Source organism: Azospirillum lipoferum 4B, from assembly GCF_000283655.1.
In the GTDB taxonomy this organism is placed as follows: Bacteria; Pseudomonadota; Alphaproteobacteria; order Azospirillales; family Azospirillaceae; genus Azospirillum; species Azospirillum lipoferum_C.
Genome location: NC_016622.1, coordinates 543178 through 600848 on the forward strand (window position 1 = coordinate 543178; position 57671 = coordinate 600848).

Below are 57671 nucleotides of genomic sequence, written 5' to 3' on the forward strand. Positions count from 1 at the left end.
ATCCGGCCCGGCCGGTCCCCGAAGCCGCGATCCGGCCCCAGGAATGCTGCACTGCAATATGAGGATTTTATGGGCTAAGCAGAGGGCGGTGTCAACAGTCCGTTCGGTAAGTGTCCGACTGACCTTTTGCGCCGCACCATACTCCGATTGCGTGAAACTCCGATGAACGCAGTGTCGCGGACGTTGCCGGCGGGGGCTGCGGTCGCGGAAGCGGCGGCAACTCCTTAACGAAGGATTTACCGGCGGTGGGACAAGTGTAGCGTGACCGTGGGCGGGATTCGCCTCGGCCAATGGTCAGGTGCGGCGCTTGGACGCGGCGCTCCGGACCGTCCGCTTTCCAGGCCGCATCTTCGGGATCCACATCGATCATGACCTATTGCCTTGGCATCAAGACCCGCGACGGCCTGATCGGTCTGTCGGACGGCCGCATCACCAGCGGGTCGCAGCTTTCGTCGGCCCGCAAGGTGACGATGATGGGCAGCGGCGGCGACCGCTTCTTCATCATGAACTCCGGCCTGCGCAGCGTGCGCGACAAGACGCTGGCCTATCTCCGCCGCGACATGCAGAAGCGCCGGGGCGAGGCCTATTCGACCATGCTGGATGCCGTGTCGGCCTTCACCGCCTGCCTGCGGCAAGTTGCCGCGGAGGATAAGGAATCGCTGGAGGCGTCGAAGCTGCACTTCAACCTGCACGCCATCATCGGCGGCCAGCTTGCCGAGGACCGGGAACCCTACATGTTCCTGGTCTATCCGGAAGGCAACTGGATCGAGGTGGACGAGCGTACGCCCTACCTGTCGATCGGTGCCACCGCATATGGCAAGCCGATCCTCGACCGGGCCCTGACCTACGGCACCGACATGCAGACGGCGCTGAAGCTGGCCTACCTGTCCTTCGACAGCACCCGCTTTTCCAGCAACGACGTCGGCTTTCCCATCGACATGGTGTCCTACCATGCGGAGTCGCGCAGTTGGCGCCAGTCGAACTACGACTATGACGACCTCAGCGAACAGCGCCAGTGGTGGAACCGCAACCTGACCGAACTGGCCCGCCGCATGCCCGACGGTCCCTGGGTCGAGACTCTGGTGCCCGACAGCCTGCGCCCGCGACTGATCACCGAAGAGCCGGCCTGAGGGGAGCCGGCCTGAGGGAAGGCGGCTTCAGCGGTTCAGTCCGCCGGAAGGGCGCTGAGCATCAGCGCCCCGAAGGGGGCGGTCGGGCCCACCAGTCCATAGTGACCCTGTCCGTCGCGGCCGAGCTGGATTTCGAAGAAGACGCCGCCGTCCGCCAATTGGCCGGCGGAGGGCAGGGTGCGCGGCGCGTCCTCCGGAGCCGGCAGGGCGGGGAAGGCGACGCCCGTCGGGTCGATGCCGCGCAGAAGGCCGGGGAACCGGGCATCGGTGAAGCGGCTGGACGGGTAGGGGTAGGCGGTGAAGAACCACTGTCCGGCGCGGCAGCCGTTGATCAGCCAATAGAAGCCGTTCGATGGAAGCCGCAGCCCGTGCGGCGGCGGGTCGAACGCCCCGTCTTCGCGCAGGCGGCCGATGAAGCTGGCGTACTGCGCGGCGCTCAGCTGCAGCGTCGCCTTGCGGCCGCGGGCGGCGGAGAAGGGATCGGCCGGCGTGATGCGGGCGAGGTCGGCCGCCTCGATCACATGGGCTTCCACCGCGGCGCCGCCGCGTTCGGGATCGCCGACGACATCGTATGTCCGAACATGACGGTTGTAGTCGGCGTTGAAGACCAGGCGGAAGCGGTCGGTCCCGTCCCTGCCGCAGTGCATCCTCAGATCGTCGCCGTTGAGATAGCTGAACCAGGTCAGCTTGCGCGCCACCGGATTGTCGGTCGGCCCGGCGGAGGTGCAGCCGGCGAGCGCCAGCAGGCATGCCGCCATGGATATCGCCGCGCGGGCCGCGGTTGCACGGCGGGGGAGACCGCGGCGGGGGCCGCCGGGGGAAAAGGCGTCGGCCGGAATGGTTGTTCCCGGTGCGCTTGTATCCGGGACGCTTCTTTGATGACCACGGCTCATTGTCGCTTGCCTCGCGTCAGCGGCCCCTGGTAGGTGGAGGGCGCAGGTCGCGGCGGCAAGCCCGATCTCCGGGCTGCGGCCGATCGGAAGGCGCCGGTAATCCGTCTGCCCCCTTGCCGCAACCCCTCCGCTTGCGTGCCGTCCTCCGCGGTCTTCCCCGTCATCCTCCGTCAGCCAGGACCCGCCATTTTGGACACAGACACTGCCAAAAGCCAAAGCAAGAAATTAACGAATTCCTGCTAGACACTGATTTCGCACGAATTTACCATTGAACCAAGCACCAAAATCTAGCGGTTGGCGGGGCCATCATGAGTGTAACGCGCAACACCGTTCGTAACGGATTGTTTCCGTTCGCCTTTCGCGGAACGGATACGGCCGGCGGGCGGAGTTTGGCGGGTGTGGGACGCCATTTCCTCGCGGCCGCCGCGCTGCTTGGCATGGTGGCCGTCGGGTCGGGCCTCTCCGCGGCCGAAGCGCTGGCGGCGAAGGCCGCGGCCATCGTGGTCGATGCCCGGACCGGGCAGGTGCTGATCGACCAGGACGCCGACGCCATCGTCCACCCGGCGTCGCTGACCAAGATGATGACGCTGTATCTCGCCTTCGACGCGCTGGAGGACGGTCGCCTGTCTCTCGACCAGCAGTTGCCGGTTTCCTCCTTCGCGGAGAGCATGACGCCGACCAAGCTCGGCCTGCGCGCCGGCCAGACACTGAAGGTCGAAACCGCGATCCTCGGCCTCGTCACCAAGTCGGCCAACGATGCCGCGGTCGTCCTGGCGGAGGCGCTGGGCGGCACCGAGTCCCGCTTCGCCGAGATGATGACGCGCAAGGCGCGCGAGCTGGGCATGCGCCGCACCGTCTACCGCAACGCGTCTGGCCTGCCGAACATGGAGCAGGTCACGACCGCCCGCGACTATGCGATGCTGTCGCGCGCCCTGATGCGCGACCATGCCAAATACTATCCCTATTTCAGCCGCCGCAACTTCGTCTATGGCGGCCGCACGCTGGCCAACCACAACCACCTGATGTCCCGTTACGAGGGGATGGACGGCATCAAGACCGGATACACCGTCGCGTCGGGCTTCAACCTTGCCGCCTCGGCGGTGCGCGACGGGCGCCGGCTGGTCGGCGTGGTGATGGGCGGCAAGTCGGCCGGGTCGCGCGACAACAAGATGGCGGCGCTGCTCGACCAGGCGTTCGGCCGGCCCAGCCGTGGCCGCGACGACGGGCCGGTGATGGCCAGCCTCGACACCACGCGGTCCGACGCTGTCGACGGCGAAGGGGATGACGACGACGAGCCGGTGGTGAAGGCCAGGCCGGTGCGCGCCGCCGTGCAGATGGCCGCGATTCCCGCCGCCCCGGCAAGGGAGAGCAAGGCCGCGCGCGATGCCGGGTCGCATTGGGGTGTGCAGGTCGGCGCTTTCTCCAGCCGTGCCGCCGGCAACAAGGCGGTCAGCCAGGCGGTCAAGCAGGCCCCCTTCATCCTGCGTGCGGCCAAGGCCAGCGTGGTGGAGGCCAAGACCGGCAAGGACACCGTCTATCGCGCCCGTCTGACCGGTCTCGACGAGAAGGATGCGCGCAAGGCCTGCGCGGTCCTGACGAAGCACGGCCACCATTGCGTCGCCGTGTCGCCCGGCGAGCGCGGCTGACCGGCACTCAGCCCGCGGGTCAGGCCGGGGGGATCACCCCCGCGCCGCCGCGGCGCAACGATCCAGAAACGCCAGGGCAGGCGCCAGCGCGTCGGTGAGTTCGGCAATCCGCCGCGGCAGGTCGGCAGCGCTGCCGTCCTCCAAGGCCGCCTCCACTGCGGACTCCAGGGCCGCCTCCAAGGCGCGGGCGGCGCGGCGCAGGGCGAGGCAGCCATACTGGCCCGACACGCCGGCGATCTTGTGCGCCATCGCCCCGGCAGTCGTCCGATCCCCATTCCGCAAGGCTTCGCCGAGCGTCCGATCGTGATGGCGCAGCACGGCCGCCGTCTTGGCGATCAACTCGGCGGCACGGGCGGCGGGCAGCATGTCCCGCATCGTCGCGATGGCGCTTTCGTCGAAGTCGGGCTCGTCCACCGGCGCTGCGGCTTGCGGCGAGCCTGCCAATGCGGCGGCCAGGCTGTCCAGCTGCAAGGGCTTCGCCAGGATGCCGTCGGCGCCGCAGCCGGCGCAGCGGTCGCGGCCATCGGCGGTGATGCTGGCCGTCAGCATCAGGATCCGCGGGGAGCTGCCGGCCGGCCGGCCGCGGATGGCGCGGACGGCCTCGTCGCCGGGCAGGCCGGGCAGTCCCAAATCCATCAGGATCACGTCGAAGGCGATCTGTGCGGCGGCCGCGACGGCGGCCGGGCCATCCTCCACCGCCACCACCCGATGGCCGGCACGCTCCAGCAGGGTGCGGGCGGCAAGGCGGGTGACCGTCTCGTCTTCCGCCAGCAGGATGTGCAAGGGGGGCATTCCGGTCCACTCTTCCCGGTTGATGAGAGTGCCGCAGTCTAGCCGCTTCTCCGGCGGCGCGCACCCACACCATGAGACAGTGTCGGATAGGGGGCGTCACACGGTGGGGGAAGCCTGGGTGAACATCGGATCCTCGATCCGGTGCAGGCGCCCGGCGCCGGTCATCGCCGCGCGCAGCAGCAGGGTCTTGCGGCGGGCGGCGGCCAGCTTGCTGACCGGTGCCTCGCGCAGGATCTCGGCGCCATAGGCGTCGGCGACCATCAGCCCGCAATCCTCCGGGATCAGCTCGGTCGGGAATCCGTCATCGACGGCGAAATAGAAGGCATCGCACCATTCGCGATACTCCTGCCATTTCTGGTCGGACCGGAAGTCGGGAACGCCGCTCTTCACCTCGACGATCAGGATGCAGCCGGACTCGTCGATGGCCAGTACGTCGGCCCGCCGTCCGCTCGCCAGCCGGAATTCGGTCAGGGTGGCATAGCCGCGTATCGCCAGCGCCCGTCGCACGCCGCGGAAGATCGGCACAGCTCCGCCGGCTGACAGGGCTGAGTCGTCATCGGAAACCGGAACGGCAAGGTCGTCGCTCATTGGCGCTGCGCCACCACTGGAAAACAGAACGGTTCGGGAACGATGGGGACACAATGCCGCGTCGGCCCGGCGGCGCCAAGGGGCAAAAAGAGTATGGCGGGCTGCGCCCGGTCCAAACCCGTCTCAGCCCGGAATGACGATCTGGGGCAGGGGAACCGGCCGGCAACGGTCGCGCGGCAGGCTGCGGTCAGCGGGAAACACCAGAACGACGGCGGTGCCGACTCCCGGCTCGCTGGTCAGCTCCAACCGGCCGCCATGCATTTCAGCCAGCCGCTTGACGATCGGCAGACCCAGCCCGGTCCCGCGGGAATTGCGGGCGATGGTGGAATCCTGCAGTTCGAAGGGGTGGAGGATCCGGGGAAGATCGGCGGTCGGGATGCCGACGCCGGTGTCGGCCACCATCAGGCCGATCCCGCCGTCCGGCATCAGCTGTGCCGTCAGCACCACCTCGCCGCCCGGCCGGGTGTGGGTAACGGCGTTGGACAGCAGATTGGTCAGCATCTGGGTCAGTGCCTGGGCGTCTCCCTGCAAAAGCGGAAGGTCGGCCGGCACCTCGCGGCGCAGGCGGATCTCGCCGTCGGCCGCGACCTCCTGCAGCGCGTTGGCGACCTTGAGCGACAGGGCGTCCAGATCCACCCCCTCCTCGGCCATCGGCATGACGCCGTCCAGGCGCGACAACTCCAGGATATCGTCGATCAGGGCCAGCAGATGGCTCCCGGCATCGCGGATGTCGCCGACATAGCTGCGGTAGCGCGGGTTGCCCAGCGGCCCGAACGGCTCCGACAGCAGCATCTCGGAAAAGCCCAGGACGGCGTTCAGGGGCGTTCGCAGCTCGTGGCTCATCTGCGCCAGGAAAGCGCTCTTGGCGCGGCTGGCACTTTCCGCCTCGCTGCGGGCGGCGCGCGCCTCCGCCTCGCGGACGCGCATCCGTTCCTCGTTCAGCTTCAGCGTGGTGACATCGGTGTAGTGGACCAGCACGCCGCCGGGCACCGCATGTTCGCGGCTGAGCAGCCAGCGGCCGTCTGCGAGAGGCACGGCAACCGGAGGATCCTGCCGGCGATGCCGTTCCAGCCGCTCCTTCAGCCAGGCCTCGCGGTCCTCCTCCGTGGTCAGGCGGGGGTCGGACAGGGCGAAGCAGCGGGCCAGTTCCTCGAAGGGCACGCCGGGCACCAGCCGGTCGGCAAGGGCGGGCATGATCTTCTTCAGCCGGCTGTTGGCGTGGACGAGGCGGTCGTCATGGTCGAACAGGGCAAAGCTCTCGCCGCTGTGCTCCAGTGCCGCGGTCAGGCTTTCGGCCAGCGCTTCGGCCACGGAGGGCGCTTCCGGGCCAAGGTCGGTCAGGATCGCGCTGAGTCCGCCGGGCGCCGGGGCCGCCACCACCCGCCAGCGCACGGGAATGCCGCCGCGCCGCGCCGCAACCGTCCGTTCCACCGGTTCATGCAGGGCATCGGCCAGCACCGCGAACAACCCGGGGCAGTCGGCATCGGTCGCATCGCCGCGCAGCCTGCGGCCGGCCAGCGGTGAGGCGCCCAGCAGCCGTTCCGCCGCCGCGTTGGCCGACCGCCATTCCAAATCCGTCAGCACGCCGGTGCAGTCGCGGTGGGCCTTGAGAAGGGCGATCGCGACCGGCAGCCGCATCATTGCCGACAGGCAAAGATCATCGGGCAGGACTTCCCCTGCAGCCGCCCGGCCGCTTTCCCCATCGTCGCAAGTCTCCGTGTCGCATTCCATCCAACCATCATTGCGTCCCATTCCTAAAAAACGCTGAAGGCCAAGCCTGAAGTGGCGACGATTATTTGTCGAATTGTGACAGAAAGCCTTCTTTGCAGATGGTTTCTATCCGATTTACCGAAAAAGCAACAAAAGTTCTGATTGTGTGGAGCGTCATGAACTTCGCGCCATCTCTGCCCAACGGCGGGCTTTGCAGCGGGCGATGGCTTCCATACTCTGGTAACTCCACAGCGTGATCGGTACTGGGGCGTTATGGTTTGGATGCAGGTGACGCCATGAACGTCAGCCAAGACGATGCCGACGGCTCGGCGCCGCCGATTCTGGTGTTCGGCGCCGACGGACGGCTGGCCGACTGGTCTCCGGCGGCCGCAGCCTTGCCGGGTCTGGCCGGCCGCCTTGCGGGAGGCATGCCGGCCGCCGATCTGGCGGAGCAGTCCGGGCCGGGGTGGACGGTTGTCCCGCTGGCCGGTGGCGGGGCGGTATGGCGGCTCGCCTCCCTCGCATCCTCCCTCCCGATTTCCACGTCCGCCTCCGCGGATGCACCCGCCCCTGCGCCGGCCGTACAGCCGATGCAGGACCCGGCGGGCCGTCTGTTCGCGGCGGCAAGCCATGACCTGCGCCAGCCCCTGGCGGCACTGTCCCTGCTGATCGGCACGCTGGACGGCCGGTTGACGGAGGGGCGCACGGCGGCAGCGGAGCGGTCGGGGCGCGACCTGCTGCACTCGATGGCCCAGGCGGTGGAGTCCATGCGCAGCATGGTCGATGGCCATTTCGATCTGGTCCGCCTGGAAAGCGGCCTGATCGAGCCGGATATCCGCACCCATGCCGTCAACGGGGTGCTGATGCGGCTGGCGCTGGACGTGGCGCCGCGCTTCGCCGACCGTGGCGTGCACTTCAGCGTGATGCCCTGTTCGTCGATGGTGCGGACCGACTCCGCCCTGCTGGAGCGCCTGCTGCACGGGCTGGTCGCCAACGCCTTGCGCGTCACGGTGCGTGGCCGGGTTCTGGTCGGCTGCCGCGCCCGCGGCGGTCGCCTGCGGATCGAGGTGTGGGACAGCGGCCGCGGCCTGTCCGCGCAACGGCTGGTGGCGTTGAGGGCGGAACTGGGGTACCCGGCCGGGGAGGGGGCCGGTGCGCTGGGGCTGGACCTGACGCTGGTCCGCGGTCTGGCACGCAAGCTCGGCCTGGGGCTGGAGGTGTGTGCGGCGGAGGGGCGGGGCACCGTCTTCGCTGTGATCGTTCCGCGCTCCGTCGAGGCGGCAGAGGGCACCGGCAGAGAGGAGCCGCCCGCCTCAGCCGTGCCGGAGAGCGGCGGGGCCGACATCAGCCGGACCCGCATCCTGGTGATCGAGGACGATCCGATGGTGCTGGCGGCACTGGAGGCGCTGCTGGGCCAATGGGGGTGCAGCGTGGTGGGTGCGGACTCCTATGACGCCGCCGTCGAACGGATCGGCCCGAGGCCCGACCGATTCGACCTCATCATCTCCGACCTGCGGCTTAAGGGCGCGGCGAATGGCATCGTCGCCATCCGGCAGATCGCCAAGCTGTTCGACCGTCCGGTGCCCGGAATGATCCTGACCGGCGATACCGATCCGAAGCGGCTGCGCGAGGCCCGTCTGTCCGGCTATCCGTTGCTCCACAAGCCGGTGGCGCCGCTGGCCTTGCGCGCGGCCGTCATCCGTCTGCTTGGGCACGACCCGCTTTGATAATATTGACGCTAAACCAACGGCTGAGCCGGTAAGGTCGGGAAGGGATGGCGGGGGAGGGCTTCAGTCATTGCTGCATCGCAATGAAATTCTTGAAACATAGACGGTATCAATGCAGCAAAATGCGACAGAGATATCTTAATAATCGCTTATCTTGACGAGTTTCGATCCTCCGATAGTTAGATCCTCCTCCCTCTTTCGTTTGATATGAATCTTTAACATACCCATTTATGACTTTCCCTCGCTATGATTGAGTTGTGCGGGACGGAGGGCTATCGGATGAATCGGCGATTTCGGGGGGAGGTGCGGGCAGGCAAGGTGATTCCGACCATTGTCTTCGCCGGCCTTTTCCTATCCCTCAGCGCTTTCCTTCTGATCCGTGCCGCGACCGGCGATGCCGAGCATGCCCTGGCCGACCGTCAGGCCATCCAGCTCCACGATGAACTCAAGGCCCGCTTCGATCACCAGAGCGTCCTTCTGCGCGCGCTGAGCGGCCCCTTGGCCGGGCCGGATCCGGTGACGGAGGCGAGCTTTTCTTCGGCGGTCAAACCCCTGCTTCCGCTTTATCCCAATCTCCGCGCTGTCGTCTGGTCACGGCGGATGGCTGAACGCGACCTTCCGCTGCTGGAGCGGGCGATGCGGTCGGCCGGCCATACCTCCTTCGCCGTCCGCAATGCCGCCGAGGATGCGGACGTGGAACCCGGCGCCGACCGCTTCGTGAATGTGCTTGCCGAACCCGAATCGGCGGCGGGCCTGGTCGGTCTGGATATGGCCAGCCTGCCCGGTCAGCGCGACGTGCTGGTCCGGGCCTGTGCTGCCAATCGCGTGGTCGCGGCCGAAAGCGAGCCGCTGCAGGCGGAGTTCGGACAGGATTCCGCACTGATCTACCTGCCGGTCTATGCGCGCGACATCGATGCCGGAGAGGGGCGGTCCGCCGTCCGCACGGTCTGCGAGGTGCTGACCGGTTTCCTGTGGACCAGCTTCGACGTCGGCCAACTGCTGCGCGATGCGGTTCTGCGGGTGGGGCTGACCGTTGGCGACGCCTATCTGCTGGATCCAAAGGCCGAGGCACCGCGCCTGCTTGCCGCTGAAGGGGCGCTGAGGCGTCCCGGCGAGCTTTCGCATTCTCCGATCCGGCCGCTGACGGTGGATCGGCTGACCGGGGAGGCGGCAAAGCGGGCCATCGTCCGCGACATCGCCTATGGCGGGCAGGTGTGGCGGCTGTACGTGGTGCCGGGGCCGGTGCGGCTGTTCAGCACCGATGACCGGCTGGCCTGGACCATGCTGATCGGCGGGCTCCTGCTGACTGCCGGTGCCGCCGCCTATGTGCTGCGCGAGGCGCGGACGAAGCGCCTGCTGCGCACCGAGGCGCGTGCCCGCGCCGCCATGGCCCGCGCGCTGCGCGAAAGCGAGGAGCGCTTCCGGCTGGCCCTGCGCCATTCCAAGGTGACGCTGTTCACCCAGGACCGGGACCTGCGGCATCTGTGGGTCTACTGCCCGCAGCCCGATTTCCGTCCGGAACGCATGATCGGCCGCACCGATGCCGAACTGTTCCCGCAGGATGCCGACCGGCTGATTCCGGTGAAGCGGTCGGTGATCGAACGCGGGATCGGTGCGCGTTGCGAGGTGGAGATGACCTATAACGGCCGCCGCCGCGCGCTGGACCTGTCGGTGGAACCCATGCGCGACGACACCGGGGCGGTCTGCGGCATCATCTGCGCCGCGGTCGACATGACGGAATCGGTGGAAATCCGCGAGGCTCTGGCACGCGCCCATGCCGCGGCCGAGCGTGCCAACCAGGCCAAGAGCCGCTTCCTGGCCGCCGCCAGCCACGACCTGCGCCAGCCCTTCCAGGCGATGAGCCTGTTCCACCATATCCTGTTGAGCAAGCTGTACGATCCCCAGCAGGTGGAGGTGGCGAACAAGCTGGGTGAGGCGCTGAGCGCCGGCAACGCGCTGCTGTCCACCCTGCTCGACACCTCCGCGCTGGAGGTCGGCAACGTGAAGCCGCGGGTGGTCGAATTCGACGTGCAGGACATCCTCGGCCGGCTTTCCATCGAGATCGGCGATCAGGCGGCCGACCGTGGGCTGGAACTGAGGATGGTGCCCTGTTCCGCCAGGGTCCGCAGCGACCCGATCCTTTTGGAGCGGATGGTGCGCAACCTTCTGGTCAATGCCCTGCGCTACACCACCGAAGGGCGGATCCTGCTGGGCTGCCGGCGCCGTTGCGACAGCGAGGGCGGCGACCGCCTGTCGATCGAGGTATGGGACACCGGCCCCGGCATCGCCGAAGCCGAGATGACGGCGATCTTCGAGGATTTCTACCGCTGCGGCACCGACCAGCGCGACAGCGGGCGCGGCCTGGGGCTCGGGCTGTCGATCGTCCGCCGCATGGCCCAGATGCTGGACCATCCCGTCACCGTCCGGTCGCGGGTGGGGTACGGCACCGTCTTCGCCGTCAGCGTCCCGCGTCTCGTCCAGCATTGCCCCTGCGTGGCCGCCGCGGACTGAGCGGGCGGCCGCGCGCCCGCATTGCGGCGGCCAGCGGCCATATCGGTCATGACGCAGCGCGCAATGGCGGCAGTCCTGCCCATCGATCCGCTTTTCCTGTCCGCAGACGCGCAAGTTTCGGTTATGCTGCGGTTGCTCACTGCGCCGAAACGAACCCAGTAACCCAACTGCAACAATAGCTTGGCAACTTTATTGATGTAGGTCATTGGGCCTGCTGCCCATGGGGGCTATTTCTTTCGCACAAGCACACTCCTTGGGAAATCACCTGGAGAGTGAAGGTTCCGCTTCGGCGGGACCCAACAAGACGGGTTCCGGCCCGACGCCGTCGGTTCGCCTCAGCGGGCGCCGCGGCGCGGGAACCGGGATCGGGAGGATACGGCCTGCCGCGGCGACGGGTGCCCCATTCCAGGGGCATCCGTCCCGGTCTCCGGCATACGGGTTTGCCTGCGGACGGGCTTTCGTCCGTCGGGCGGTCCGTTGGTCGGGCGCCGCGATCCTTTTGAGGAGCTTTGAGATGGACACCGTCACCGCCGCCCTCCCCGTCGTTCCGGCGGGCCGCAGCGGCATCGTTCCGACCGGCAAGAACGGCAGCACCATGATCGAAAACGTCACGTTCGAGGAAATCCGCATCGGCCAGCAGGCCAGCCTGTCCCGCCGGCTGACCATGTCCGACATCGAGCTGTTCGCCACGGTGTCCGGTGACCTGAACCCGTCCCATGTGGACGAGAACTATACCGCCGACCACAAGGTGGTCGGGCACGGCATGTGGTCCGGTTCGCTGATCTCCGCGGTTCTCGGCACGCTGCTGCCCGGCCCCGGCACCGTCTATGTCGGCCAGGATCTGCGCTTCGAGCGTCCGGTCCTGCTGGGCGACATCGTCACTGTGACGGTCACCGCCCGGTCCAAGGACGCGGAGCGCAAGACGGTCGTCTTCGACTGCCTCGCCGCCAACCAGGACGGCAAGACGGTCGCGACCGGCGTCGCCGAGGTGATCGCCCCGACGGAGAAGTTCCGCCGCGCCGCGGCGGAACTGCCGCAGGTGCAGGTGATCCGCCATGACGGCCACGAGCTGATGCTGAAGAAGTGCGAGTCGCTGCCGCCGGTGCCGACCGCCGTCGTCCATCCCTGCGACGAAAGCTCGCTGCGCGGCGCCGTCGAGGCGGCCGAGGCCAACCTGATCGACCCGGTTCTGGTCGGTCCGGAAGCCAAGATCCGCTCGGTCGCCGACACGTACGGCCTGGACATCTCCCGCTACCGCATCGTCGACGTCGCCCACAGCCATGCCTCCGCCGAGACCGGCGTCCGCCTTGCCCGCACCGGCGAGTGCGAGGCGGTGATGAAGGGCAGCCTGCACACCGACGAGTTGATGGGCGAGGTGGTTCGGAAGGAGACCGGCCTGCGCACCGGCCGGCGCCTGAGCCACGTCTTCGTGATGAATGTCCCCACATATCCGCGTCCGCTGCTGATCACCGATGCGGCGATCAACATCTACCCGACGCTGGAGGACAAGGTCAGCATCGTCCAGAACGCCATCGACCTCGCGAAGGTTCTGGGCACCGAGGTTCCGCGCGTCGCCATCCTGTCGGCAGTCGAGACCATCAACACCAAGATCGCCTCGACGCTGGAAGCCGCGGCGCTGTGCAAGATGGCCGACCGCGGCCAGATCACCGGCGGCATCCTGGACGGCCCGCTGGCCTTCGACAACGCGATCAGCCGCGAGGCCGCCATCACCAAGGGCATCAAGTCCGAGGTGGCCGGTCAGGCCGACATCCTGCTGGTTCCCGACCTGGAAGCCGGCAACATGCTGGCCAAGCAGCTGTCCTTCCTGGCCCATGCGGATGCCGCCGGCATCGTGCTGGGCGCCCGCGTGCCGATCATCCTGACCAGCCGCGCCGACAATGTCCGCACCCGTCTGGCGTCCTGTGCCGTGGCCGTCCTGTCGGCCGCCGCCCGCCGCCGCGGTGCCGCCGCCGCGGCCGAGTGAGGAGGGCAGGGGCCATGTCCAACGCGATCCTCGTCATCAATGCCGGCTCCTCCAGCCTGAAATTCTCGGTGTTCCGGGATCATGGCGGCGGGGATCCGGTGGTCACCATCAACGGCCAGATCTCGGGCATCGGCACCCAGCCGGTGTTCGATGCCAAGGACGCCCAGCGCCGCCCGCTTGCCGAGAAGAGCTGGGGGGCGGGGGAGGCCAGCGACCGCACGGCGCTGCTGTCCTACCTGCTGAGCTGGATCGAGGAACGGCTGGAGGGGGCGACGCTGATCGCCGCCGGCCACCGGGTGGTCCATGGCGGCGTCCGCCACGCCGCCCCGGTGCTGCTGACCTCCGCCCTGCTGGACGAGCTGGACGGTCTGGTCCCGCTCGCCCCGCTGCACCAGCCGCACAACCTCGCCGCCATCCGCGCGCTGGCCGAGGCGCATCCGGAGCTGCCGCAGGTCACCTGCTTCGACACCGCCTTCCACCGCAACCAGCCCTGGCAGGCGCAGACCTTCGCCATCCCGCGGGAACTGACGGAGGAGGGCGTGCGCCGCTACGGCTTCCACGGCCTGTCCTACGAGTACATCGCCCGCCGCCTGCCGGAAATCGCGCCGGAGCTGGGCGACTCGCGGGTGGTGGTCGCCCATCTCGGCAGCGGCGCCAGCATGTGCGCCATCCATGGCGGGCGCAGCGTCGACAGCACCATGGGCTTCACCGCCCTGGATGGTCTGCCGATGGGCACCCGCTGCGGCACCATCGATCCCGGCGTGCTGATCTACCTGATGCGCAAGGGCATGGACGCCAGCGCCATCGAGAAGATGCTGTACAACAAGTCCGGCCTGCTCGGCGTGTCGGGCATCTCCAACGACATGCGTGCCCTGCTGGAGAGCAGCGACCCGCATGCGCAGGAGGCGGTGGAGCTGTTCTGCTTCCGCATCGCCAAGGAAACCGGCGCGCTGGCCGCCTCGATGGGCGGGGTGGACGCCGTGGTGTTCACCGCCGGCATCGGCGAACGCTCCGCCCCGGTGCGGGCGCGGGTCGGCGACAAGCTGGCCTGGATGGGGGTGGAGATCGACGCGGCGGCCAACGAGGCCAACGCGGCGAAGATCTCCACGCCGGGAAGCCGCCTGCCGGTCTACGTCATCCCGACCGACGAGGAACGGATGATCGCGCTTCACACCCGCAAGGTGCTGACGGGGCGGTGAGTGTTTCGTGGGGGTGTCGGTAGACGATGCCCCCACATCCTCCTGGAGCCCACCCCCCATTCGGTGCTAGCTCACCCCCGGCATCAAGCATCGTCCGGGGAACCCGTGGTCCGCCCCTATCTGCCGCTGAACGCCCTGCGTGCCTTCGAGGCGTCGGCGCGGCATCTCAGCTTCACCCGCGCCGCCATCGAGCTGTGCGTGACCCAGGCCGCCGTCAGCCATCAGGTCAAGCTGCTGGAGGAGCGGCTGGGCGCCAGCCTGTTCCACCGGCTGCCGCGCGGCCTTGCCCTGACCGACGAGGGCCGGGCGCTGCGGCCGACTCTGGAGGAGGCGTTCGACCGCATCGGCTGGCTGCTCGACCAGTTCGAGGGTGGACGGTTCCGCGAGGTGTTGACGGTCGGCGCCGTCGGCACCTTCGCCGTCGGCTGGCTGCTGCCGCGGCTGACGCGCTTCCGCGAGGCGCATCCCTTCGTCGACCTGCGCCTGTCCACCAACAACAACCGCGTCGACATCGCGGCGGAGGGGCTGGACTACGCCATCCGCTTCGGCGACGGCGCGTGGCACGGCACCGATGCGGTCCGCCTGTTCGACGCGCCGCTGTCGGTGCTGTGCGCGCCGGAGATCGCCCGCCGCCTGCGCGACCCCGCCGATGTCGGCCGCGAGACCCTGCTGCGCTCCTACCGGTCGGACGAATGGCCGGGCTGGTTCGCCGCCGGGGGGGGAGCCGTCGGCCATGCCCCCGGTCAAGGGGCCGGTCTTCGATTCCTCCTCCCTGATGGTGGAGGCGGCGATCCAGGGGGCCGGGGTGGCGCTGGCCCCGGTGTCGATGTTCCGCCGGCCGTTGGCGCTCGGCCTGATCGAGCAGCCCTTCGCCGTCACCGTGTGCAAGGGCGCCTACTGGCTGACCTCGCTGAAGTCGCGACCGGAGACGCCGACCATGCGTGCCTTCCGCGACTGGCTGTTCGCCATGGTCGCGGAAGACAGCACCGTCGGAGCGGTCAGGACAGGGTGACGCGGCGCGGCGCCTGCTGCCGTTTCTCCCGATGCTGCCAGAAGCGCAGGCGCATCCGCGGCGCCATGAACCAGGCGATGGGGGCCGCCAGAACGATGCTGACGATCACCACGGTCGGCATCAGCGTCATCGCCTGCTCGGAAAAGCTGGGGACCGCCAGCACCAGGACGGTGCCGATGCCGAAGACCACACCCTGGATCATGCCGTAGATCAGGATGGCGAGGCGTAAACGGGTAGACATTGGGCTGCTCCGCTGAAGTGGATTGGTGCAAAGACCGCTTCCCACTTCAACCAAAACGCAGGTGCAATGTTCCGAACGCCATCGGAGGGAGTCTTCCCGCCCGACAGCGTTCGTATACATACAATTACTTGGCGTCAGCCCGGCCGCTCCTTACCGGTGCGCCCGCCACCACGCCATCAGCCCGGTGGTGGAGCTGTCATGCGCGCCCTCGGCCGGACCGGTCTCCATCTCCGGCAGGATGGTGTTGGCCAACTGCTTGCCCAGTTCCACGCCCCACTGGTCGAAGCTGTTGATGTCCCAGACGATGCCCTGGACGAAGACCTTGTGCTCGTACAGCGCGATCAGGGCGCCCAGCGTCGCCGGGGTCAGGCTTTCGATCAGGATGGTGTTGGACGGGCGGTTGCCGGGGAAGACGCGGTGGGGCACCAGCGCCTCGACCTCCTCGGGGGATTTGCCGGCCTTGGTCATTTCCGCCCTCACCTCGTCGGCGGTCTTGCCGCGCATCAGCGCCTCGGCCTGGGCGAAGACGTTGGACAGCAGGATGCGGTGATGGGCGCCGGCCTCCGCCCCGATCGGGTTGTGGGTGGTCGCCGCCGCGATGAAATCGCAGGGGATCAGCGAGGTGCCCTGGTGGATCAGCTGGTAGAAGGCGTGCTGGCCGTTGGTGCCGGGTTCGCCGAACAGCACCGGGCCGGTCTGGTAGTCCACCGGCTCGCCGCCGCGGGTCACCGACTTGCCGTTGCTCTCCATGTCCAGCTGCTGGAGATAGGCGGGGAAGCGGTGCAGATACTGATCGTAGGGCAGCACCGCGTAGGACGAGGCGTCCCAGAAATTGCGGTACCAGACGCCAAGCAGCCCCATCAGCACCGGCATGTTGCGCTCCAGCGGCGCGGTGCGGAAATGCTCGTCCATCGCATGGGCGCCGGCCAGCAGTTCGGCGAAGCGCTCCGGCCCGATGGCGATCATGATCGGCAAGCCGATGGCCGACCACAGCGAATAGCGGCCGCCGACCCAGTCCCAGAAGCCGAACATGTTGGCCGGGTCGATGCCGAACTTGCGCACCTCCGCCTCGTTGGTGGAAACAGCGACGAAGTGCTTGGCGACATGCGCCTCGTCCTTCGCGGTCTCCAGGAACCAGCGGCGGGCGGAATGGGCGTTGGTCAGCGTCTCCTGCGTCGTGAAGGTCTTGGACGCGATGACGAACAGCGTCGTCTCCGGGTCCAGCCACTTCAGCTGTTCGGCCAGATGGGTGCCGTCGACGTTGGAGACGAAATGCAGGGCGACATGGGCATGGGCGAAGGGCTTCAGCGCCTCCGTCGCCATCACGGGCCCGAGGTCGGAGCCGCCGATGCCGATGTTCACCACGTCGGTGATCGGCTGGCCGGTATAGCCGCGCCACTCGCCATCGCGCACGGAGGCGGCGAAGGCGTCCATCCGCTCCAGCACGGCGCGGACGGCCGGCATAACGTCACGGCCGTCCACCGTCACCGGGCGGTCGGAGCGGTTGCGCAGCGCGGTGTGCAGCACGGCACGCTTTTCGGTCAGGTTGATCGGCTCGCCGCCGAACATGCGGGCGCGGGCCCCCTCGACATCCTGCTGGCGGGCGAGGTCGAGCAGCAGGCCGACCGTATCCCGCGTGATGCGGTTCTTCGAATAATCGAGGAACAGCCCCGCGGCCTCCATCGAGAAGGCTTTGAACCGGCCGGGATCGGCGGCGAACAGGTCACGCATGTGCGTGCCGGCCATGTCCTGGCGGTGTCGGGCGAGAGCGGCCCAAGCCGGCGTATGGGAGGGGGAACGGGTCAGCGCGGTCATGATGCTTTGGACTCCTTGACGTCAGCGGTCCTTTGACGCGGCCCCTCTGCGGGGCGTGGGGAGCCTAACACCGACAACCGGCAACGGCCACGGGCCAAAACGCGACAGTCGGCGCGGTCTAACGGCCTATGCGGGGCGGCCAGTGGTGCAACGGGGAGGGGGCGCGGGGTGTTGTGGATCAGAGGGAGTCGCAACAGGAGGACGCCATGTCGGACAAGCCCGTTACCCCGCCGATCGAGGAGCGCGAGGAGCAACGCGACCGCGACGATGCCGCGCGGCCGGATCAGGTGGGGATCATTCCGGGCAAGGTGCCGGGAAGCCCGGTCGATCCGAGCGATCCGCGCTTTCCGGGGAGTCAGCCGGATTTGGCGTGAGGGTGCTAACCAATGCCCCCTCCCTAACCCTCCCCCGCCATCGGACGGACCTTCGGTCCGCCGAGAGCGGGAGAGGGGACTGCCGCCGCTTTGGCATCTACGTTACGCCGCCAAGCGTCCTGCCCCCTCTCCCACCGAAGGTGGGGGAGGGATGGGGAGGGGGCATCCGAAGCCGAAGCTCCCTCAACTCCCCCCCTCGACCGTCCGCGTCGGCGTCACGCCTTCCGGCTTGCCGACCAGCACGGTCAGCAGCTTGGCCGGGTCGAGCAGGCGCTGGGCGACGCGCTTGATGTCGGCCTGCGTCACCCCGTTGATGTAGCGGTCGCGCTGGTTCAGGTAATCGATGCCCAGATTGTCGCGCTTCACCTGCAGCAGGATCCGCGCGATGGCCTGGGTCGAGCCCAGCTGCAGCGGGAAGGAGCCGGTCAGATAGGTCTTGGCGTCGGCCAGTTCCTGGTCGGTCAGCCCGTCCTTTGCCATGCGCGCCCATTCCTGGCGGATGATGTCCAGCGCCTGACCGGCCTTGGCGTTGACGGTCGAGCCGCCGGCCATCACCGCGGCCGCATGGTCCATCGGGATCAGGTAGCTGTAGACGCCATAGCTCAGCCCGCGCTTCTCCCGGACCTCCTCCATCAGGCGGGAGCCGAAACCGCCGCCGCCCAGCACATAGTTCATCACCGTGGCGGCGTACCAGTCGGGATCGTCGCGCTTCACCCCGGGCTGGCCCATCAGCATGACGGTCTGCGCCGTCGGGCGCGGCAGCAGGATGGTCTGGCCCAGCCCGGACATCGTCACATCGGCGATGGCCGGCGCCGCGGTCTTGGCCGGCAGCGTGCCGAACACCCGGTCCAGCGCCTTGCCGAGTTCCTCCGGCGAGATGTCGCCGGCGGCGGCCACCACCAGCCGGTCGCGGCCGAACTGACCCTTCACGAAGGCGCGCAGGTCGTCCGGCGTGATGGTGGGCAGCGTCTCCAGCGTGCCGCGCACCTCGCCGCCATAGGGGTGGCCGGGGAAGGCGGTGGCGTAGAACTGGCGGCGCGCGACATAGTTGGGGTCGGCAAGGTCCCGCCTCAGGCTGGCCATGATCGAGGCCCGCATGCGGTCCAGCGCCTCGGGCGCGAAATGCGGCTCGGTCAGCGCCAGTCGGGCCAGATCCAGGGCCTCGCCGCGGTGTTCGGTCAGGGTGCGCAGCGAACCGCTGAACCCGTCGCGCCCGGCATCGAATCCCAGCGCGATGGCCTTGTCCTGCAGCCGCGCCTGGAAGGCCTGCGAATCGTAAGGGCCGGCCCCCTCGTCGAGCATGGTGGAGGCGAGGTTCGCCAGCCCCTCCTTGCCCTTCGGGTCGGTGCCGCCGGCCCCTTCGAAGGCCCATTCCAGCGCCAGCACCGGAACCTTGTGGTCCTCGACCAGCCACGCCTCGATCCCGCCGGGGCTGACCACGCGCTTGATGTCCATGGCGTGGGCGGGCAGGGCAATGGCGATGATGGCGAAGAAGAACGCGGCGACGCCCGTCCGCATGGAGAAGTGACGCACGCTCATCCTCAACTGTCCTTTCCGGTCGGGGGCAGCAGCAGGCCGGTGACGTGGTTGGTCTGGCTCAGCACGGCGCGGGCGGCGGCGTTGACCTGATCGGCGGTGACGGCGTCGATGCGCACCGGCCAGCTTTCCACGTCGTCGATGCTCTGGCCGGTCGCCAGCGCGGCGCCCAGCGTCTGGGCCGGGCCGGTCAGGCTGTCGCGGGCATAGGCCGCCGCGGCCAGCATGCGCTTGCGGGCGGTGGCGACCTCCTCCTCCGTCACGCCGGACTTCAGCAGCTTGTCGATCTCGGCCAACAGCGCCGATTCGAGCTTGTCCATCGGCACGCCCGCTGCCGGGCTGGCGCCGACGCCGAGCGTGGCCATGTCCCAGGCTGTCGGGCCATAGCCGAGCCACGCCGAGGTCGCGACCTTCTGGTCCACCACGAGGCTGCGGTAGAGGCGCGACGTGGTGCCGCCGCTCATGATCTCGGCCAGCACCTGCAGCGCATAGGCATGACCGTTCGGATCCAGCCGGTAGGACGGCGCGATCCAGGTGCGGCGCACCGACGGCTGCCGCACCTCCTCGTCGCGCAGGACGACCTGCCTTGCGGCACTCATCGGCGGTTCGCTCACCCGCTTGCGCTCCGGCACCGGGCGGGCGGGGATGGCGCCGTAATAGCGCTCGGCCAGCGGCTTCAACTCTGCTGCGGTGATGTCGCCGGACACCACCAGGATGGCGTTGTTGGGCGTGTACCAGGTCTTGTAGAAGCTCTCCGCCATCTCCCGCGTCAGCGTCGACATCTCCTGCGGCCAGCCGATCACCGGGGTGCCGTAGGGGTGATGGACGAACATGGTGGCGTTGATCTGCTCGCCGATGCGGTCGGCCGGCTCGTTCTCGACGCGCTGGCGCCGTTCTTCGATGATGACGTCGCGTTCGGGATAGACCACCGCGTCGGTCAGCTTCAGGTTGGCCATGCGGTCGGCCTCCATCCGCATCACCATCTCCAGCCGGTCGCGGGCGACGTTCTGGTAATAGGCGGTGTAGTCGTAGCTGGTGAAGGCGTTGTCGCGCCCGCCGTTCTTGGCGACGATGCGGCTGAACTCGCCGGGCGGGATCACCTCCGTCCCCTTGAACATCAGATGTTCCAGGAAATGGGCGATGCCGGACTGACCGCGCTCCTCGTCGGCCGCCCCAACCTTGTACCAGACCATGTGGGTCACGACCGGAACGCGGTGGTTGGGGACGACCACCACCTGCATGCCGTTCGACAGGGTGAAGCTCTCGGGGAAGAACACCCCCTTTTCCGCCGCAAGGGCGGGCGGCGCGGCAATCGGCGCCGGCATCAGGGGGGCGGCGACGGACATCGTCAGCGCCAGGAATCCGGCCGCGGCGAGGCGGCGGGCTGGGAGGTAGGCGAGCATGAGGGCTCCCGGATCAGGAGGTCCGAATCGAAAGGGGCGTCCTTCGCTGGGAAGGACGCCCCCGAAACTGGTGTGATGTCGCGCCCGGGACAAGGTTCGAACCGTCTGGGCGCGGACGGAACCCGCTTAGAACAGGCCTTCCAGCGGAGCCTTGCGCTTGCGCTCGATCGTCGGGGTGGCGGAACCGTCCACCGACTTGCCCTGGGCCTGGGCCTCGCGCAGGCGCTGCTGCTCCTTGGCGGGGTCGACCAGCGAGTAGGGCTGCTCCTGCTTCTGCCAGAACAGCAGCGAATCGATCCAGCTCTTGTCGGCGATGATCAGCTGGGTGGTTTCCTGATCGACCTTGGCGCGGATGTTGGGGTCGATGCCGTCGCGCGCCGCGGCCTGGGCGACCAGCGACTTCTCGCCCGCGGTGGAGCCGGCCGCCGCCTTGCTCCCGCGCGAGGCGCCGCCGAACACGGCGCCGGCAGCCATCTGGGTCGGCGTGCTGTCCTGCGGACGGGCGGCGCCGGGGCGCGGCTTCGGCAGATCCTGCAGGCTGGGCGGCAGGGTCAGCGGAGCGCGGGAAACGACGGAAAACTCGTCGGGGCTCTGGCGGTCGAGACCGATGGAGCGGCGAACATCCGAGCAGCCGGCGAGCGTCAACGCCGCAAGCGCCAGCCCAAGCAGAGGAAGCCGGGTCCGGGAGGGGGAGAGGGCGGAGGAGATGCTGGTCACGTTCGGAGGATCCCGTCGTCTGTCACGTCGTTGCGACCCGGCCCGGAGGCCGCGGCCGCATGGTCAGCGCTTGCCGGTGGTTATAGCGCCACCGGCGACGGAACTCTTACGACTTTTCGCGGTCCGCGAACAGTCCGTCGATCAGCAGCAGGACCACGCCGACGCTGATTCCGCTGTCGGCGACGTTGAAGGCCCAGAAATGCCAGCCGCCGACATGGAAGTCCAGGAAGTCGACCACCGCGCCGTGCAGCAGCCGGTCGACGACGTTGCCCACCGCCCCGCCGATGATGAAGCCCAGCGCCAGCGCCGCCAGCCGGCTTTCGGCCTGCCGCATCCAGATGACGAGGCAGACGGCGATCACCGCGGCGATGGCGCTCAGGATATAGGGCATCATCGCCCCGCCGCTGGCGAAGGTGCCGAAGCTGACGCCGTAATTCCACACCAGCACGAGGTTGAAGAAGGACGTCACCTCGATGACATGCGGGATCGGCTGCATGACATGTTCGAGGATCCACCATTTGCTGCCCTGGTCGAGCACGACCACCACCGCGGCGACGATCAGCCCGAACAGCCAGTAGGACCGGGATTGGTTGGCGACGAAGCTGTTCATGTGAACTCCGGAAGCTGCCGCCCCCTGCCCCCACCCCGACCCTCCCCCGCTGGGCGGGGGAGGGGGATTGGTCGTCGGGCGGCGGAGTTCCCTCCCCCGTCCAACGGGGGAGGGTTAGGGTGGGGGAGACGCCTTGCCGGCCTCATGCCACCGCGTCGGCGCAGCGGACGCAGAGCGTCGGGTGGTCGGCGACCGTTCCGACTTCCTCCAGGACCTTCCAGCAGCGCTCGCACTTCTCACCTTCGGCGAGCGCCGGGGCGACGGCGACGCCGGGGACGTCGGGCAGGGTGAAGGCCCCGTCCGGCGCTGCGGCATCCGTCACCTCGATGGCCGAGGTGATGCAGACATCCTGGAAATCGACGTCGGCCAGCAGGGCCTTGGTGGCGGCATCGACGAAGACGGTCGGGTCGGCCTGCAGGGACGAACCGATGGTCTTGTTGGCGCGCTCAAGCTCCAGCGCGCCGGTGACGACGCGGCGGACGTTGCGCACCGCCTCCCACTTTGCGGCCAGCGCGTCGTTGCGCCACTCCGCCGGCACCTCCGGGAAGCCGCGCAGATGCACGCTTTCCTCGGTCCAGCCGAGACCGTCCGGTCGCGCCAGCCACGCCTCTTCTGCGGTGAAGCAGAGGATGGGGGCGAGCCAGGCGGTCAGAGTGGAGAACAGATGCTCCATCACCGTCCGCACCGACCGGCGGCGCACCGAATCGACCGGATCGCAATAGAGGCTGTCCTTGCGGACGTCGAAGTAGAAGGCCGACAGCTCCACCGCGCAGAAGTTGTGCAGCGCCACGAACAGCGCGTGGAAGTCGTAGGCCTCGACCTTCTCGCGGACCAGCGCGTCAAGCTCCGACAGGCGGTGCAGGACCCAGCGCTCCAATTCCGGCATCTGGGCGGCGTCGATCCGCTCGGCCGGGGTGTAGTCGGCCAGCGCGCCCAGCAGGTAGCGCAGCGTGTTGCGCAGGCGGCGGTAGAGGTCGGCCTGGGTCTTGATGATCTCCTTGCCGATGCGGAGATCCTCCGAATAGTCGGAGTTGATGATCCACAGGCGCAGGATGTCGGCGCCATACTGGTCGCAGACCTCCTGCGGGGCCACCACGTTGCCCAGCGACTTGGACATCTTGCGGCCCTGCTCGTCCAGCACGAAGCCGTGGGTCAGAACCGCGTTGTAGGGCGCCCGGCCGCGCGTGCCGCAGCTTTCCAGCAGCGAGGAATGGAACCAGCCGCGATGCTGGTCGGAGCCTTCCAGATAGAGGTCGGCCGGCCAGGCCAGTTCCTCCAGCCGCTGCTCCAGCACGAAGGCGTGCGAGGAGCCCGACTCGAACCAGACGTCGACGATGTCCCGGACCTGCTCGAACTCGTCGGCGGAATAGGCGTTGCCGAGGAAGTCCTGCGGGTCGCGGGCGAACCAGGCGTCGGCACCCTCCTGCTGGAAGATGTCGGCGATGCGGGCGAACACCGCCTCGTCGCGCAGGATCTCGCCGGTCGCCTTGCGGACGAACAGCGCGATCGGCACGCCCCAGGCGCGCTGGCGGCTGATGCACCAGTCGGGACGGCTCTCGATCATCGAGCGGATGCGGTTCTCGCCCTGCGTCGGGACCCAGCGGGTGTCGGAGATCGCCTGCAGCGCCACCTTGCGCAGGTCGTTCGTCTCCATCGAGATGAACCACTGCGGCGTGGTGCGGAAGATCAGCGGCGCCTTCGACCGCCAGCTGTGCGGATAGCTGTGCTTGATGCGGTTGCTGGCCAGCAGCGACCCGGCTTCCTCGAAGGCTTCCAGCACCGCCTTGTTGGCCGGGCCGGGCTTGCCCTGGTCGGTGTAGACCGCCAGACCGGCGAACAGCGGCACATGGGCGTAATAGCGCCCGTCCTCGCCGACCGACTGCGGCACCTCGATGCCGTTGGCCTGACCCAGGCGGAAGTCGTCCTCGCCATGGCCGGGGGCGATGTGGACGAAGCCCGAACCGGCATCGGTCGTCACGAAATCGCCGGCCAGCAGCGGCACCTTGAAGTCATAGCCCTTGCCGTTCAGCGGATGGCGGCAATAGGTGCCGGCAAGGCGCGAGCCGGGGAAGCGGTGCAGCTGCTTCCACTCGGTGACGCCGGCCTCCTTCAGCACGCCCTCGGCCACGCCGGTGGCGAGCACCAGACGCTCGCCGACCACGGCCTTGCTGCCTTCGGCGACGGCGGTCACCTTGAAGGTGGCGTATTCGATCTCGTCGCCATAGGCGATGGCGCGGTTGGCCGGCAGGGTCCAGGGGGTGGTCGTCCAGATGACGATGCTGGCCTCGTCCACCTCCGGCGCCGACGATCCCCAGACGGGGAAGCGGGCGAAGACGGTGGTGGAGGTGTGGTCGTGGTATTCGACCTCGGCATCGGCCAGCGCGGTCTTCTCCACCACCGACCACATGACCGGCTTGGAGCCCTTGTAGAGGCCGCCGTTCAGCGCGAACTTGTGGATCTCGCGGACGATCTGCGCCTCGGCCGGGAAGGTCATGGTGGCGTAGGGATGCTTCCAGTCGCCTTCCACGCCCAGACGGCGGAACTCGGCGGCCTGGATGCCGACCCACTCCTCGGCGAACTGGCGGCATTCGGCTCGGAACTGGATGAGCGGCACGTCATCCTTGTTCTTGCCGGCCTTGCGGTACTTCTCCTCGATCTTCCACTCGATGGGCAGGCCGTGGCAGTCCCAGCCCGGGACATAGTCGGCGTCGAAGCCCTGCATCTGGCGGAAGCGGACGATCACGTCCTTCAGGATCTTGTTGACGGCATGGCCGATGTGGATGTTGCCGTTGGCATAGGGCGGGCCGTCGTGCAGCACGAACTTCTTGCGGCCCTTGGCGCCGGCGCGCAGCTTGCCGAACAGGTCCATCTCGGCCCAGCGCTTCAGCAGCTCGGGCTCCTTGGTCGGCAGGCCGCCGCGCATGGGGAAGTCGGTGCGGGGCAGGAAGACGGTCGATTTGTAATCGCGGGTCATATCGGATCCCTGGGGGAAAGCATCACCGTCGGGCGGCGGCCGGCAGGACTGGCCGTGGCGCCACCCGGAACACAGCAGGTCTCTATCCCGGCCCTCCTCAGAGAGCCGGGCCGGTAATTCGCGTGCGATGCGCCGGGGCGCACATCATCGGGATCCGCAGTGAGACGTCCATGGCGCGGGATATTAGCGGTGTGTGCGGTGCGGTCAAGGACGGCTCACGCCGGTTCGGGGCACGGCAGGGTCCGAAAAATCCGCTGGTCACGGCATGGCGGCAAATCTACGGTGTTGCCGCTTGGCATCCGGTGCAGGAACGGTTTCCGACCGGTGGTTCCGGGCAGTCAGCACGCGCAAGGGCGTCTTCGGCCATGATCGATCCACGGACCAGCGACTTCCTGGCCGAATTTCTTGCGTCGGCGAACCGGGATCCGGCGCTTCTCGACCGTTTCCTCCTGCATGGACCGGACCGCGGCGGCCGCGGCGCCCGGCCGCGGCTGAAGATCGCCTTCTTCGATTTCTGGCCGGATTTCGATTTCTCCGCGAACTTCTTCGTCGAGATCCTGTCGAGCCGCTTCGAGGTGTCGGTCGTCGAGAACGACTGCGACCTCGCCATCGTGTCGGTGTTCGGCACCCGCCACCGCGAGGCGCGGACCGCCCGCGCTCTGTTCTTCACGGGGGAGAATGTGCGGCCCCCGCTCGACGGCGTCGACATGTCGGTGTCGTTCGACCGCATCGACGACCCCCGTCATTACCGCCTGCCGCTCTACGTCATGCATGCCTGGGAGCACCTGCGCGAAGGGGCGACGCCGCATTTCTGCCATCCGGTCCTGCCGCCGGCGCCGCCGACGCGGGAAGAGGCGGCCAAGCGAAAATTCTGCGCCTTCCTCTACAAGAATCCCAACTGCGCCCGCCGCAACGACTTCTTCCAGATGCTCTGCGCGCGGCGCCATGTGGAGTCGGTGGGCTGGCTGCTGAACAACACCGGCAGCGTCGTGAAGATGGGCTGGCTGCCGAAGATCCGGGTCTTCTCGCGCTACCGCTTCGCCTTCGCCTTCGAGAATGCCTCATATCCCGGCTATCTGACGGAGAAGATCCTCGACGCCTTCCAGGCCGGCGCCGTGCCGCTCTATTGGGGGGATCCCGGCGTGCTGCGCGATGTCGCCGCCGGCAGCTTCATCGACATGTCGCGCTATTCCTCCGACGAGGAGGCGATCGATGCCATCCTGGCGGCGGATGACGATTATGACACCTACCGCCGCTACCGCGGCACGGCGCCCTTCCTCGGCACGGAGGATTTCTACTTCGATGCCTATCGGCTGGCCGAATGGATCGAAAGCCGCCTGTGAGCGACGCGTGTAGGAAAGCCGCCTTGCGGCGGCGGGAGAACGGGCGATGAAGCGGGTGCTGCTGAACTATGCCGATGGGGCCTTCACCACGGCGCAGAAATACAACGGCAGGACCGGGCTGGAGGTCGGCGGCTTCGACGGGGTGGCGATGATGGGGCGGCACCACATCGACGCCGCCTTCGCCGCCCGCAACCGGCATATCCTGGAGCAGCCGCGTGGGGCCGGCTATTGGCTGTGGAAGCCCTATTTCATCGACGTGATGCTGCGCAAGCATCTGCAGGACGGCGACATCCTGTTCTATTGCGACAGCGGCGCCCATTTCGTCCACAACGTCGGCCCGGTGATAGAACTCTGCCGCCGGCGGCGCGACCTGCCGGTCCTGTTGTTCACGCTGGACGACACTCACAGCAACCGCGTCTGGACGAAGCGCGACTGTTTCCATTTCATGGGGCTGGACCGGCCGGCCTTCACCGACGTGCCGCAGATCCTCGCCAGCTTCATCGTTTGTGAACGCGGGCCGGAAAGCATGGACTTCGTGTCCCAATGGCTGCGCTATGCCCAGGACGCCCGGCTGATCACCGACGCCCCCAATGAATGCGGCCTGCCGAACTATCCCGAGTTCCGCGACCATCGCCACGACCAGAGCATCCTCAGCCTGCTCGGCCGCCGCAACGGCGTGACTGCCATCCCCGACATCTCGCAATGGGGGGACGGCCGCCGTCCGGCGGAGATTCCCCGCATCCTGGAACACACGCGCTGGCGCGCCTAGGGCCGGCTATGGCAGACAGAAGCCGGACCCGTCCCCGTCAACCGTCAGCACCGATCGGCAGCGCATGACCAGCTTCACCCGCGCCGTGGCGGCGGAAAACAGCGGCGACCTGGAGGAGGCGAGGGCCCGCTACCTCGAAGTCCTGCAGACCGAGCCGCAGAACCCAAGGGCCCTGCACCGCTTGGGGGTGGTGGAGTTGCGGCTGGGCCGCCCGCGCGAGGCGGTGATCCTGTTCCAGAAGTCGCTGGCCATCGCCAAGGACCTGGACGTCTATCTTGATTTCGGCGCCGCCATGGCCGCGCTGGACCGCTGGGATGCGGCGGCGACGGTCTATGCGGCGGCGCTGCGTGTCGCCCCCGCTTCGGTCGATGCCCATTACGGGCTGGCGCTGGCGCTGCACCGGCAAGGCCGCCCGCAGGATGCCGAGCCCCATTACCGCAATGTGCTGGCGACCCATTCCCATCTGGGAGAGGTCCACAACAATCTCGGAGTCGCCCTGCAGGATCTGGGTCGCGTCGCGGAGGCCGCCGCCGCCCATCGCGAGGCGGCCCGGCTCGATCCCTCCGACGCGACGGCATGGTCCAAGCTGGGGGTGGCGCTCCACCGCATGGGCCGGGGCGCTGAGGCCGAAGCGGCCTTCCGCAAGGCAATCGGCTTCGCTCCCCAGGATGCGGACAACTGGCACAACCTGGCCGGCCTGCTCGACGCCGCCGGCCGCCCGGCGGAGGCGCTCGCCCCCGGGCGACTTGCGGTGGCGCTCGCCCCGGCCAGCGCGCGGAACTGGCTGGCTCTCGGCAATGCCGCCCATGCGGCGCAGCGCCTGCAGGAGGCATGGCGCGCCGCGTCGGCCGCGGTCCTGCTGGAGCCGTCCGACCCGGCGGCGCGCAACAACCTGGCCAACGCCCTGCGGGAACTCGGACGCCCGCAGGACGCCGTGGCACAGTACCGCGCGGCGCTGGACCTGCAGCCCGATTTCCCGGTGGCGGAGATCAATCTGGCACTGCTGCTGTCGAGCCTGCGCGATGCGGATGGCGCGCTTGCGGTCCTGAGGACCCTGCTGGCCCGCCAGCCGGCGAACGGCGAGGCGTGGCGGCGGCTGGGCGGCGTTCTGGCGGAGGCCGTCCGTCCCGATGCCGCCGTCGCCGTTCTGCGCAACGCCGTCGCCCTCGACCCCGGCGAGCCGGACGCCCATGTCGATCTGGCGATGGCCGCCGCGATGGCCGGCTGGAGCACGCTGTCGGTGGACGCCTGCCGGCGGGTGCTTCGGCTGGTTCCGGGCCATGCCGCGGCCCTGGGCCAACTCGTCCACCAGCAGAGACTTCTGTGCGACTGGCGCGATCTGGACGCGCTGGAATCGCTGCTTCTCCGGCGGGTGCGGGAGGGGGCGGAGGGGGTGTCGCCCTTCGACGTCCTGTCCTGCGCCTCGACCCTGGCCGACCAGCAGTCGGCCGCGGCGCGCTGGGCGGCAACGAAAGCCCGCGGCGCGGTTCCCGTTGCCCGGCCGGCCGCATCGGCCGCGCTCGACGGACGCCTGCGGATCGGCTACCTGTCGGCCGATTTCCGCGAGCATGCGATGGGCCACCTGATGGTCGATGCGCTGGAGACGCATGATCGCTCCCGTTTTGCCGTCACCGCCTATTCGACCGGCATCGACGACGGCAGCGCGCTGCGCCAGCGGTTCGAGCAGGGGATCGAGCGCTTCGTCGACCTGCGCCGCCACACCGACGCCGATGCGGCGCGGACCATCGCCGCGGACGGCATCGACATCCTGGTCGACCTGACCGGCTTCACCACCTTCTCGCGCACCTCGATCCTGGCGGCCCGTCCGGCTCCGGTGCAGGTCAATTGGCTGGGCTATCCCGGAACGCTGGGTGCCGGGTTCGTCGACTACATCGTCGCCGATCCCACGGTGATCGCGCCGGGCGAGGAGGGGTTCTTCACCGAGCGGGTGGTGCGGCTGCCGGATTGCTACCAGCCCAACGACCGCCGACGCGCCATCGCCGAGGCGACGCCGATGCGCGCGGAGTGCGGGCTGCCGGCCGACGGCTTCGTCTTCTGCTGCTTCAACAGCGCCTACAAGCTGACGCCCGCCCTGTTCGACGGCTGGGCGCGCATCCTGGCGGCGGTGCCCGGCAGCGTGTTGTGGCTCTATGCCGGAAATCCGCAGGTCGCCGCCAACCTGCGCCGCGAGGCCGAAGCCCGCGGTGTCGATCCTCGGCGGCTCGTCTTCGCCAAGCCCTTGCCCCATGCCGAGCATCTGGCGCGGCACCGGCTGGCCGACCTGTTCCTCGACACGCTTCCCTACAACGCGCACACCACGGCCAGCGATGCCCTGTGGGCGGGCTTGCCGGTGTTGACACGCTGCGGAACGACCTTCGCCGGGCGCGTGGCTGCCAGCCTGCTGCGGGCGGCCGGTCTGCCCGAGCTGATCGTCGACGATCAGGAGGCGTATGAGGCGGCGGCGGCGGCGCTCGCCCGCTCGCCCGACCGGCTCCGCGACCTGCGGCAGCGGTTGGCGCGCAACCGGCCGGTCTGCCCGCTGTTCGACACGCCGCGCTTCACCCGGCATCTGGAGGCGGCCTACCGGGCGATGTGGGAGAGTCACCGGGTCGGCGGAGCGCCGCAGCCGATCACAATCGCAACTGACGACACCGGCGGTCCGAAATCCGCCATGCAGGGAGAGGGGGAGGCCACATGACGACCGCCGACAGCGCAGGCAAGCGGCTCCACATCGTCGTCCCCTACCGGGATCGTGAAAGCCATCTCCAGGAGTTCGTGCCGAGGGTGAGCGCCTATTTCGACCGGCTGGCCCCGCGGATCGAGTATCGCGTCACCATCGTGGAGCAGGAGGCCGGTCTTCCCTTCAACCGGGGGGCTCTGAAGAACGCCGGTTTCCTGCTGGGCGAGGAGCGCAGCGACTATACCTGCCTGCATGACGTCGATTACCTGCCGGTCGATGCCGATTACTCCTGGGCCGACTGTCCCACCTGCATCCTGTGGTATGGGGCGGAGCAGCGGCCGGTGGCGCCGGGACGGTCGGACCGCACGGTGACGACCAATCTGGAAAGCTCGATGGGCGGCGTGCTGCTGATGCCGAACACGGTCATGCGGCAGGTGGACGGCTATTCGAACGCCTTCTGGGGCTGGGGCTATGAGGATTTCGACTTCTCGCTGCGCATCCGGGCACGCCGCATTCCGACCGGCCGGCGCAAGGGGCGCTTCCGGCCGCTGGACCATGACAATGACGGCTTCACGCCGGATGCGGCGCCGTCCCCCATCTCCCTGGTGAATCGCCGCGTTTTCCAGGAACTTTGGTCCGGCGGAAAAATCCCGGCCGGCGATGGCCTGTCCACCCTGTCCTTCGACGTGCTGGACCGCCGGCCCTGCGATGGCGGCATTGCGGGGGCGGAGGGGCTTTGGGAAGTCGTCCGCGTCCGGTTCAGCCACGCCCCCAGGCCCGATCAGGTGTCGGCGGCTGCCGGGCATGGAGCCTCATGAGGCTGCTTGTCTTTTTGTCGATGCCGGACTTTAAGATTCCGTCCCGGCTGGCTCGCCGCGCCTGCGGCAAGGAGGTCGGTCAATTGGAAACGAGACAAGCATGAGCAATGCGCTGGTAAACACCTTACTGCAGAGTTTCCTGGAGGGTGGCGTCACGCTGCTGGCAGCCGGGCAGGGGGCGGCGGCTTGGTCCGCGGACCTGCGGTCCGAAGATCGTACCGTGATCGCCGAGGATGCGCCCGGCTCGATCGACAGCTGGTGCGCCCGGCTGGGCCTGCGGCATATCGATTGGTTGGTGCTGCATCGCAATAGCGGCCCGCTGGCGGCATTGGAGAGCGCCGCGGAGATGATGCGCCTTCGCCGTATCGATTTCGTCCAATTCGACGGGGCCGAGGCCGGCGGAGACCTGCCGGCGCTGTATGATCTGCTGCAGCGCAATCGCTATGCGATGTTCTGCTTCGATGGGCGGACATTGCAACACTGCCAGCAACCGCCGACGGACGGCGCGTCCTGCACGCATCTTGCGGTGGCTCCGCGCCATTGGCAGCGGCTGTTCACCCGCGACCGGTCGATGTTCCGATATTCGGAGTTGTTTCCGCGCTACGGCATCGTCCCGCGCGGGATCGTCCATATCGGCGCACATGAGGGCGAGGAATATTCCCAGTATGTCGAAGCCGGCTGCCGCCGGGTCCTGTTCGTGGAAGCCGATCCGGACACCTATGCCCGCCTCGCCCCGCGCTTCGCCGCAAATCCGGATGTTGTCTGCATAAACCGTGCGGTGTCTGACCGCGCCGGACGGCTTCCCTTTTCGCGGATGAGCGGCAGCCAGTCCAGTTCGCTGCTGCCCCCGAAGGAGCATCTGGACGTCTATCCCGGCATCACGCTGACCGGCACCATCGAGGTCGATACGGCCCCGCTGCCCGACATCCTGGCTGAATTCGGCATCGATGCCGGCGGCTACAATGTGCTGGCCATCGACACGCAGGGCGCGGAACGGATGATCCTGGCCGGCTGTGGTGCGCTGCTTGGGCGTTTCGACGCCGTCTCGGTCGAGGTGAATTACGCAGAACTTTACGAGGGCTGCGGCCGGATCGCCGACATCGACGAACTCCTGTTCCCGCACGGCTATGACCGGGTGGAGGAGATCAGCCCCTTTCATCACAGCTGGGGCGACGCCTTTTACGTTCGTCGCAACTGACGGCTCAGTGCCGGAGGCGGCGCGGTGGCCGCCCCCGGCAATGATCACATGCTCGACTTGCCGCCGTGGGCCGACGACCAGCCGACGGGATCGTTCAGGAACTTCTCGACCTCCGACAGGGTGTTTTCGTCGAAATAGCGGTTGTCGCGGGCGACCTTCAGCACGTCCCACCAAGTGCACAGCGCGTGAAGCCGCACGCCGATGGCGTCCATGTTGACCTTCGACTGCGGGAAGATGCCGTAGTGGAAGATCACGAAGGTGTCGGTCACCTGGGCGCCGCCGTTGCGCAGCGCGGTGACGAAGTTCTCCTTGCTCTTGCCGTCGGTCGCCAGATCCTCGACCAGCAGGACGCGCTGCCCCTCGGTCAGCAGGCCTTCGATCTGGGCGTTGCGGCCGAAGCCCTTGGGCTTCTTGCGCACATACTGCATCGGCAGTTCCAGCCGGTCGGCGATCCAGGCGGCGAAGGGAATGCCGGCAGTCTCGCCGCCGGCCACCGCGTCGATGGCCTCATAGCCGATCTCGCGCTCGATCGTCGCGACCGCGAAGTCCATCAGCGCCTTGCGCGCGCGCGGGAAGGACACGATGCGGCGGCAATCGGTGTAGACCGGGCTGGCCCAGCCGGAGGTGAAGATGAAGGGCGTCTCGGCGTTGAAATGCAGCGCCTTGATCTCCAGCAGGATCTTGGCCGCGGTGGCGGCGATGGTGGCCTGATCGGGCAGGGTCGACATGACGGAAGGCTCCGGAAAACGGGATGGCTCGCGCGGATGCCCCCTGTGTAGCGGCGTGATCGCGGAATCGCAACGGCGGGGGGAGGGGAGGGCCTGCCGGACGGGGGATTCGGACCGGGGGGTCAGACCGGGATGTCGCCGAACACCCGGCCCGCCGGTTCCACCGGAGTGCCGGGGACGGCGCTGCCCTTCAGCCAGCGTGCGAACTGGCGGTCGGCGGTGTTGATGTGCAGCATCAGCCATTGCGGCAGGAATTCCGCCAGACTGTTGCGGACCTCCTCGTCCGCCACCTCGCCGGTGGCGAAGGCATGGACACGGTCCCAGGCGAGCTGGTGCTGGGCGAGGTGGTCGTCGAGGAAGGGATAGTCCGCCTCCTCCATCACCCGCTGTTCGTCGGCGAAATGCGACTCGGTGTAGGCGATGGCGGCGGCCAGGGTCCTGCGCATCTCCTCGGCCGGCTCGCCTTCGGTGACGGCGCGCTCGAAGGCCTGGACCAGCGCGATCCACTCGCGATGCTGCTCGTCGATCGATGCGATGCCCAGGACCAGGTCGTCGCTCCACACGAGGCGGCCGTAATCGACGGTGTCGTCGCTCTCGCTGTCGATCATGGAGCTGTCGATCATGGCGGGACCCGTGCTGGTCGGAGATGCATCCGGCGGATGGCGCGCGCAGGACGTGCCGCGGCCGAAATCTCGTAGATTTCCCGGCCGCCGGCCGCAAGCGTCGACTATGCTACCTATTGCCGCGTCTCCGCTTCAAGAGCGCGGTTTGCCCGGACCAACTCAGACTGCGCCGCGGACGCTGCCCAGGAAGCGGTCGACCTGACTGCGCAGGAGTTCCGCCTGCTTCGACAACTCGCCGGAGGAGGTGAGCAGGCGCGAGGCGCCGCTTCCGGTCTCCGAAGCCGCCTGCAGGACGCCGCCGATGGACGAGGACACCTCGTTGGTGCCGGCCGCCGCCTGCTGGACGTTGCGGGCGATCTCCATGGTGGCGGCGTTCTGGCCGTCGACCGCCTGGGCGATGGTGCCGACGATGTCGTTCACCTCGCCGATCGTCGTGGCGATGCTCTGGATCGCCTGCACCGCGTCGGCGGTCGCCGTCTGGATTTCCTGGATCTGCTGCGAGATGTCGCCGGTCGCCTTGGCGGTCTGGTTGGCGAGGCTCTTCACCTCGCTCGCCACCACGGCGAAGCCCTTGCCCGCTTCACCGGCGCGGGCGGCCTCGATGGTCGCGTTCAGCGCCAGCAGGTTCGTCTGTCCGGCGATGGAGCTGATCAGGTTCACCACGTCGCCGATCTGGTTCGCCTTGGCGGACAGGCCGTCGACGATGCGGTTGGTGCCGTCCGCCTGATCGGCCGCGTGCCTGGCCTTGCGGCTGCTCTCGCCGATCTGGCGGCCGATCTCGGCGATGGAGGCGGCCAGTTCCTCGGCCGCGGCGGCGACGGTCTGGACATTGACCGACGCCTGTTCGGATGCGGCGGCGACGGTGGTCGCCTGGGTCTCGGTGTGGTCGGCGGTGGTCGCCAGCGACTGCGCCAGAGTCCGCACCTCGGTCGAGGAGGTGGAGACGCTGTCGACCACGCCCTTCACCTGGCTCTCGAACCGGTCGGCCAGCGCCGCCATCTCGGCCCGCTTGCGCTCCTCCGCCGCATGCTCGGCCTCGGCCTGGCGGCGGCGGAAGGCGTCGGCCTCCACCGCATTGGCCTTGAACACCTCGACGGCGCCGGTGATCTGTCCGATCTCGTCCCGCGATTCGGAGGCCGGCACCGTCACGGTCAGGTCGCCCTTCGCCAGCGTCAGCATCGCGTCTGTCAACCGGCGCAGCGGGCGCAGTGCCATCACCGTCCACAATCCGAAGCCGGCGGCCAGCAGCAGGGCGGCGCCGCAGAGCGTCAGCATCAGCGCCTGGAAGCCGCTGGCGACCTCGCGCACACGGGCGGCGATCTGCTGGTTCTTGTGCTCCTGCAGGTCGATGAAGGCGTTGATGCGCTTCAGCCATTCGGTGAATGCAGGGCGGGCGTCCTGCATTAGCGCCTTCTGCGCGCCGGCCATGTCGTTGGCCTTGCGGGCGGCGACGACCGCCTTGAGCGCCGGCAGGGCCTTGGCCTCGATCTCCTTGATGCCGGCGAGCAGGGACCGCTCCTCCGGCTCGATGTCGGTCATGCTCGCGAACATGGCGTCGAGAGGCTTGGCGGACTGTTCGTAGAAGGCGGCCAGCCGGTCGATGTCGGAGAGCGCCGCGGACAGTGTCGCCGGATCGGTGGCCAGCACCACGTCGCGCAGCGCGATGGCGCGATCGTGCACGCTGCCGCGGAAATTGATGGCGTAGCGCTGTTTGACGCTGTTCACCTCGTTGATCCGGTTGAGGTCGGCATCGATCTTCCGCACCTCCCGGACCCCGATGATGGTCAGGCTGACAAGGAGAAGAAGCACCACGCCGAAGCCGAGGAACAGCCTCGTGCGGATCGTGGCGTGCCGGGAAAGGAACATGTCGGCGAATCCCGTCGAATATGGCCCGATGGGCAAGGAGATTACACTACCCCGAAAGATGTTAAATTTTCGGTAGCCGGAAGATGTGGCGCGGATTGCGCTTGGCAAGCCCGCCGCCAACCGGTCGCCCGCAAGGCGCGGGTTGCGGATCGGGGCGGGGGCCGCAATATGCGGCGGGCCAGCAACCGTTCGGGAGTTTCCGTCTTGGATCCGTCGATGCCGCCCCCATCCCTGTCCGCCCGGCCGCTGCGACGGCTCCGTCGCCCGTCCGCCGGTCTGGCGCTGGCGCTGCTGCCGGCCCTTCTGGTGCCGCTCACCCCCGCCCCCGCTCAGGAAAGGGCGCAGGACAGGACGGAAGCGGCGGATGCCACCAGGCCGGGCGCACGGGCAGACGACCGCAAGTCTGAGGAGCGCAAGCCGGACGACCGCAAGCCGGACGATCTCCAGGGCTTCGATCCGCAGCGCAGCGTGACCCGGCACAGCCTGCCGCTCCCGGGAGGGGCGCTGGCCTATGGCGCGACGGCGGAGTTCCTGCCGCTGCACGATGGCGCCAGGGAGGAACTGGCTGCCCGCATCTTCACGGTGTCCTACACCGCCGACCCGCAAAGCCCGGCGGCAGGGCCGCGACCGGTCACCTTCGTCTTCAACGGCGGGCCGGGTGCCGCGTCGGCCTATATGCATCTGGGTGCGGCGGGACCGAGGGTGGTCGCCTTCGGGCCCGACGGCACCTTGCCGCGACCGCCCGCCGCGCTCGTCGACAATCCCGACAGCTGGCTGGCCTTCACCGATCTGGTCTTCGTCGATCCGGTCGGGACGGGCTTCAGCCGGGCGGTGAAGCCCGACGAGACGGAGAAGCGCTTCTGGTCGGTGGATGGCGATGCGCGGGCGATGGCCGAGATCGTCCGGCTTTGGCTGACCCGCCAGGGCCGCTGGTCGTCCCCCACCTTCCTCGCCGGGGAGAGCTATGGCGGATTTCGCATCGCCAAGATGGCCGACGAACTGATCGATCAGGTCGGGCTTGCGGTGAACGGGCTGATCCTGGTCTCGCCCGTCGTCGATTTCGCCGCCATCGACGAGGACGGCATCCTCGGCCCGGCCTGGAAGCTGCCGTCCATGGCTGCCGCCGCCGCCGCGCTGGGGCGCCGGCCGGGTACGCCGGAGCAGGCGGCCGAAACGGCGGAGCGTTTTGCGCTCGGTCCCTACCTCACCGGGTTGGCCGGGTTGGACTATGGCCGGCTCGACGCCGGGCAGGAGGTCTTCGACGAGGTGGCGCGCATCACCGGCCTACCGGTGGAGATCGTGCGGCGCCAGCGCGGGCGCGTGCCGATGGGCGTCTTCACGCGCGAGCTTCTGCGCGACCAGGGGCGCATCCTCAGCATCTATGACGGCACCTTCACCGCGGCCGATCCCGATCCGGGGGCGGCCCGCATTCCGTTCGATCCCTTCCTGAAGGGAACGGTGCCGACCTACACGACGGCCTTCGCCGCCTACGCCCATGACGCTCTGGGGGTGCGGACCGACGCGCCCTACCGGCTGCTGAGCGACCGTGTGAACCGGAACTGGGAATGGCCGCGGATGTCGGTGCCGAGCGCCGTCGACGCGCTGCAGACGGCACTGACCCTGCAGCCGGCGCTGCGGGTGCTGATCGTCCATGGCCGCACCGACCTGATCACCCCCTACATGGCCTCGCGCTGGGTGGCGTCCAGGCTGGAACTGCCGGCGGGCGGGCGCGACCGGGTGGCGGTGACGGTGCATCCGGGCGGCCACATGATGTACACGCGGGCCGAAGGCCGGGCCGCGCTGGCCGCCGATGCCCGCGCCCTGGTCGAGGAGGCGCTGCGCCGGCGCTGACGAGGCGTCCTGGAGAGGCTTATCGGAAAGGCCCCGATGCCGAATCGAAAAGGGGCGCCCCGGCGGGAGCGCCCCTTTTCGTGTGTCCGTCCCTGGTCCGGCTTAGAACAGACGCAGGATCGACTGCTGCGACTGGTTGGCCAGCGAGAGTGCGATGGTGCCGAGCTGCTGACGGGTCTGCAGCATCAGCAGGCTGGCGCCTTCCTCGTTCTGGTCGGCCAGCGTCAGCTTGCTGGCGCCTTCCGTCAGCACGTCGCTGAACTCCTTGGTGAAGCTCTCGCGGGTCGTGATGATGTTCAGGTTGGTCGACAGCTGCTGCGACGCGGAGCGGATCGAAGCCTTGGCGTGATCCAGGCCGGCCACCGCCTTGTCGATGTCGGCGCGGTCCATCCAGTCGTTCTGCGCACCGTCCAGCCTCAGGCCCTGGCCGCTGGTCGACAGGTTGACCGCGGTCACGGTGATCGAGTTGGTGTTGCGCTCGTTCAACTGGACCGTGATGTCGTTCGACGTGTTGGCGTCGGAAATCTGCTTGGTGACGATGTTGGCCGAGCAGTTGGCCGAGGCCGCCTGCTTGATCTTCGTGGCATCGACGGCCATGCGCACGGTGCCGGTGTCGAAGGTGAAGGACTGTTCGCCTCCGGAGAGCTTGCCGTCGCCGCGGTCGTTCATGGCGTCGCGGGTGACCTGGGCGCCGTTGGAGTTGGTGACCTGGATCTGCAGGTCGACCTTCTTTTCGATGACCGAGATGCCGTTGCCCTGGTTGTTCGCCGATTCCAGCAGTTGGCGGTCGACGGTGAAGGTCACCACCGTGCCCGACGCGAAGCTTTCCGAGATCTTCTTGGTCAGCGCGTTGGTCGTGCTGGAAGTCACGGTGAAGTCGCGGGTCGTGCCGCCCGGCGTCGCGCCGGTCAGGGTGATCGTGCCGCCGGTGCCGATCGAGGCGGAGGCGACGTCCTTGCCCTGCAGGCGGCCGCTGGTGATGGCGGTGCTGATCGAGGCCTGCAGCCGGGTTGCGACGTTGACGGAGGCGGTCTGGCCGGTGGCCACGTCGCCGGAGGTCGCGGTGTAGCTGAAGGTCTGGCCTTCGACGGTGATCGAGAAGATGTCGCCTTCTTCGATGGTGCCGCTGACGTTCACCGTGGAGACCTGAGCGACGCTGGAGGTGCCGGCGGTCTGCAGCTTGGTGCTGGTCGTCTGCGTGTTGTCGAAGTAGGAGATGGTGCGGCTCTCGTTCCCGTCCGTCACGATGAAGTCGCGGGTGCGGCCGTTGGCGCCGCGGACTTCGATCTGGACGTCGGAGAAGCTGCCCAGCGTGCTGGACATCGTGCCCGACAGCTTCAGGCCGACGAAGCCGTGCGCATTCTCGGCCTTGGCGATGTCGGCGGCCTTGCCTTCGACCGAACCGTCACCCTTGATGCGGATCGCATAGGTGTCGGGGGCGATGACGTTGGTGACGCGGGCGTTGTCGACGCCGACGATGGTGTTGACGGCGGCACGGGACTCGCTGGTGCTGTCCATGCTCATGCCGTTGCCGTTGATCAGGTTCTTGCCCTGATAGCCGCTGTCGGCGGCCAGCTTGTCGATCTGGTTCTTCAGTGTGTTGAACTGGGCGGCCAGCGACTTGCGGGTGGCCACGGAGGCGGCGTCGTTGCCCAGGGCGGCGTAGGCCGCGGTGGTCAGGCCCTTGGCCTGGTCGACCATGGCATCGATCGAGGTCAGGCCCTTGTCGGCGGCCTGGATCGTGCTGATCGACTGACCCATCGCGTCCTTCAGCGAGGTCAGGTCGCCGGCGCGCTGGTTCAGGCCCTTGGCGGCGAAGAAGGAGGTGGGACCATCCAGAGCCGAGTTGATCTTGTTGCCCGTCGACAGGATGTTCTGCTTCTTGTCGATTTGCGACTGCGTGTTCTGCAGCTGCAGCAGGTTCGTGCGCATCGAGGCGGTCAGGGTCACATTTCCGGCCATGGTCCTAGTCTCCTTCTGAGGCTGTCCCCGCCCTCGGTCATTTGACCGGCGAGGCAACGTGCGTTTTCCTGACACCACTGTTTCAAGCGCCGTGCCAACTGCAGTGATGTGCCATAAGTCACTGATCTGCTTATGAAATAAAAATAGGCCGGCAAAAAGGGCAGGGTTGGGACGGCCCCGGCCGGCGGGAGGCCCGAAAAAGATTCCCGGAATCTTTTGCCGGTGACGGACGGTTCTGCCGATGTGGCCGGCGGTAAGAATCTTCCCACCGCCTTGCAGACGCGGCTATGGTCTGGCTCCAAACCGCGTCCCAAACATCGAACGCATGGCCCCATTCGGGCCACAGCAGGGAAGGGAGAAGCATCATGACCGGTCGGATCGACGCGCGCCTGGCGGAGCTGGGCATCGAATTGCCGCAGGCTGCCGCCCCGGTGGCGGCCTATGTGCCCTACACCCGTTCGGGCAATACCCTCTACATCTCGGGTCAGGTCACCGTCTGGAACGGCGAGCGCAAGTTCGTCGGCAAGGTCGGCCAGGATTTCACGGTGGAGCAGGGCAAGGAAGCCGCACGCCTGTGCGCGCTGAACATCCTGGCCCAGGCCAGGGCCGCTCTGGGCGGCGACCTGGACCGCGTCACCCGCGTGCTGCGGCTGGGCGGCTTCGTCAACTCCGGCCCGGACTTCCACGATCATCCGCTGGTGATCAACGGCGCTTCGGAACTGATGCGCGATGTCTTCGGCGAGGCCGGCCAGCATGCCCGCGCCGCGGTCGGCGCCCCGTCGCTGCCCGGCAACGTCGCGGTCGAGGTCGACGCCATCCTGGAAGTGGCCTGATCCGCTTCACGACAGCCCTGACGGCAGCGCCTTGCCGCAACACGGCATCGGGCTTACCTCCTTGCCATCGGTTCAGGGAGACGCATGAATGCCCGACGGCAACGATGCCATCACCTTCAAGGTTCTGACCGGAATCGGCGAGGCGGACCAGCAGGGCTGGGACGCCTGCGCCGGTTCCGGCAACCCGTTCCTGTCCCACGCCTTCCTCCTGGCGCTGGAGGACTCGGGTTCGGCGGCCGGGAAGTCCGGCTGGCAGCCCAGCCATCTCGCCGCCTATGACGGCTCCGGCCGGATGGTGGGCGCAGTGCCCGCCTATCTGAAGAGCCACTCCTACGGCGAATACGTCTTCGACCATGCCTGGGCCAACGCCTATGAGCGGGCCGGCGGCAGCTATTACCCCAAGCTGCAGGTGGCGGTTCCCTTCACGCCGGTGCCGGGCCCCCGGCTGCTGGTGGCGCCGGGGCCGCAGGCCGATGCGGTCGCCGATGCGCTGGTCGCGGCGTTGGAGCAGGTGGCGGAACGCTACGGCGTCTCCTCTGCCCACGTCACCTTTCCCGAGCGCGCGGATTGGGACCGGCTGGGCAAGGCCGGCTGGCTGCAGCGGACCGGCGTGCAGTACCATTGGCACAACCGCGGCTATGGCAGCTTCGACGAATTCCTGGAGGCGCTGAACTCCCGCAAGCGCAAGGCGATCCGCAAGGAGCGGCGCGAGGTCGCCGACAGCAGCGTCCGCCTGCACACCCTGACCGGCGGCGATCTGAAGCCGGAGCATTGGGACGCCTTCCACCGCTTCTACCTGGACACCACCGACCGCAAATGGGGCGGCGGCTATCTCAACCGCCGCTTCTTCCAGCTGCTGGGCGAGACGATGGCCGACCGGGTGGTTCTGGTGATGTGCGAGGATGGCGGGGAGTGGGTGGCGGGCGCGCTGAACCTGCTGGGCGACGATGCGCTGTACGGCCGCAACTGGGGTTCGGACGGGCGCTACCGCTTCCTGCATTTCGAGGCGTGCTATTACCGCGCGCTGGATTTCGCCATCGAACGCGGGCTGGCGCGCGTCGAAGCGGGTGCGCAGGGAGAACACAAGATCCAGCGCGGCTATCTGCCGGTGCCGACCTACAGCGCCCACTGGATCGCCGATCCCGGCTTCCGCCGCGCCGTGGACCGCTATCTGGCTCAGGAGCGCCCGGCGGTGCAGGCGGAGATCGAAGCGCTGGGCGAGGAGCTGTCGCCTTACCGGCGGGAGGGCTGAGCGCTACGCCCAGCCGGCCAGCACCGCGGCGGCATCGCTTTCCCGCAAGGGCGCACGCTCCGGCGGCGGGGCGCCGTCGACGCGCAGGCCCATCAGCGTTTCGACCAGCGGCTCCGGTCCCTCCGTGACGCGGACCTGCCCGCGTGCGGCGACGTGAGGATGGGCGTGGACTTCCGCCAGTTCGGGCAGAGCCTCGAAACAGCAGTCGACCGGGTCGAGCAGGGCCTTCCACTCCGTCAGCGTCCGCGTCGCGAACAGCGCCTCCAGCTCCGCCGTCAGGGCGGTCTGGGGCAGGGGATCCTCCTGCCGGGCGATCCAGTCGGGGCGGCCGACCGCCTCGCAGAAGCCCTGCCAGAACTTGGGCTCCAGCGCCGACAGGGTGGCGAAACGTCCGTCTGCGGTGCGGTAGATGCGGTAGCAGGCAGCCCCGCCCGACAGCAGCGCCTCGGCGCGTTTCGGCATGGTGCCGCGCGCCGCCGCGGTCAGGTTCAGCCCCTGCCAGCCCAGCACCGTTTCCATGATCGACAGGTCGAGGAAGCAGCCCTGTCCCGACCGTTCCCGCCCGAACAGCGCGCCGGCCACCGCCAGCGCCGTCTGCTGGGCGGACGCGAAGTCGGCCACCGGCAGGTAGCTGATGACCGGCCGGTCCGGCAGTCCGGAGGCGTCCAGCCCGCCGCCGACTGCCATGTAGTTCAGGTCGTGCCCGGCCCGCGTGGCATAGGGGCCGTCATAGCCCCAGCCGGACAGGCTGGCATGCACCAAGCGCGGATTGAGCTGCCGCAGCCGCTCGCGCCCCAGACCCAGCTTGTCCATCACGCCCGGCCGGTAGCTCTCGATCAGCGCATCGGCCTTCGCCAACAGCTCTTCTAGTGCCTTGCGCCCCTCCGTCGACTTCAGGTCGAGGCGGATGACGGTCTTGCCGGCGTTCAGCAGCTTGTAGGCGGCGGTGGTGCCGTCGCTGTCGGTGGGACCCAGTCGGCGCAGCGGATCGCCCGCCGGCGGCTCCACCTTCACCACCGTGGCGCCCAGGTCGCCCAACAGCTGGGCCGCATGCGGTCCCGGCAGATACTGGCCGAGGTCGACGACGCGCAGTCCGGTCAGGAAGGGCAGGGGCATGGCGGTGCTCGCTCTTGGTTGGTGGTGGAGACTTTTGCATGCGATGCCCCCTCCCCATCCCTCTCCCGCTTTGCGGTGGAGGGGGCAGGAGCTTTGCGGGAGTTCAGCAAAGGACCGCGGCAGTTCCCTCTCCCTCGAAGAGGGGGAGGGTTAGGGAGGGGGCATCGAAGCGAGCGGCCTCACGCTGCCTGAACCCTCACCCCCCCGTCACGCTCATATGCCGCCCGACGGCCGGACCCTGGTGGCGGCGGTCGATGATGAAGTCGTGGCCCTTGGGCTTGCGGGTGATGGCCTCGCGCACCGCGTCGATCAGCGGGCCGTCCTCGTCGCTGATGCGCAGCGGCGTGCGCAGGTCGGCGGCGTCCTCCTGGCCCAGGCACATGTACAGCGTGCCGGTGCAGGTCAGCCGCACGCGGTTGCAGCTTTCGCAGAAGTTATGGGTCAGCGGCGTGATGAAGCCGACGCGCTGGCCGGTCTCCTCCACCCGCACATAACGGGCGGGGCCGCCGGTGCGGTGGTCGCTCTCGGTCAGGGTCCAGCGCTTCTGCAACTCCGCCTTCAGCATGGTCAGCGGCCAATACTGGTCCATGCGGGCACCCTCGCCGATGTCGCCCATCGGCATCACCTCGATGAAGGTCAGGTCGAAGCCCTGCTCGCCGCACCAGGCCACCAGCCGGTGGACCTCGTCGTCGTTGACGCCCTTCAGCGCCACCGTGTTGATCTTGATCTTCAGCCCGGCGTCCTTGGCCGCCTGGATGCCGCCCAGGATCTTGTCCAGCTTGCCCCAGCGGGTGATGGCCTGGAACTTGTGCGGGTCCAGCGTGTCGAGCGACACGTTGATCCGCCGCACCCCCGCCTCGTACAGCCCGGCCGCATGCTTGAACAGCATGGTGCCGTTGGTGGTCAGCGTCAGCTCGTCCAGGTCGCCCGACTGGATGTGGCGGCCGAGCGAGCGGATCAGCCGCATCACGTCGCGCCGCACCAGCGGCTCGCCGCCGGTCAGCCGCAGCTTGCGCGTGCCCAGCTTCACGAAGGCGCTGCACAGCCGGTCCAGCTCCTCCAGCGTCAGCACCTCCGCCTTGGGCAGGAAGCTCATGTCCTCCGCCATGCAATAGACGCAGCGAAGGTCGCAGCGGTCGGTCACCGACACGCGCAGATACTCCACCTTCCGGCCGAACGGGTCGATCAGCGGGGCGGTGGCGGCTGGCGATTGGGCTTCGGACACGGGATCGATCATCGGTGGACTCCACGGGCGGCCGCTGGCGGGCCGCCACAGTATATGTTCGCTACACATACGATGCGCAACGATCGCAGGAGCGTATTCCACATCACGGTATGCCGACTTTGACGGCGATCAAGAGTTCCCGGCGTCACATAAGCTTTTGTCGCACGGCCGCCAGTTGTGCTTCCCGCTGAGCTTCCTCGCGTTCGCGCAGGTCGTCGTCGGTGGTGCGGGGCATCGGCGGGCGGCCCAGGGCGAAGGGGTCGTTGCCGCGCTCGAACTGGTCGCGGACGCGGCAGTCCTCGCACATGCGGATGCGGTTGGCGGCCTCCGGCGTCGCGAACATCGAATGCTTGCCCGCCAGCGTCGTCACGATCTTCTCGATCGCCGACTTGGCGGCGAAGGGCTTGCCGCAGGAGACGCAGCAGAAGGGCTCCTCCTCCTTGATCACCGCCGCACCGCGCGCCCGGTCGCGGAAATCGATCTCCGGCACCAGGGAGATGACCTTCTCCGGACAGGTGGTCTTGCACAGGCCGCACTGCACGCAGGCATCCTGGGCGAAGGACAGCATCGGCTTGTCGGCATTGTCGAGCAGCGCCCCGGTGGGGCAGGCGCCGACGCAGGACAGGCAGAGCGTGCAGCCCTCCACATCCACCGACACCCGGCCGAAGGGGGCGCCCGGCGGCAGCGGCAGCACCTCCACCGGGGCGGGGGCGACCTTGTGCAGGTGGCGCAGCGCCAGCATGGTCACGGTGCGCTTCGGCCCCATCGGCAGGAACATCCCGGCCTCGACCGGGTCGGCCGGCAGGGCCCAAAGCTCGTCCGCCACCGCGTCGGGGTCGGCGGCGTCGATCACCGCCACCCGGCCGGAGCCGTAGCCGAGACCGCTGAAGGCGGCCTCCGCCAGCCCGACCTGCGAGGCCAGCCCGGCGGTCTCCCCCTCATTCTCCGGCCCGGTCAGGACGCGGACATGGGTGCAGCCATAGGCGAGCGCCAGCGCGAACAGGTCGAAGCCGACCTGCGTCACCTCGTGCAGGGCGAAGGGCAGCACGCGGGCCGGCAGGCCGCGGCCGTGCCGGGACATCATGCCGACCAGTTCGTCGCCATGGCGCGGGTCGTGGATCAGCAGCGCCGGGGCGACGCCGCCGGCCTTGCGGTAGGTGGTCAGCAGCGTGCGCAGCCGCTCATACACGGTGATGGCCGGCGGCAGGGCGTAGGTGGCGGCCCCGGTCGGGCAGACCGCGGCGCAGGATCCGCAGCCGGCGCAGACATGCGGGTCGATGGCCACATGGTCGCCGTTCGGCGTCACCGCGCCGGTTGGACAGACGTCGAGGCAGCGGGTGCAACCGGTCTTGCGGCTGCGCGAATGGGCGCAGAGATCGGCCTTGAAGTCGACGAAGCGCGGCTTCTCGAACTCGCCGACCAGATCGGCGATCTCCAGCAGGGCTTTCGCCACATCCACCGGGCTGTCGGGATCGGGGCGGATATAGCCGTCGCGGCGCTTGTGGTCGGGGAACAGCGGCGTCCCGCCGGTCAGGTCGAGGATCAGGTCGCAGCGGGCCGACGCCCCCTGCCGCACCGGCTCGAACCCCAGCGTTCCGCGCGAGGAGGGCAATGCCGGGGCATAATCGTCCACCACGATCTCGAAGGCGCCGACCCAACCGCGCCCGCTGCGGATGCGGCCGCGGAAGATCGCGACGTCCATCATCTGCGGCGGCGCGATGTCCTTGGGGTTGGTCAGCAGGATTGTGACATCCAGATGCTTCGCCAGCTGCCGCCCGGCCTCGATGGCGCGTTCGTCGGTGCCGTAGACCAGACAGGTGCCCTGGGAGGTCAGGGTCAGGGCGCCGGTCGGCGGGATCGGCAAGGCGGCCTCGGCCAGCAGGGCCGCGATCTTCGGCAGCGCCTGGGCGCCCTCGTCCGACCAGCCGGCGCGCTCGCGGATGTTGGTGAAGGTCAGCGCTGTGTCCGGCGCCACCTCCGCCGCAACCTCGCTGAACAGCGGTGCTTCCTGCGTGCAGGCGACCAGCAGCGGCTGGCCGTTGGCAACCGCCTTCTCGAAGCGGTCGAGCTGCGCCCGGCACAGCTGGGTATGCACGGTTACGGCGCTGCCGTCGCCGCAAGCCTTGCCCAGCGCCGCACCGTCCAGCGCGATGCTGTGCGCACAGTCGCAGACGAGCACCGTCCGATCGCCGATCTTCATCGTCCCAAAAACTCCTGTCGCTTGGGGCTGACGCCCCTGGCCTAAGGACACTCATATGGGGGAATGCAGCGCGATGGGAACGGGAATCTTATCGGGACCGAGTTGTCGCCGATTTCCGCGATAACAAGCTTTGCTATCGTTGGCTATCCGGAGGCGGACGATGAACGTATCCCTTACCCCCGAACTGGAACGGCGGATCGAAGAGCGCGTGGCAAGCGGCCTGTACGGTTCGGCCAGCGAGGTGATGCGCGAGGCGCTGCGCCTGTATTTCCGCATCGACGATGCCAATGGGCGTGCGTTGGAGCGGCTGAACCGGGACATCGGCGACGCCATCGGCCAGTTGGACCGCGGAGAGGGGATCGCCCCGGATGAGGCCCGGCGCCTGTCGAAGGAGCGGATTGCCGCGCGCCGGCAGGCAAAGGGCGGTCCGGAGCAGCGGTGAGCGGCCTATACACCCTGGCGCCGCATGGAACCCGTTCTGCTGACGCCGGCCGGTGGTCTGTGGATGTGACCGCCGGCGTTCTGTCCGCGTCTTACGCCCCCGGCTCGTTGGCGTTGGGGAAGAACAGCTGCTCGCCGTTGATGGTGTAGTCGGCGATGGCCTTCTGGCCCTCGGCCGAGACCAGCCAGTCGACGAAGGCCTGCCCGTCGGCAGCCTTGACGTGGGCGAATTTGGCCGGGTTGACCAGCATGGCGCCATACTGGTTGAACAGGCGCTTGTCGCCCTCCACCAGCACGGTCAGCGGGCCGCGGTTCTTGAAGTTCAGCCAGGTGCCGCGGTCGGTCAGGGTGTAGCCGTTCATCGCCGCGGCGGTGTTCAGCGTCGGGCCCATGCCCTGGCCGATGGAGCGGTACCAGCTTTCCTTGGGCTCCGCCTTGGCCGGGTCGAGGCTGGCGGTCTTCCACAGCGCGAGTTCGGCCTTGTGCGTGCCGCTGTCGTCGCCGCGCGACACGAAGGGGGCCTTGGCGGCGGCGATCTTGGACAGGGCGGCGGCGACATCCTTGCCGCCCTTGATACCGGCGGGGTCGGCGGCCGGGCCGACGATGACGAAGTCGTTGTACATCACCGGCTTGCGCAGGGTGGAGAAGCCTTCGGCGACGAACTTCTCTTCCGACGGCTTGTGGTGGACGAACAGCACGTCGGCATCGCCGCGCTTGGCGAGGTCGATGGCCTGGCCGGTTCCCTTGGCGACGACCCGCACCTCGATCCCCGTCTTGGCGGTGAATTTCGGCAGGATGGAGCCGAACAGCCCCGAATCCTCGGTCGAGGTGGTGGAGGCCACGGTGATGAAACGGTCGGCGGCGGATGCGGCCGACGGGATGGCGGTCTGGATCAGGCCGGTCAGGGCCGCGGCGGCGGCGACCCCCAGCACGAACGAACGGCGCAGCATCGCGTCACTCCTCCAACAGGCGTTGTTGCCTGAATGGCATAGCGCAGACCGGCCGTCCTTGCAAAGGCTTGCCAAGCTTCCGTCGATTTTGCCGCATACCGGAAAATGCGGTTTCGCGGGGTCAGGCCCGTTCGCCCGTCTCCTTCAGCAGGGATGCGGCGAGGTTGACGGCCAGCGACAGGGTCATCAGGACGAGGCCGAGCGCCAGCGCCATCGGCAGGTCGCCCTTGCTGGTCTCCAGCGCGATGGCGGTGGTCATGACGCGGGTGACATGCTCGATGTTGCCACCGACGATCATCACCGCCCCGACCTCCGCCGACGCGCGGCCGAAGCCGGCCAGCACGGTGGTGACGAGGCTCCAGCGCGCTTCCGACAGCAGGGTCGCCAGCCGCCGGAACGGCCCGGCGCCGGTGACGCGCAGCAGGTCGTCATACTCGACCAGCAGATCCTCCACCGTCTGGCGGGACAGCGAGGCGACGATCGGCACGATCATCACCGTCTGGGCGACGATCATCGCGGTCGGCGTGAACAGCAGCCCCAGCACCCCGAACGGGCCGGAGCGCGACAGCAGCAGATAGACCACCAGCCCGACCACCACCGGCGGCAGCCCCATCAGCGTGTTCAGCAGGATGGCGACGACACGCCGTCCGGGAAAGCTCAGCGCGGCGACTGCGGCACCCAGCGGCAGGCCGATCAGCGTGGCGGCGGCGACGGCGGTCAGGCTGACCCGCAGCGACAGCCCGACGATCTGCACCAGCCCGGGGTCCAGCGTGGCGATCATGGTGACGGCCAGCGCCATGGCCTGGGAAAAATCGTGCATCGGGTCCAGATCAAAAATGAAATTGCTTGGGCCGGGGACTTGTCCGAAGACCGGCGCTCGCCCACACTCGCGCGCATGAGCCCTATCATGAGTCTTAAGATCTTCACCATAGCGCCGGATCCGGCCGATCCCAAGCTGACGGAGCGCGTCCGCGGCCTGGACCAGGACGGCCGCGAGATCGAAACCGCCGTGACGGTGGAACGGCCGCTGACCCTGTACCTGAACGGGCAGGAGATCGTCACCATGATGACGATCGGCGACTATCCCGACTGTCTGGCCGTCGGCTATCTGCTGAACCAGAACATGTTGCGGCGCGACGACCGCATCACCGGCATCGATGTGGACGAGGAGACGGACACCGTCGTCGTCCGCACCGAGCGCGCGACCGATTTCGAGGCCAAGCTGAAGAAGAAGACGCTGACCTCCGGCTGCGCCCAGGGCACCGCCTTCGGCGATGTGATGGAGACCTTCGAGTCCATCAGCCTTCCCGCCGACGTCCGGCTCCGCACCTCGTGGATTTACGCGCTGTCCAGGCAGATCAACCTGCAGCCCAGCCTGTATCTGGAGGCCGGGGCCATCCATGGCTGCGTGCTGTGCCAGGAAGACCGGCCGCTGATCTATATGGAGGATGTCGGCCGCCACAACGCGGTGGACAAGGTCGCCGGTTACATGCACCTGAACGGCATTCCGGCCGGGGACAAGATTTTCTACACCACCGGGCGCCTGACTTCCGAGATGGTGATCAAGACGGTGCAGATGGGCATTCCGATCCTGGTCTCGCGCTCCGGCTTCACCGCCTGGGGCGTGCAGCTGGCGCGGCAGGCCAACCTGACGCTGGTCGGCCGGGCCAAGGGCAAGCGCTTCATCGCGCTGGCCGGCACCGACCGGCTGGTCTTCGACGCCGACACGGCCGCGACCGCGGACGAGGACCGCCGGCATGGACGCAAGGGAAGCCGCGATGACGACTGACACTGCACACAGGGATATCGGGCATCGGGATATCGGCGGCGTTCTGCTGGCCGGCGGCCTGTCGCGTCGGATGGGCGGCGGCGACAAGTGCCTGCGCCCGCTGGGCGGCCAATCCATCCTGGAGCGGATCGTCGCCACCGTCCGGCCGCAGGTCGGCCCGCTGGTCTTGAACGCCAACGGCGACCCGGCCCGCTTCGCCCATCTCCATCTGCCGGTCGCGGCGGATGTGGTGGAGGGCTATGCCGGGCCGCTCGCCGGCGTGCTGACCGGCATGGAGTGGATGCGCGGCACCGCCCCCGGCGTCGCCTGGGTCGCCAGCTTCGCCACCGACGCGCCCTTCATCCCGCGCGATCTCGTCACCCGTATGGTGGCGGCGCTGGAGCGGGAGGGCGCCGACCTCGCCTGCGCCCGGTCCGGCGGGCAGGAGCATCCCGTCTTCGGGCTCTGGCCGATCCGGCTGGCCGGCGACCTGCGCCGGGCGATGGTGGAGGAGGGCATCCGCAAAGTCGATGCCTGGACCGCCCGCTACCCTCTGGCCATCGCCGATTTCGACGTCGAGCCGGCCAATTCTGTGGATCCCTTCTTCAACACCAACCGGCCGGAGGATCTGGCCGAGGCGGAACGCCTGCTGGCGTCGGGAAACCTGTGATGACGGAACCGCTTGGCATTCAATCGCTGGAACGCATCGAGACCATGCCGCTTGGCATCGTGGTGGAGCGGCGCCGCGGCGTCACCGCCTGGGCCGAGTGGAGCTGGCGCCCGGTGTCGGTCATCCCCGGCGCCGGCCCGGTCGACCCGCCCGGCCGCGTCCTGATGGAGGGCGAGGGCTGGACCCACAGCCATGCCGCCACCCTGACGCTGGAGCTGTTCCGCACCGACACCGAAGGCTACCGCCTGAACCTGTCGCAGGACCCGCCGCGCCTTTGGGTGGTGATGCGCCCCGGTCCCGATGGCGAGGAGCTGGTGCCCTTCACCGTCACCGCGTCGGCCCATGAAGGGGAGGGCTATCAGGTCGGTGCCGACGTGGTGGAGACCGTGCCGATGCCGGCGGAGGTGATCGCGCTGGTCCGTGACTTCGTCGAGCAGCACCATGTCGACGTCCCCTTCCACAAGCGCGAACGCAAGCGCCACTTCGAGAAGGATGAGCGGCGGCGATGAGCGGCGAAGCCTTCCTGTCGCGCTGGTCGCGCCTGAAACGCACGGCGGTCAAGCCGGAACCCGAGGCCGTCGAGATTGCGCCGCCCGTCGAGGAGGCCGCGGCACTTCCCATCGCGGTCGCCGACGAGCTGCCGGCCGACGCCGCGCTGCCGGACGCGGATGGCGAAGCCGACGATCCGCTGAAGGACCTGCCGCCGATCGAGGAACTGACCGGCGAGTCCGACTTCACCCCCTTCCTGCGCGCCGAGGTGCCGGAGGACCTGCACCGGCAGGCTCTGCGCAAGTTGTGGACCTCCGACCCGATCTATGCCAACGACGACGGGTTGAAGGATTACGCCGACGACTACGCCAGCCTGTTCACCGGCAATGTCCCGGTGAAGACCCTCTACCGTGTCGGCGAGGGGTTCTTGAACATGCTGGACGAGGTGGCGGAAGGGGCGGGGCCCGCACCTGTTTCAAACACCGATGCCGAACTTGCAGTGGCAAGCGACACCCCCTCTCCCCAGCCGTCAATCCCCTCTCCCCCCCGGGGAGAGGGTTAGGGTGAGGGGGCTGCGTTGCGGAACTTCATCATCCCGCGCGCAGTCCCCATCGTCCCATAATCCTCCCCGTGTCTCCCCCTCACCCCGACCCTCTCCCCGGGGGGAGAGGGGGAAGCCACCGCGCACATCCCCACTTCCCCCTCGCAGTTTCCCTCTCAAATTGCGACGGATCGTCGCGTCGGATCGGACCCCTTCGAAACTCAGGGGCGCTCTGTTAGCGCGAGCATAGCGCGGCGATAAAGTTTCATTTGTCTGCTCTTCCGGACGCGTCCTTAGTTGACAAAAGGATAGGTTCAGTCCTTCTATTATCTGCCTGTGCAATGCTAAGCCACTGTAAGGCAACGGCTTTTCGCAGGTGCATCAAATGGGGTTTCGGACGGGGCCAACGGACGGCGCGCGGTCAGACCGCGGACGCCGGCATCCCCGTCTGTGTGTCCGGGAGGAGTTTGCGGCGCGTGTCCAGGGCCGTCGATCATACCGTTTCCCCCGCGGTCGCGGAGGAGGAACTGCTGCGTGCGCAGGTCTACGGCCTGCTGGCCCGCCTGCTGTCGCGCGCGCCCGACGCGGACTTCCTGGCTGCGCTTGCCGGCGTGGCGGGGGAGGGCGGCGAGTTCGGCGCGGCGCTGAACCAGCTGGCCGAAGCGGCGCGCGGCAGTGACCCCGCCGCGGTGGAGGAGGAGTTCACCACCCTCTTCATCGGTGTCGGCGGCAGCGAGCGCACTCCCTACGGCTCCTACTACCTGACCGGATTCCTGAACGAGAAGCCGCTGGCGGAGCTGCGCGTCGACATGGCGCGGCTGGGCATCGCCCGCGCCGACGGCGTGAGGGAGCCGGAGGATCACATCGCAGCGCTGTGCGAGATGATGGCCGGCCTGATCGGCGGCGAGTTCGCGCCGGAGGACGGCGGGACGGTCGATCTCGAGGCACAGCGGGCATTCTTCGACCGCCATGTCGGCTCCTGGGCCGGGCGGTTCTTTGCGGATTTGGAGACCTCGCCGTCGGCCCGCTTCTACCGGGCGGTCGGTGCGGTCGGACGAAGTTTTCTGGCGGTCGAGGCTCGCGCCTTCGACCTTGCGGCGTAAAGGTGAGGAGCGAAGCCATGACGCGGAACGCGGTCAAAGCCAAAGCAGAAGCTGCCAAGCAGAACACGGATACCCAGAAAATGGACAAGGCGCTCGCCCGACGCGACCTGTTTCGCGTCGCCGGCCTGGGCGTCGGTGCGCTGGGCGCCGTCGCCGCCGGGGTGACCGCCACCGGCGGGACCGCGGAGGCCGCCCCGGCGGAGACCGTCTCCACCGGCTACCGCGAGACCGACCATGTCCGTCGGGTCTACGAACTGAGCCGCTTCTAAGAGGAACGCCCCGATGCTCATCAAGAAAAGCTCGGCCACCTCGGGCGGCCGTCACCTTGCCCGCACCCTGACGCAGACGCTGGCGACCGCCACCGGCGTCACCGTCGACCGCCGCGCCTTCCTGCGCAGCTCCGGCATCGCCGCCGGCGGCGCCGCGCTCGCCTCCGCGATGCCGTTCGGCATGGTGAAGAAGGCCGACGCCGCCACCGCGGCGGCCGTCGCCGGCGCGCCCGTCAAGCAGGTCAAGTCGATCTGCACCCACTGCTCCGTCGGCTGCACCGTGGTGGCCGAGGTGCAGAACGGCGTCTGGATCGGGCAGGAGCCCGGCTTCGACAGCCCGATCAACCTGGGTGCGCACTGCGCCAAGGGCGCCTCGGTGCGCGAGCACGCCCACGGCGACCGCCGCCTGCGCTATCCGATGAAGATGGTCGACGGCAAGTGGACCCGGATCAGCTGGGATCAGGCCATCGAGGAGGTCGGCTCCAAGCTGCTGTCGATCCGCGAGCAGTCCGGCCCGGATTCGGTGTTCTGGCTCGGCTCGGCCAAGCACAGCAACGAGCAGGCCTATCTGTTCCGCAAGTTCGCGGCCTTCTGGGGCACCAACAACGTCGACCATCAGGCGCGCATCTGCCACTCCACCACCGTGGCCGGCGTGGCGAACGTCTGGGGCTACGGCGCCATGACGAACAGCTACAACGACATCCAGAAGTCGCGCTCGCTGTTCTTCATCGGCTCCAACGCCGCCGAGGCGCACCCCGTCGCCATGATGCATGTGCTGAAGGCGAAGGAGCAGAACAACGCGCCGCTGATCGTCGCCGATCCGCGTTTCACCCGCACCGCCGCCAAGGCCGACGAGTATATCCGCTTCCGTCCCGGTACCGACGTGGCCCTGGTCTGGGGCATCCTCTGGCACGTTCTGCAGAACGGCTGGGAGGACAAGGACTACATCGCCAAGCGCGTCTACGGCTTCGACGACATCCGCGCCGAGGTCGCCAAGTGGACGCCCGAGGAGGTGGAGCGGGTCACCGGCGTTCCGGGCTCGCAGCTGAAGCGCGTCGCCCGCACGCTGGCTTCCCACCGTCCCGGCACGCTGGTCTGGTGCATGGGCGGCACCCAGCACCACATCGGCAACAACAACACCCGCGCCTATTGCGTGCTGCAGCTGGCGCTGGGCAATGTCGGCGTGGCCGGCGGCGGCACCAACATCTTCCGCGGCCACGACAACGTGCAGGGCGCGACCGACTTCGGCGTCACCTCCGACAGCCTGCCCGGCTACTACGGCTTGGCCGAGGGCGCGTGGCGCCACTGGGCGCGCGTCTGGGATGTGCCGTATGACGAGGTGCTGGCCCGCTTCAAGGACAAGAAGCTGATGGAGGCCACCGGCATCCCGGTGTCCCGTTGGTTCGACGGCGTCCTGGAAGCCAAGGAGAACCTGGACCAGCCGAACCCGGTCAAGGGCATGGTCTTCTGGGGCCACGCGCCGAACAGCCAGGTCCGTCTGCCCGACATGAAGAAGGCGATGGAGAAGCTGGAGCTGCTGGTCGTCGTCGATCCGTTCCCGACGATGACCGCCGTGCTGCCCGACCGCAAGGACAACTTCTACCTGCTGCCGGCCGCCACCCAGTTCGAGACGGTCGGGTCGCGCACCGCGTCCAACCGCTCCGTCCAGTGGTCCGACAAGATCATGGAGCCGCTCTTCGAATCGAAGGTGGACCATGAGATCATGTATCTGTTCGCGAAGAAGTTCGGCTTCGCCGAGGCGTTGTTCAAGAACATCAAGGTCGAGGGCAATGTCCCGGTGATCGAGGACATCACCCGCGAGTGGAACCGCGGCATGTGGTCCGTCGGCTACACCGGCCAGTCGCCGGAGCGTCTGAAGCTGCACATGCAGCATCAGGCCACCTTCGACAAGACGACGCTGCGCGCCGTCGGCGGCCCGTGCGACGGCGAGTATTTCGGCCTGCCGTGGCCCTGCTGGGGCACGCCGGAGATGAAGCATCCGGGCACGGCCAACCTGTACGACACCTCGCTGCCGGTGGCCGAGGGCGGCGGCGCCTTCCGCGCCCGCTTCGGCGTCGAGCGCAACGGCGTGACCCTGCTGGCCGAGGGCTCCTATCCGGAAGGGTCGGAGATCAAGGACGGCTATCCGGAAGTCACCATGGCGATGCTCCAGAAGCTGGGCTTCGACAAGGAGCTGACGGAACAGGAACTGGCGGTCATCCAGAAGATCGGCGGCGACAAGATCGGCACCGTGTCCTGGACCACAGACCTGTCGGGCGGCATCCAGCGCGTGGCGATCAAGCACGGCCTGAACCCGCCGGGCAACGCCAAGGCGCGCTGCGTCGCCTGGAACTTCCCGGACCCGGTTCCGATCCACCGCGAGCCGCTCTACACCCCGCGCCGCGATCTGGTCGCCAGCTACCCGACCTACAAGGACACCAAGTCCTGGCGCGTTCCGACGCTCTACAAGTCCATCCAGGACCGCGACGTGTCGAAGGAGTATCCGATCATCCTCACCTCCGGCCGTCTGGTCGAGTATGAGGGCGGCGGCGACGAGACGCGCTCCAACCCCTGGCTGGCCGAGCTGCAGCAGGACATGTTCGTCGAGATCAATCCGTTCGACGCCAACAACGCCGGCATCAAGGACGGCCAGATGGTGTGGGTGGAAGGCCCTGAGAAGGGCAAGGTGAAGGTCAAGGCCATGGTGACCGAACGGGTCGGCCGCGGCGTCGCCTTCATGCCCTTCCATTTCGGCGGCGTGTATCAGGGGCAGGATCTGCGCTCCAAATACCCGGCCGGGGCCGACCCGATCGTCCTGGGCGAGGCCGCCAACACGGCGACCACCTACGGCTACGATTCGGTGACCCAGATGCAGGAAACCAAGACCACCCTTTGCCGCATCCAGGCGGCCTGACGCGCGGGAGTTTGAACCATGGCCCGGATGAAATTCCTGTGCGACGCCGAGCGCTGCATCGAGTGCAACGCCTGCGTCACCGCCTGCAAGAACGAGAACGAGGTTCCCTGGGGCATCAACCGCCGCCGCGTCGTGACCATCAACGACGGCAAGCCGGGGGAGCGGACGATCTCGGTCGCCTGCATGCATTGCTCCGACGCGCCCTGCATGGCGGTCTGCCCGGTCGACTGCTTCTACCAGACCGCCGAGGGCGTGGTCCTGCACAACAAGGACCTGTGCATCGGCTGCGGCTATTGCTTCTACGCCTGCCCGTTCGGCGCGCCGCAGTACCCGCAGGCCGGCAACTTCGGCACCCGCGGCAAGATGGACAAGTGCACCTTCTGCTCGGGCGGTCCGGAGGCCGACAATTCGGAGGCCGAGTTCAAGAAGTACGGCCGCAATCGTCTGGCCGAAGGCAAGCTGCCGCTTTGCGCCGAGATGTGCTCGACCAAGGCGCTGCTGGCCGGTGACGCCGACAAGGTGTCGGACATCTACCGCGAGCGCGTGACCGCCCGCGGCTTCGGGGCCGGCGCCTGGGGCTGGGGCACCGCCTATCAGACCAAGTCCGGCGAGGAGCGCGGCCAGTCCGGCGGCTCTCTGTTCCAGGGCACCGGTGCTGCCGGCGGCCTGCCCGTACAGAAGCAGGGGCTGTGACGGTGACGATGGTGGGCGCGCGCACTGTCCTGCTGGCGTTCGGGGCTTCGCTCCTCCTGGCCGGGTGCCAGGAGGACGCGACCCCGCGCCCGATCCATCTGGACAAGGGCGTCTACCGGGGCGCGGCCGACACGCCGCGCACCGCGGACGAGGTGCGCGCGCTGCAACAGCGTGCCGCCTATCAGGGTGTGCGATAGGGAGCGTCCGATGGAAGGTCATCGCATGAAATCGGCTGTCGCCGCTCTGCTGCTCGGGATCGGCCTTGCCGCCGGTGCGGCACTGCCGGCCGCCGCCCAGTCCAGCGTCCGCGTCGGCGGACCGGTCGATCAGCAGGCCAACAGCCAGCAGCTCGAACGCGAAGCGCCGCCGGTGCCGACCCAGGTCCCTGGGAAGAGCGTGGCGGAGGATTGGCACGGCATCCGTCTGGGCGAGCAGGGCACCGTCTCCATCCCCAACAAGCAGGCCGGCGTCCTGATCCAGTCGGAAGGCGAGGCGTGGCGCGCGGTGCGCAACGGGCCGCTCAGCGAGTATGGCTCGTGGGTGCTCGCCGGCATCATGGCGCTGCTGGTGCTGTTCTTCCTGGTCCGCGGGCGCATCCGCATCGACGGCGAGAAGACCGGCCGCACCATCCAGCGTTTCAACGCCTTCGAGCGTGGCGTGCACTGGCTGACCGCCGGCAGCTTCGTCGTGCTCGCGATCTCCGGCCTGAACGTGCTCTACGGCCGCTACACGCTGCTGCCGCTGATCGGGCCGGAGCCCTTCGCCGCCTTCACCCATTACGGCAAGCTGGCGCACAACTTCCTGGGCTTCGCCTTCATCGTCGGCGTGGCGCTGATCTTCGTCATGTGGGCCCGGCACAACATCCCGTCCCGCCATGACCTGACCTGGTTCCTGAAGGCGGGCGGCCTGTTCTCCAAGGGCGTCCACCCGCCAGCGCACAAGTTCAACGGCGGTCAGAAGGTCATCTTCTGGTCCACCGTCGTCGGTGGCGCCGCGCTGGGCTTCACCGGCGTCCAGCTGATCTTCCCCTTGAGCTTCGCCACGCTGGAGGAACTGCAACTCTACCAACTGGCCCACGCCGCGATTGCCGTCATCATGATCGCCATCATCCTGGCGCACATCTACATCGGCTCGGTCGGCATGGAAGGCGCTTTCGCCGCCATGGGCGACGGTCAGGTCGAACTGCAATGGGCGCGCGAGCACCATTCGCTGTGGGTCGAGGAAGTCACCGGCGAGAAGGTGCGCCACGGCCATCACCACGGTACGCCGGCGGAGTAGGATCTGATCGTTCTTCTGTCGGCGTTAGACCCCCACCCCAACCCTCCCCCGCTGAGCGGGGAGGGGGTTGGTGCTGATGCGGGAGAGCGACGGCAGTCCCTCCCCCGCCCAGCTCTTGCACAAAGCAGAGCTTTGTGCTGACGCGGCAGGCGGACCATAGGTCCGCTGAGAGCGGCAGAGGATAGGTGGGGGTCTAACGCCGATGGCTGCGGACAACCCTTGACCCTCACCAAACTCCATGGCCCCTTAGGCGCTCCCACTACCCCGGATGCGCCCGCCATGACCACCCACCTCGCCGAACGCCAGGCCGTGATCGACGGCTGCCTTGCCATGAACCGGCTGGGCATCAATCAGGGCATGTCGGGGAACCTGTCGCACCGGGTCGAGGGTGGCTTCCTCGTCACGCCGACCAGCATGCCCTATGACGCCATGACCCCGGACGATATCGTCGAGATGGGCCTCGACGGCACCTATCTGGGCAACCGCCGGCCGTCTTCGGAATGGCGGATCCATCGCGACATCTTGCGGGCGCGGCCGGACGTGACGGTCGTCCTCCATGCCCATCCGACCTTCGCCACCGCGCTTGCGGTGCATGGCCGCGGCATCCCGTCCTTCCATTACATGGTGGCCCTGGCCGGTGGCGATTCGATCCGCTGTGCCCCTTACGCCACCTTCGGCACACAGGAGTTGTCGGACCACGCCCTGACGGCTCTGGAGGGGCGGTTGGCCTGCCTGCTCGCCAACCACGGCATGATCGTGCTGGGGACCAGCGTTCAATCCGCCCTGTCCCTGGCCGTGGAGGTCGAGACTCTGGCCCGCCAGTATCTCTACGCCCAGCAGTTAGGCGAACCGGTGATCCTGCCGCCCGACGAGATCGCACGGGTGGCGGAGAAGATGCGGCGGATGAAGTACGGCCAGCCGGTCGACGACAGCGACGCGCCGGAAGACACCGCGCGTCCCCGCTCCTGATTATCCGACGTCCCGGTTACGGCCCGATCTGCGTCATCGAGTTGCTGCCGGCGAGATGGCCGGCCGGCTTCAGCGAGGCGACCCGCAGAAGCGGCTTGGCATTCCCGACCGCCTCCACCTGCAGCGCGCGTTCTTCCGCCGGTGCTTCGTAGATTGCGGGCAAGGCGACGGTGATGCGGGTGCCCTGGCCGGGCTCGCTTGCCACCTCGATCTCGCCGCCCAGCATCGCGGTATAATGGCCGACCAGCGTCAGGCCCAGT

The 57671-nt window shown here is 68.2% G+C and carries 48 protein-coding genes and 1 pseudogene (1 of these 49 running past the window's edge); 29 read left to right on the forward strand and 20 right to left on the reverse strand.

Annotation, left to right across the window (positions count from 1 at the left end; translation table 11 throughout):
* Positions 1–368 precede the first annotated feature (368 nt).
* The gene (locus tag AZOLI_RS02520) at positions 369–1130 is read left to right on the forward strand and encodes a proteasome-type protease (protein ID WP_014247005.1); all 762 of its coding nucleotides are present in this window, start codon (positions 369–371) and stop codon (positions 1128–1130) included.
* A gap of 35 nt (positions 1131–1165) precedes the next feature.
* On the opposite strand, the gene AZOLI_RS02525 is transcribed toward AZOLI_RS02520, so the two are convergent.
* The gene (locus AZOLI_RS02525; protein WP_014247006.1) at positions 1166–1888 is read right to left on the reverse strand and encodes a hypothetical protein; all 723 of its coding nucleotides are present in this window, start codon (positions 1886–1888) and stop codon (positions 1166–1168) included.
* A gap of 533 nt (positions 1889–2421) precedes the next feature.
* Between AZOLI_RS02525 and AZOLI_RS02530 the strand changes: the two genes are divergently transcribed.
* Positions 2422–3669: a D-alanyl-D-alanine carboxypeptidase family protein gene (locus AZOLI_RS02530; protein ID WP_014247007.1), complete on the forward strand. Its 1248-nt coding sequence runs from the start codon at positions 2422–2424 to the stop codon at positions 3667–3669.
* Positions 3670–3702: 33 nt separating this feature from the next.
* On the opposite strand, the gene AZOLI_RS02535 is transcribed toward AZOLI_RS02530, so the two are convergent.
* The 3 genes from AZOLI_RS02535 to AZOLI_RS02545 all read right to left on the reverse strand — a co-directional run bounded on the left by AZOLI_RS02535 (position 3703) and on the right by AZOLI_RS02545 (position 6780).
* On the reverse strand, positions 3703–4461 hold the full coding sequence (locus AZOLI_RS02535) for a response regulator (protein WP_065814212.1): 759 nt from the start codon (positions 4459–4461) through the stop codon (positions 3703–3705).
* 96 nt (positions 4462–4557) lie between these two features.
* Positions 4558–5049, reverse strand: coding sequence for an MmcB family DNA repair protein (locus AZOLI_RS02540; protein WP_014247009.1), 492 nt, complete (start codon positions 5047–5049; stop codon positions 4558–4560).
* A 123-nt stretch (positions 5050–5172) separates the two neighbouring features.
* Positions 5173–6780, reverse strand: coding sequence for a PAS domain-containing sensor histidine kinase (locus AZOLI_RS02545; protein WP_244442502.1), 1608 nt, complete (start codon positions 6778–6780; stop codon positions 5173–5175).
* A 275-nt stretch (positions 6781–7055) separates the two neighbouring features.
* Here AZOLI_RS02545 and AZOLI_RS02550 point away from each other — a divergent pair, with 275 nt between their 5' ends.
* The 6 genes and pseudogenes from AZOLI_RS02550 to AZOLI_RS33765 all read left to right on the forward strand — a co-directional run bounded on the left by AZOLI_RS02550 (position 7056) and on the right by AZOLI_RS33765 (position 15192).
* Positions 7056–8486, forward strand: a complete 1431-nt coding sequence (locus AZOLI_RS02550; RefSeq protein ID WP_014247011.1) for an ATP-binding response regulator — start codon at positions 7056–7058, stop codon at positions 8484–8486.
* Between the two features lie 318 nt (positions 8487–8804).
* Positions 8805–10997 carry a sensor histidine kinase gene (locus AZOLI_RS02555; protein ID WP_244442503.1) on the forward strand — a complete coding sequence of 731 codons (2193 nt, stop codon included), beginning with the start codon at positions 8805–8807 and terminating at the stop codon, positions 10995–10997.
* A gap of 595 nt (positions 10998–11592) precedes the next feature.
* The gene (locus AZOLI_RS02560) at positions 11593–12981 is read left to right on the forward strand and encodes a bifunctional enoyl-CoA hydratase/phosphate acetyltransferase (protein WP_044550363.1); all 1389 of its coding nucleotides are present in this window, start codon (positions 11593–11595) and stop codon (positions 12979–12981) included.
* Between the two features lie 14 nt (positions 12982–12995).
* Entirely contained in the window at positions 12996–14180 is a 1185-nt protein-coding gene (locus AZOLI_RS02565; protein ID WP_014247014.1) for an acetate/propionate family kinase, read from the forward strand.
* A gap of 105 nt (positions 14181–14285) precedes the next feature.
* A pseudogene (locus tag AZOLI_RS33760) lies at positions 14286–14837 on the forward strand (LysR family transcriptional regulator); the annotation flags it as partial.
* 118 nt (positions 14838–14955) lie between these two features.
* Entirely contained in the window at positions 14956–15192 is a 237-nt protein-coding gene (locus AZOLI_RS33765) for a LysR substrate-binding domain-containing protein (protein ID WP_343206310.1), read from the forward strand.
* A gap of 391 nt (positions 15193–15583) precedes the next feature.
* On the opposite strand, the gene pgi is transcribed toward AZOLI_RS33765, so the two are convergent.
* A complete protein-coding gene (pgi, locus tag AZOLI_RS02580) occupies positions 15584–17248 on the reverse strand; it encodes a glucose-6-phosphate isomerase (RefSeq protein ID WP_014247016.1) in 1665 nt (554 codons plus the stop codon).
* Positions 17249–17454: 206 nt separating this feature from the next.
* On the opposite strand from pgi, the gene AZOLI_RS32850 reads away from it, so the two are divergent.
* Complete coding sequence (locus AZOLI_RS32850; RefSeq protein ID WP_014247017.1) at positions 17455–17622, forward strand: hypothetical protein; 168 nt, start codon at positions 17455–17457, stop codon at positions 17620–17622.
* Between the two features lie 183 nt (positions 17623–17805).
* Here AZOLI_RS32850 and AZOLI_RS02585 read toward each other — a convergent pair whose 3' ends face one another.
* From AZOLI_RS02585 to ileS, 5 genes are all read right to left on the reverse strand, one after another.
* On the reverse strand, positions 17806–19161 hold the full coding sequence (locus AZOLI_RS02585; protein ID WP_044549515.1) for a M16 family metallopeptidase: 1356 nt from the start codon (positions 19159–19161) through the stop codon (positions 17806–17808).
* Between the two features lie 2 nt (positions 19162–19163).
* Positions 19164–20561, reverse strand: coding sequence for a M16 family metallopeptidase (locus AZOLI_RS02590; RefSeq protein ID WP_014247019.1), 1398 nt, complete (start codon positions 20559–20561; stop codon positions 19164–19166).
* 126 nt (positions 20562–20687) lie between these two features.
* The gene (locus AZOLI_RS02595) at positions 20688–21278 is read right to left on the reverse strand and encodes a DUF3035 domain-containing protein (RefSeq protein ID WP_014247020.1); all 591 of its coding nucleotides are present in this window, start codon (positions 21276–21278) and stop codon (positions 20688–20690) included.
* Positions 21279–21384: 106 nt separating this feature from the next.
* Positions 21385–21888, reverse strand: a complete 504-nt coding sequence (gene lspA / locus AZOLI_RS02600; RefSeq protein WP_014247021.1) for a signal peptidase II — start codon at positions 21886–21888, stop codon at positions 21385–21387.
* Positions 21889–22030: 142 nt separating this feature from the next.
* Positions 22031–24862: an isoleucine--tRNA ligase gene (ileS, locus tag AZOLI_RS02605; RefSeq protein ID WP_014247022.1), complete on the reverse strand. Its 2832-nt coding sequence runs from the start codon at positions 24860–24862 to the stop codon at positions 22031–22033.
* A 365-nt stretch (positions 24863–25227) separates the two neighbouring features.
* On the opposite strand from ileS, the gene AZOLI_RS02610 reads away from it, so the two are divergent.
* The 5 genes from AZOLI_RS02610 to AZOLI_RS30250 all read left to right on the forward strand — a co-directional run bounded on the left by AZOLI_RS02610 (position 25228) and on the right by AZOLI_RS30250 (position 31670).
* On the forward strand, positions 25228–26205 hold the full coding sequence (locus tag AZOLI_RS02610) for a glycosyltransferase family 10 domain-containing protein (RefSeq protein WP_014247023.1): 978 nt from the start codon (positions 25228–25230) through the stop codon (positions 26203–26205).
* A gap of 46 nt (positions 26206–26251) precedes the next feature.
* A complete protein-coding gene (locus tag AZOLI_RS02615) occupies positions 26252–26974 on the forward strand; it encodes a hypothetical protein (RefSeq protein WP_014247024.1) in 723 nt (240 codons plus the stop codon).
* A 64-nt stretch (positions 26975–27038) separates the two neighbouring features.
* Positions 27039–29672, forward strand: a complete 2634-nt coding sequence (locus AZOLI_RS02620) for a tetratricopeptide repeat protein (protein ID WP_014247025.1) — start codon at positions 27039–27041, stop codon at positions 29670–29672.
* Positions 29669–30472, forward strand: a complete 804-nt coding sequence (locus tag AZOLI_RS02625) for a galactosyltransferase-related protein (protein WP_014247026.1) — start codon at positions 29669–29671, stop codon at positions 30470–30472. The genes AZOLI_RS02620 and AZOLI_RS02625 overlap by 4 nt, the downstream gene beginning before the upstream one ends.
* 100 nt (positions 30473–30572) lie before the next feature.
* Positions 30573–31670, forward strand: a complete 1098-nt coding sequence (locus AZOLI_RS30250; RefSeq protein WP_014247027.1) for an FkbM family methyltransferase — start codon at positions 30573–30575, stop codon at positions 31668–31670.
* A gap of 44 nt (positions 31671–31714) precedes the next feature.
* Here the strand turns inward: AZOLI_RS30250 and AZOLI_RS02635 are convergent, their stop codons facing one another.
* From AZOLI_RS02635 to AZOLI_RS02645, 3 genes are all read right to left on the reverse strand, one after another.
* Positions 31715–32398: an orotate phosphoribosyltransferase gene (locus tag AZOLI_RS02635; RefSeq protein ID WP_014247028.1), complete on the reverse strand. Its 684-nt coding sequence runs from the start codon at positions 32396–32398 to the stop codon at positions 31715–31717.
* A 122-nt stretch (positions 32399–32520) separates the two neighbouring features.
* The gene (locus tag AZOLI_RS02640; protein WP_014247029.1) at positions 32521–33021 is read right to left on the reverse strand and encodes a bacteriohemerythrin; all 501 of its coding nucleotides are present in this window, start codon (positions 33019–33021) and stop codon (positions 32521–32523) included.
* A 159-nt stretch (positions 33022–33180) separates the two neighbouring features.
* Entirely contained in the window at positions 33181–34887 is a 1707-nt protein-coding gene (locus tag AZOLI_RS02645; RefSeq protein WP_014247030.1) for a methyl-accepting chemotaxis protein, read from the reverse strand.
* 216 nt (positions 34888–35103) lie between these two features.
* On the opposite strand from AZOLI_RS02645, the gene AZOLI_RS02650 reads away from it, so the two are divergent.
* On the forward strand, positions 35104–36738 hold the full coding sequence (locus AZOLI_RS02650; RefSeq protein WP_244442504.1) for a S10 family peptidase: 1635 nt from the start codon (positions 35104–35106) through the stop codon (positions 36736–36738).
* Between the two features lie 102 nt (positions 36739–36840).
* Here AZOLI_RS02650 and AZOLI_RS02655 read toward each other — a convergent pair whose 3' ends face one another.
* On the reverse strand, positions 36841–38700 hold the full coding sequence (locus tag AZOLI_RS02655) for a flagellin (protein WP_014247032.1): 1860 nt from the start codon (positions 38698–38700) through the stop codon (positions 36841–36843).
* A 365-nt stretch (positions 38701–39065) separates the two neighbouring features.
* On the opposite strand from AZOLI_RS02655, the gene AZOLI_RS02660 reads away from it, so the two are divergent.
* Positions 39066–39533, forward strand: a complete 468-nt coding sequence (locus AZOLI_RS02660; RefSeq protein WP_014247033.1) for a RidA family protein — start codon at positions 39066–39068, stop codon at positions 39531–39533.
* An 88-nt stretch (positions 39534–39621) separates the two neighbouring features.
* A complete protein-coding gene (locus tag AZOLI_RS02665; RefSeq protein WP_014247034.1) occupies positions 39622–40785 on the forward strand; it encodes a GNAT family N-acetyltransferase in 1164 nt (387 codons plus the stop codon).
* 3 nt (positions 40786–40788) lie between these two features.
* Here AZOLI_RS02665 and AZOLI_RS02670 read toward each other — a convergent pair whose 3' ends face one another.
* From AZOLI_RS02670 to AZOLI_RS02680, 3 genes are all read right to left on the reverse strand, one after another.
* A complete protein-coding gene (locus AZOLI_RS02670) occupies positions 40789–41901 on the reverse strand; it encodes a CaiB/BaiF CoA transferase family protein (protein ID WP_014247035.1) in 1113 nt (370 codons plus the stop codon).
* Between the two features lie 196 nt (positions 41902–42097).
* Complete coding sequence (moaA, locus tag AZOLI_RS02675) at positions 42098–43138, reverse strand: GTP 3',8-cyclase MoaA (protein ID WP_014247036.1); 1041 nt, start codon at positions 43136–43138, stop codon at positions 42098–42100.
* 133 nt (positions 43139–43271) lie between these two features.
* Positions 43272–45326, reverse strand: a complete 2055-nt coding sequence (locus tag AZOLI_RS02680; RefSeq protein ID WP_014247037.1) for a 4Fe-4S dicluster domain-containing protein — start codon at positions 45324–45326, stop codon at positions 43272–43274.
* A 160-nt stretch (positions 45327–45486) separates the two neighbouring features.
* Between AZOLI_RS02680 and AZOLI_RS02685 the strand changes: the two genes are divergently transcribed.
* Positions 45487–45768 carry a type II toxin-antitoxin system ParD family antitoxin gene (locus AZOLI_RS02685; RefSeq protein WP_014247038.1) on the forward strand — a complete coding sequence of 94 codons (282 nt, stop codon included), beginning with the start codon at positions 45487–45489 and terminating at the stop codon, positions 45766–45768.
* A 91-nt stretch (positions 45769–45859) separates the two neighbouring features.
* Here the strand turns inward: AZOLI_RS02685 and AZOLI_RS02690 are convergent, their stop codons facing one another.
* Together AZOLI_RS02690 and AZOLI_RS02695 are read right to left on the reverse strand one after the other, a co-directional pair.
* Entirely contained in the window at positions 45860–46717 is an 858-nt protein-coding gene (locus tag AZOLI_RS02690; RefSeq protein ID WP_014247039.1) for a substrate-binding domain-containing protein, read from the reverse strand.
* Between the two features lie 121 nt (positions 46718–46838).
* A complete protein-coding gene (locus AZOLI_RS02695; RefSeq protein WP_044549522.1) occupies positions 46839–47537 on the reverse strand; it encodes an ABC transporter permease in 699 nt (232 codons plus the stop codon).
* 87 nt (positions 47538–47624) lie between these two features.
* On the opposite strand from AZOLI_RS02695, the gene fdhD reads away from it, so the two are divergent.
* The 11 genes from fdhD to AZOLI_RS02750 all read left to right on the forward strand — a co-directional run bounded on the left by fdhD (position 47625) and on the right by AZOLI_RS02750 (position 57411).
* Complete coding sequence (gene fdhD, locus AZOLI_RS02700; RefSeq protein WP_014247041.1) at positions 47625–48506, forward strand: formate dehydrogenase accessory sulfurtransferase FdhD; 882 nt, start codon at positions 47625–47627, stop codon at positions 48504–48506.
* Positions 48496–49155 carry a molybdenum cofactor guanylyltransferase MobA gene (gene mobA / locus AZOLI_RS02705; RefSeq protein WP_014247042.1) on the forward strand — a complete coding sequence of 220 codons (660 nt, stop codon included), beginning with the start codon at positions 48496–48498 and terminating at the stop codon, positions 49153–49155. The genes fdhD and mobA overlap by 11 nt, the downstream gene beginning before the upstream one ends.
* Positions 49155–49664 carry a DUF3305 domain-containing protein gene (locus AZOLI_RS02710; protein WP_014247043.1) on the forward strand — a complete coding sequence of 170 codons (510 nt, stop codon included), beginning with the start codon at positions 49155–49157 and terminating at the stop codon, positions 49662–49664. Before mobA ends, AZOLI_RS02710 begins: the two co-directional genes overlap by 1 nt.
* Positions 49661–50206 (forward strand): DUF3306 domain-containing protein, encoded by a 546-nt coding sequence (locus AZOLI_RS02715; RefSeq protein WP_014247044.1) that lies wholly within the window; start codon positions 49661–49663, stop codon positions 50204–50206. Before AZOLI_RS02710 ends, AZOLI_RS02715 begins: the two co-directional genes overlap by 4 nt.
* A gap of 455 nt (positions 50207–50661) precedes the next feature.
* On the forward strand, positions 50662–51288 hold the full coding sequence (locus AZOLI_RS02720) for a TorD/DmsD family molecular chaperone (RefSeq protein ID WP_014247045.1): 627 nt from the start codon (positions 50662–50664) through the stop codon (positions 51286–51288).
* An 80-nt stretch (positions 51289–51368) separates the two neighbouring features.
* Entirely contained in the window at positions 51369–51557 is a 189-nt protein-coding gene (locus AZOLI_RS02725; protein ID WP_014247046.1) for a hypothetical protein, read from the forward strand.
* Positions 51558–51570: 13 nt separating this feature from the next.
* The gene (locus tag AZOLI_RS02730; RefSeq protein ID WP_014247047.1) at positions 51571–54471 is read left to right on the forward strand and encodes a formate dehydrogenase subunit alpha; all 2901 of its coding nucleotides are present in this window, start codon (positions 51571–51573) and stop codon (positions 54469–54471) included.
* Between the two features lie 18 nt (positions 54472–54489).
* Entirely contained in the window at positions 54490–55164 is a 675-nt protein-coding gene (gene fdh3B, locus AZOLI_RS02735; protein WP_014247048.1) for a formate dehydrogenase FDH3 subunit beta, read from the forward strand.
* The gene (locus AZOLI_RS02740; protein WP_014247049.1) at positions 55161–55361 is read left to right on the forward strand and encodes a hypothetical protein; all 201 of its coding nucleotides are present in this window, start codon (positions 55161–55163) and stop codon (positions 55359–55361) included. Before fdh3B ends, AZOLI_RS02740 begins: the two co-directional genes overlap by 4 nt.
* 25 nt (positions 55362–55386) lie before the next feature.
* Complete coding sequence (locus tag AZOLI_RS02745) at positions 55387–56442, forward strand: formate dehydrogenase subunit gamma (RefSeq protein WP_014247050.1); 1056 nt, start codon at positions 55387–55389, stop codon at positions 56440–56442.
* A 279-nt stretch (positions 56443–56721) separates the two neighbouring features.
* On the forward strand, positions 56722–57411 hold the full coding sequence (locus AZOLI_RS02750) for a class II aldolase/adducin family protein (RefSeq protein ID WP_014247051.1): 690 nt from the start codon (positions 56722–56724) through the stop codon (positions 57409–57411).
* A 16-nt stretch (positions 57412–57427) separates the two neighbouring features.
* Here AZOLI_RS02750 and AZOLI_RS02755 read toward each other — a convergent pair whose 3' ends face one another.
* Positions 57428–57671: the final stretch of an ATP-binding protein gene (locus AZOLI_RS02755; protein ID WP_244442505.1), read on the reverse strand. Its footprint extends 1760 nt past the window's final position; only the last 244 of its 2004 coding nucleotides appear in the window; its start codon lies off the right edge, out of view; its stop codon occupies positions 57428–57430.

Coding starts and splice junctions, on each gene's coding strand:
- AZOLI_RS02520 (WP_014247005.1), top strand. CDS start 369: ATGACCTATTGCCTTGGCATCAAGACCCGCGACGGCCTGATCGGTCTG.
- AZOLI_RS02525 (WP_014247006.1), bottom strand. CDS start 1,888: ATGGCGGCATGCCTGCTGGCGCTCGCCGGCTGCACCTCCGCCGGGCCG.
- AZOLI_RS02535 (WP_065814212.1), bottom strand. CDS start 4,461: ATGCCCCCCTTGCACATCCTGCTGGCGGAAGACGAGACGGTCACCCGC.
- AZOLI_RS02540 (WP_014247009.1), bottom strand. CDS start 5,049: ATGAGCGACGACCTTGCCGTTCCGGTTTCCGATGACGACTCAGCCCTG.
- AZOLI_RS02545 (WP_244442502.1), bottom strand. CDS start 6,780: ATGGAATGCGACACGGAGACTTGCGACGATGGGGAAAGCGGCCGGGCG.
- AZOLI_RS02550 (WP_014247011.1), top strand. CDS start 7,056: ATGAACGTCAGCCAAGACGATGCCGACGGCTCGGCGCCGCCGATTCTG.
- AZOLI_RS02560 (WP_044550363.1), top strand. CDS start 11,593: ATGATCGAAAACGTCACGTTCGAGGAAATCCGCATCGGCCAGCAGGCC.
- AZOLI_RS02565 (WP_014247014.1), top strand. CDS start 12,996: ATGTCCAACGCGATCCTCGTCATCAATGCCGGCTCCTCCAGCCTGAAA.
- AZOLI_RS33765 (WP_343206310.1), top strand. CDS start 14,956: ATGGTGGAGGCGGCGATCCAGGGGGCCGGGGTGGCGCTGGCCCCGGTG.
- pgi (WP_014247016.1), bottom strand. CDS start 17,248: ATGACCGCGCTGACCCGTTCCCCCTCCCATACGCCGGCTTGGGCCGCT.
- AZOLI_RS32850 (WP_014247017.1), top strand. CDS start 17,455: ATGTCGGACAAGCCCGTTACCCCGCCGATCGAGGAGCGCGAGGAGCAA.
- AZOLI_RS02585 (WP_044549515.1), bottom strand. CDS start 19,161: ATGAGCGTGCGTCACTTCTCCATGCGGACGGGCGTCGCCGCGTTCTTC.
- AZOLI_RS02590 (WP_014247019.1), bottom strand. CDS start 20,561: ATGCTCGCCTACCTCCCAGCCCGCCGCCTCGCCGCGGCCGGATTCCTG.
- lspA (WP_014247021.1), bottom strand. CDS start 21,888: ATGAACAGCTTCGTCGCCAACCAATCCCGGTCCTACTGGCTGTTCGGG.
- ileS (WP_014247022.1), bottom strand. CDS start 24,862: ATGACCCGCGATTACAAATCGACCGTCTTCCTGCCCCGCACCGACTTC.
- AZOLI_RS02610 (WP_014247023.1), top strand. CDS start 25,228: ATGATCGATCCACGGACCAGCGACTTCCTGGCCGAATTTCTTGCGTCG.
- AZOLI_RS02615 (WP_014247024.1), top strand. CDS start 26,252: ATGAAGCGGGTGCTGCTGAACTATGCCGATGGGGCCTTCACCACGGCG.
- AZOLI_RS02620 (WP_014247025.1), top strand. CDS start 27,039: ATGACCAGCTTCACCCGCGCCGTGGCGGCGGAAAACAGCGGCGACCTG.
- AZOLI_RS02625 (WP_014247026.1), top strand. CDS start 29,669: ATGACGACCGCCGACAGCGCAGGCAAGCGGCTCCACATCGTCGTCCCC.
- AZOLI_RS30250 (WP_014247027.1), top strand. CDS start 30,573: ATGAGCAATGCGCTGGTAAACACCTTACTGCAGAGTTTCCTGGAGGGT.
- AZOLI_RS02635 (WP_014247028.1), bottom strand. CDS start 32,398: ATGTCGACCCTGCCCGATCAGGCCACCATCGCCGCCACCGCGGCCAAG.
- AZOLI_RS02640 (WP_014247029.1), bottom strand. CDS start 33,021: ATGATCGACAGCTCCATGATCGACAGCGAGAGCGACGACACCGTCGAT.
- AZOLI_RS02645 (WP_014247030.1), bottom strand. CDS start 34,887: ATGTTCCTTTCCCGGCACGCCACGATCCGCACGAGGCTGTTCCTCGGC.
- AZOLI_RS02650 (WP_244442504.1), top strand. CDS start 35,104: ATGCCGCCCCCATCCCTGTCCGCCCGGCCGCTGCGACGGCTCCGTCGC.
- AZOLI_RS02655 (WP_014247032.1), bottom strand. CDS start 38,700: ATGGCCGGAAATGTGACCCTGACCGCCTCGATGCGCACGAACCTGCTG.
- AZOLI_RS02660 (WP_014247033.1), top strand. CDS start 39,066: ATGACCGGTCGGATCGACGCGCGCCTGGCGGAGCTGGGCATCGAATTG.
- AZOLI_RS02665 (WP_014247034.1), top strand. CDS start 39,622: ATGCCCGACGGCAACGATGCCATCACCTTCAAGGTTCTGACCGGAATC.
- AZOLI_RS02670 (WP_014247035.1), bottom strand. CDS start 41,901: ATGCCCCTGCCCTTCCTGACCGGACTGCGCGTCGTCGACCTCGGCCAG.
- moaA (WP_014247036.1), bottom strand. CDS start 43,138: ATGATCGATCCCGTGTCCGAAGCCCAATCGCCAGCCGCCACCGCCCCG.
- AZOLI_RS02680 (WP_014247037.1), bottom strand. CDS start 45,326: ATGAAGATCGGCGATCGGACGGTGCTCGTCTGCGACTGTGCGCACAGC.
- AZOLI_RS02685 (WP_014247038.1), top strand. CDS start 45,487: ATGAACGTATCCCTTACCCCCGAACTGGAACGGCGGATCGAAGAGCGC.
- AZOLI_RS02690 (WP_014247039.1), bottom strand. CDS start 46,717: ATGCTGCGCCGTTCGTTCGTGCTGGGGGTCGCCGCCGCCGCGGCCCTG.
- AZOLI_RS02695 (WP_044549522.1), bottom strand. CDS start 47,537: ATGCACGATTTTTCCCAGGCCATGGCGCTGGCCGTCACCATGATCGCC.
- fdhD (WP_014247041.1), top strand. CDS start 47,625: ATGAGTCTTAAGATCTTCACCATAGCGCCGGATCCGGCCGATCCCAAG.
- mobA (WP_014247042.1), top strand. CDS start 48,496: ATGACGACTGACACTGCACACAGGGATATCGGGCATCGGGATATCGGC.
- AZOLI_RS02710 (WP_014247043.1), top strand. CDS start 49,155: ATGACGGAACCGCTTGGCATTCAATCGCTGGAACGCATCGAGACCATG.
- AZOLI_RS02715 (WP_014247044.1), top strand. CDS start 49,661: ATGAGCGGCGAAGCCTTCCTGTCGCGCTGGTCGCGCCTGAAACGCACG.
- AZOLI_RS02725 (WP_014247046.1), top strand. CDS start 51,369: ATGGACAAGGCGCTCGCCCGACGCGACCTGTTTCGCGTCGCCGGCCTG.
- AZOLI_RS02730 (WP_014247047.1), top strand. CDS start 51,571: ATGCTCATCAAGAAAAGCTCGGCCACCTCGGGCGGCCGTCACCTTGCC.
- fdh3B (WP_014247048.1), top strand. CDS start 54,490: ATGGCCCGGATGAAATTCCTGTGCGACGCCGAGCGCTGCATCGAGTGC.
- AZOLI_RS02745 (WP_014247050.1), top strand. CDS start 55,387: ATGAAATCGGCTGTCGCCGCTCTGCTGCTCGGGATCGGCCTTGCCGCC.
- AZOLI_RS02750 (WP_014247051.1), top strand. CDS start 56,722: ATGACCACCCACCTCGCCGAACGCCAGGCCGTGATCGACGGCTGCCTT.